The following is a 57671-nucleotide window of genomic DNA, read 5'->3' as shown; positions in this document are numbered from 1 at the left end:
AGGTGAGTTTACCTTTTCAGAATACGTCCAATCTTTTTTTAAATCAGGGCCGGTCAATTTAAAAATCTTATAATCGGAGGCCATAACTTTCAGTGGTTGTCCGGTTGAAGACATGATATAATAGGGAAAGAAACTTTTGATATTAAAATCATACCCCTGCCAGTGTTTTCCGAAATCAGAAGATTTCACCATCCATCCTTTACTGCTCTCGTGTATGCCAAGCCAGGAATAAAGCCCCCAAAAAACGCCTTTGTCATCTATTGTCAATTGATTTATATAACGGCTTGTGGATATAGTTGTCCATGTCTTTCCATGGTTTAAAGTCATCTCTATCGCGTCGCCCTTTAATATGACTATAGTATCAGCCGACACATCAACGACACCAATAATTGTTTTGATATTCTTGGCAGGTAATTGTTCTGTTGAGTCAGGACTTGGCACATATCCTCTTTTATTAGATCCATGCTGACATGAATTCAATAAGATAACCAAACCGATACAATTCAAAAAAATGTTAAATTTCATATGATTGATTATTATTATCTTGTTCCCGGAGGGAAATTTCCTTGTTGTATAACATGATATGGCGTTTCTTCGTGGTCGGTGAGTAATTTGAATACGCCACCGATTCTGATTTGATCTACCATTTGGTTATATGGTATATTAGTTGTCTGCGACCCTGTAACAATGTTAAATAAAGGCGTATAATAACTGATCGGAGGGGCGGCAAATGAATCATAAGCACTTACCGCTGCTTTTAGAAAATACCGCAAATGATCATCGCTTACCTGGGCAGAATTGCGCTGAGACATAACGTCACCCGGAAACCCGTCGTGTGGTACAGGAATCTGGTCGTAAAGGCCGGTCTTCTTATTGTAACCACCATGAGTTTCATCATATCTGTCACTTAGCCCCAGTTCATGCAACGTTTCGTGGAATATAGTATAGTTATCTTTGCCTGATCCGAGGACCGTTATTTCTCTGGGAGCATCATTACCTACAGAAGATCCTCCAGATCTCGTTCCTTCCTCTACCGATCCGCCATTGTCAGATTCGGGCTGCGCTTTAAACGATAGTATGTTTTCACCTTCCTTCAACTGTTTAGTCGTGATATTTTCGTCATACTTATATTGCACATCGAAGGAAACATTTACACCATCAATGCTCTTGGATTTTAAATGTTCAGCAGCAAATTTCGTCAGTTCTTTTGCGCGTTCCTTGCTTGCACCAGCTCCTTTCACAAACACGGTAGCCGAAATTTTCAGGTCAGTAATATTGCCATTTTTGTCTCTTATGAGAGATAACCAGATATCCCGGCCGTTAGGATCAATTTTTTTGACAGGGTTATTTCCGGCGAATATGTAAGGAGAAAGGCCGGAATATTTTTCTGCTAGGGGATCGATCATGTTCCATCTTGCGATTACTGGATCATATATTCTTGCTCCGAAATCATATAACTTAAGCTCTTCTAAAAATTCTTTTCCATTGAAAAGGAATTCATTCGTAACGCCGTTATTTCTTCGTGGTATTACAAGTCCGAAAGGATAATAATCCTGTTTTTGGACGATTCTTGCGACGCCGCTGCTGTCATTAAAAATTACTCTCGAATTGCCCAAATGGTCATCAAGTGTAAATTCGTAAGTAAATGTTCCGTTAGAATTCTTCCTGGCTAATCCTTCACTCGAATTGATCAATTCCAAAACTCCGCTTTTGTATTGTATACCATTAATGTAGTCAGTTGTTCCGGAAGTTATATTGCTGCTATTGCTTCTTAATTTATTACCGGCTGCGTCATACCTATAGGAAATTGTTTTGCTGCCACCAATGGACTGCGGCAGATTTAAAATGTTATATGCTATGGTAACATCGTTTCTTGGATCATAACGAACGTTGCCGTTACCGTCATAAAGATAGCTGCTAGCACTAATTCCGCTAATTGTCGTCACTTGATTTCCATTATTAGTGTAAACATAATTTTTAGAAGATTGTCCTGGTACGATGCGTGTCAAGGTTTTTAAATTACCCATCCTATCATAGCTGATACCGGTTTCATTAAAACCGTCATTGGACACGCCGCTGGTTATACGGTTCAATTTGTCATAGGTATACAAATAGTTATTAGTTAATGTATTACCTACTCCCCAGGATTGTTTTGAGATGTTACCATTAAATGGCAGTTGGTTAATGTCATTGTAAACTAATTGCATAACAAAAAGCCCCGCGCTGTCTTTGTTCAGCCACCCTCGTTCATTGTAACGGTATAGTACATCTTGAAGAAAGCTTACTCCATTATTCTTACTGTAAATATGTTTAAATGTCCTTTCACCAACTTCGTTATAATCCAACTTGCTTAAGATAATCTTCGCTGAACCATTCAGCGATTCCCATGTGTTTTTAAGCCGCCCGTTGTGGTCATAATCTACACTGTCAGAAATGGTTAAAGGAGAATTGGCACCGTTACGATGAACTCGCATCGTGTTTTTCATACTGCTGTTAAAATTATATTGATTAGCCACCTCATCGAAATTGCTGTTATTAATGATTGAACCTAAATAATGCTGGTAGTATGTTTTAACAACCCTTCCGAAATCATCATAATACTGAACAGACCATAGCATATCAGATGTATTCAAAACGCCAGTTAACGATGCTGTTATAAGGCCTTTTATTTTATTGCTGTAATTCGCAGCCACATTATACGTCGACGGAAGTGCTGGAATATTATAATCGTCGTAATAATTAATGGTTAAATACGCAGTTATATTACTGGTTGGAAAACTGCCGAAAGAGTAATATTTGTGTGAGCCGTCTGCGTTATTTCTAGTCTCCCAGTTTACACTCTGGCCGTTTACCTGGTTTTGCAAATCTACTCTGCTTATTGCAATATTCCCGTTGTTCCAATTGCCGGATATTACTGCCCTTCCCAATGCATCGTATTTCAAAAATGTCCATTGGTTGGTTGTACGTTGCATAGAATCTTGTGTTGCTACGATTTGATCCAGTTTGTTAAAAACAGTAAAAATCGTTCCACTGCCTGGAAGTTTTTTCTCTACTAAACGGTTTCTAGTATCAAATCTGTATTGATAACAATTAAGATTAAGGTTTGCGATAGTTATCCCACCCCCATCTGCAAGTGCGCTCGGAGGTAGAACGAATGTCAGGTTATTAAAGTCGTCATATACATAATAGGTAGAAAGTATTTCGCCATTTGTATTATATGCTCTTTTCAAAATGACCTGATCATTCTTGTTTTTATAAACTTCAGAGGTTCCTACTTTGCCGTCAGCCGAAATCCAGTTTTCGTCTTTAATGATATTAACACTTAATTCATTCAGGTCATAGCTCCCTTTATCCACCAAAGTTGGTTTGCCGTTAGCATCCAGGGTGACAATGAATTTTTTTGCCCATCTCCCCGACGTTGTGGTTAAACTTCCGGCATCATTTGTTGCATAATCGAGTTTGGTATTATGTCCGGCATTAGCGGTTTTACCAGTCAATTGCCAGTACTCTCCAGGATAGCTTTGTTCCGTAATTCTGCTAACTGGTGATGGTTCAAAGTTTGTTTCTGAGTTTGGGAACGCATTCGCTTTTATATAGGGTGCGTTCCAGGTTGCTACAGGAGCCGGATTAGCATAAAAGGAGGCATTTTCTGTAGGTGCATTTGTTCTATAGGCTCCGTTGTTGGTAAAGACGGGCGTTGAATATGGTTGATATTTCGTCGATGCACGGCCGTACAAATCATAGGTAACTGGTTTTATTATATCTCTTTTTGTTGGGGACCCTTTAACATTGATGGACTGCAGCGGCCGGCCAAGGCCATCAAAGTAGTCAACAGTTGTGATCACGTCGCCAACGTTCATCGCCGCGATTTGAGATAGATTGGTTACGGAATTTACAGGTACTTGCAACGTGCTTGTCACAATATAATTCCTGGTTGAATCCGGAGCGGTATTCATTTTCTGCGCCTGGGCCTGATAAGCGGCTGATAAAATTATCAGTCCGCAAATTAAAGGGCGTAACACATCGCTATTAGACGAATAAGTGTTGGTAAGGGCTTGAAGCACGCTTTTCGCTGATCTGTGATCGTTAAAATACATATTTTTTTAATTAGGTAAGGTCCTTAATTATTTGCTTTTGTAGTGATAATCGGTGTGCTTAACTACGTTTCCATTTTTATCTTTAACATTAATCAAACGTTGAAAGTCATCATACTGGAAAGAGGTCACCATTCCCTTAGTATCCGTCGAACTTGTAAGTCCATTGACCGTGCTATAAGTTTCTGTTGTTACTAATGCGTTAGCTAACCCGGCATTGATTCGGAGTGGTGCCAGAAAGCTGTTTACCTGAGCATCAGTAGGGCTTGGGATATTTCTAAAGGTTAGGATTGCCGACTCGCTACTTAATGCCGCCACAACTGCCGTGTATTCTGCATTCTCAATCCTCGCAACCGGAAACTGCCCCCCATATCCCCATATATAGCAAATTTTAGCGCCGCCTTCCTTCGACATGCATTGCACGTTGCCGAGATTGTCGTAATTATAATAGTGGAGACGGGGTTCATAAGTACCGTTGGCTTTTTTGTATTCTACGGTTTGAGGAGCATATATATTATTCCCCCAATCCTTATAGTTTGTTCTTAAAAAATCGATTGGTACAGAGTTCTTGAATTGGGCTTTTACGATCACTGTATTTATCATGTTTTTAGCAGACATCGCGTTATATGGTGAAACTGTTGGGAAATCGTTAGGATAACTATAAGTGACACTAAGTGTATCCTTTGTACTTGATAAAGTATTGATTAAGGTAGGTTTTGCATTTCCAAGATTTCCATATTTAAAAATAGTCGTGTTCTGGGTATAGTTATTACCGGCGATATCGAAGGTTTGCACCCTGATCGTATCGACGTAAGTCCAAGCACGATAAATCCAATAATAACTAAGCGAAATGCTGTTCTTCTCATATGCATTCGGCTCACCGTATTTTGTGCAATCCATATCATATTTCTGTGTACCTATATATCCATTAAACCGTTTTGCAAAAATGGGATCATCACTATAATGCGTAAATGTCTTTTTAACTGGTATAAATATGGTTCCTTGTAGTTTGAAAATGCCACTATACAACTCTTTTCCGTTCTTATAGCCTGAATTACTTGTTGGAGCACCTACGATTTTTTCACCTCTGTAAATTGTAGCTGACTTATCTGCGGCGACAATAAATGAATGCTCGATCCTACCATTTTCAAAGTTCTCCCCATATCCTTCCGCAACATCTTTATAGGAGGTTACCGTAGGATATATATTCAGATTATAAAGAGAGTTAGAACCGCTGGTTACAAAAGCGAATGGAACCGGTTGCTTACAAGTTCCGATATCTGTGCAGGTCCCATAAAGCGTAATCGGATGTTCATAGTATGGAATAAACTGCCGTGCACCTGACGACTGGTCGGCGTTCGTAAAGCTTTTATAATAAAATCTTTTAATCATAGGTAATGTACCCACCCCATCAAAAGTGAGTAATTTTGAAACGCGCACACCTCCGATTGCGAAATTTCTTGTGTCAGTAATTACCGCGCCCGGTTTATAGATGATTGTCGCACCTCCTGAAATGTTTTGGCCGTATACCGTTATTAGTATTTTATAAACTCCTGGGGCGAGATTTTGAGTGGTGCTGATTTTTTTATTTAACAGGATTGTGTACCCTCCGACTGAATTGTTGTTGGCGTCTTTTATATCAATCAACGTTTGAGCTGAGCTATTGGGAAAGCCATTCAAAGACTTGCAGAACCCCGTAATGGAGACCTTTTGAGCGAATGAGACAACTGCTGTTTCGGTAGACGTTAAAATGGTTCCCGGCGTATAACCAGTTCCGGTTTGTATGGAAGCAGTACTGTCTCTTGAAGGAATCGTCGTTGTAACACCGTAAGTATCATTCCCCTCATAAACCACACTGTCTTTTCCTCCGGTAGGGTATGTGATCGAGTTTAACAACCCTTTAGCAGCGTAAACAGCATCTGGATCACGATTAGCGGTCGCCGCGAACAGATAGTCGGCGGTGGTTAGGTCAAGTGGTGTGGGTATTAGTGTGTTATTTATTTTTCCGTTGTAAAATCCCCAATGATCTTGGCTATATGATAGCCGCTTTGGAACAGTTCCTTTGTCATTATATCCAAAAATATGGCTTTTTTCGATTTTATTTTTGCCGTCGCTTTCTGTCAATGTGGTTAGGAAGGGCCTTTGTCCTCCGTATTGATAAACAAATGCGAATGTCTTGATTACAGATATGTTATTTGGTCCATAAACACTAATTGAAGAAAGTAGTTTATCCCCATTGTAATCCTGACGGTTTATATAATTGAATTGAATTTTATTTCCATAAGTAGATGTAATGCTATCGAGAAGAACCCCTTTTGTCTGCATCCAGTTCTGATAGTCGCCATTGGAGGGTGTAGGTCGGTATACATGGTTATTCAGTGCTCCGCAGAGCTGATAGGATGGTGTGGTGCTGAGCCATGCATAGAGCGTTTGATTACTCCCCGTGATGTAGTCAAATGTGAGTTTTGAATAAAAAAAACTAATAATGTCCCCATTGGGATGCGTGATCTTTTCCAAATACCAAGATGTTGGCACGTCCTGCGAATAGGTTGAAGCTGGGCTTGATGATCCGTTTTGAAAGGTGGTGGTCAGTTCGGTCGCATCATCTCCAAAAAGATACTGAACACCATCCGGCGTTGTAATCTTGAATTGTTGGGTGCTTATATTGTCAATTACCAGCCCTGAATTAGACAAGAGCACAGGTTTAAGCACCAGGGTATTATTTATTCGAACAGTGTCTAAGATGAATTTTCCATTATAACCATTGAAATCATAGGTGAAAATATCTGGCTGCCCGTCTACCGTACCATTGGGTCCGACACCCTGAAGTGGTATCGTGGTGCTCAATAATCTGGTATATATAAAATACTCTCTATTCGTAATGAATTCTAGTGACGTAGGAGGATAAATCCGTAACACTTTTTCATCGACGCTTCCAAGAACAGTTCGAGTAATTACTCCCCCTGCATTCAGGCGAAATTGATTACCAACTCTGGATGCTATTTCATCTACTTTGAATCCCGTGCTTGTATAAGCAATAGATATTGGCATCTTGATATTCTTTGATGCATAGTCGATTAATTTGATTGAAAAATTAACCGCCCCCGACGACATGCCGACATCTACTCCTGCGTATTTCCCTAAAGATGAAGCATTCGGCGAGGGCGGAAGTAAGTTAACGTTATTATAATCCTGAGCTTTAACCACACCAATGGTTATCAAGATAAATAGAGCGATCATTACGCCAAGTTTTTGATTAAAAAGACTCATTGGGATTGAATAAGGTTTTTATTTGTGTTTTAGGAGCGATTATTGGTCATTGAAATAGACTGCCTTAAATATACAAACTAATTATTATCACTGTCTGAAATAATAATTAATATATATTAAATTATACTATGCCTGGACTTTTTGCCTTGTTTGCCGCATTGGCCTTCTGACATCGGGAAACGATGCAATACTTGCCATACCGCTAATGCGAGTAGCTATGGACTTGTTTGGATCGGAAATAGCAGTAAGTGTAGCCGCAAGGCGCTATTTTATTTCAACACCCGTTTAATGCTTAGGTAATCAATTGCATCGATGTAACCGGATAATAATAAGTATTAGCTGCAAAGGAGGTGGGTGATCAGATTTCAAAAGGATGAGCGTATGCCAAGGTATATATTAAATATCCCAGTTAATGAGATTTACAACACCCAACCTATGTATTCTTCATGATACTTATTATAGATATACATAAAGCACTATTTTTATGTGCGGCTTAATCAACTTCTCAACGGTTGCTATCAATGAATCTAGGTCGAAGGGTTTAAGATCACGGCATCGCATCCGTATGCAGCAACGCTCCTAACCGCAGGTCCAGCAGGATGAGGTCCAGCGGAAAGCTTTCGGCCGGTGGCAGCAATTCGGCGCATGTGCGAATACCACACACATCATATTGTTCATAAGTAAAAACTTCCGTAAACTACTTGAAGGATGTCTTCATTATCCTCCAGTACACGGATCTTTCTCATTTCCTTGTATCGAAATTAAGATGAAGTTTAAACGATAAGGCGTTCAAAGCGCCTTCAAGGCGGTCTGCAAAAACTTGCCGGGCACAGCGTTTGATTAATACTTAATAAAGATAGCCTATATGAGAGTGAAAATCAATAGACTTGGCAAGTACGTTTTTAGGGTTTATCTTTTGTTATATATAAGCATTATTGTATTTCCCATTTGACCATCCTCAAAACCATCACTGGTATAAGTTAAATTTCCAGGAAACAGTAATCCGATCATTTTACGCTTATTTGCCACATTTGCCTTTTTATAAAGGAAAGCCAGGTTCAGCAATACCTTGTCATGTCGCTTAAGCAAGGTGGCTACAGCCTCCTGCGGATCGGCAATAGCAGCAAGGAAATGCTGCAAAGCGACTATTTTATTTTCAGCTTCCGTTTTAATGCTGCGGTAGTCAATTGTATCAAGATCACCGGATAATAATAAGTCCTTCGCTTTGTTCAACCTGCTTTGCTGATCGTCCAACTGTTTTGACGCCAGCCTTTGTTTGTTTAAAACTACTGCATTCTTCTTCTCCATAGCGTCCGCGACGATCTTTTTAAATAAGCCCATAAATTCCGGCCTGGCCGTGTAGCGCTTTAATTCCTTAATCAGCGCAGCGTTGACCTGGTCAGCATTAAACCGCACCCCGCAGGCGGAAGAGCAATGATAATAGTAATAATAATTACGGCTGCCTTTAGAAGGGCTTCCTGTCAGCATCCGTGTACACTTCGGACATTTGAGAAAACCACGCAGTAGTAGCCTGCCTGGTGAGACGATCTTGGTCAGATGTCGCTTCCTTCCGTCTAACACCTGCTGTACGCGATGAAAAACGGCTTCAGTGATGATCGGCTGATGTTGCGCCTCAACCCAATGCATAGGTTCATCTTTAAATAAGGGAACCACGATCTTTCCGCAGTATACTGGGTTACGGATCAGGTTCCAGAAATTGTTGCGGCCGCAGGCCAGGCCTTTTCCTTTAGCCACCTTCCAAATCTGCTCAACGGTATATTTACCCGTGGCGATCTCCTGGAATGCGTCACGCATAATTACAGCCTGCGGTTCATTAACGGCGATATACTTACGCCCGTCCTCATAGGATTTATTGATATAACCTACCGGTGCCGAAGCAATCCATCGACCTTCTTTTCTGGCCCGGCGCATTCCGTGAAATATATTAAGTGCTCTGCGGTCATTCTCTACTTCAGGAGCAGCCAGGTAAAAAGCCAGCATCATCTTGTTTTCTGGGATGGAAAGATCGAGTGGCTGTTCGATGGCCTGGGGTTCAATATCGTATGTCCGCAACAGTGCGATCATCTGGTAAGCATCGCTGGTATTACGGCTGAACCTGTCCCATTTGGTAAATAGGATCAGATCAGGGTTAACCCTGGCTTTTTTGAACCGGGCAAGAATTTTGCGCCATTCGGGTCGGTTGAATGTTTTAGCCGAATGATCCTCGTAAATTATTTCCTGCACGCGAATGCCATTCGAGTGGCAATACTTATGAAGGAGTTCATCCTGGTTACGCTGTGAATAGCCTTTGTCAGCCTGCTCGTCCGTGCTTACCCGTATATAAAGATCAGCTGTCTTCATTTTTTGTCCTCGTCGTTTACTATTATCTCTGCCAGAAGGTACAAGAAATCAAGCATGGTTTCTGCTTCCTGCTGATTGATCGTTATTTCGTTCTTATTCAGGGTTGTTATGACCTTTTCTGCAGTAACACCTCTTTGTTCATTTAGCATTGCTATTCTCTTTTGCTTTTCAAAGCAAAAGAATATAAAACAGTAGCCATGTGTGCTAAGTCATTTTAACCTTTGATAGTTTTTCTGTAAGTCCCTATTGAACAGTAAAATACAAAAAAATCCCCTGCTTAATTTAATAATGCATACCATGTTAAATCTAACTCATGTCTCCTTGTTGTCTGTAGTTCAGGTATTTAGGTAAAATCTTTCTGGCGGGAGGTAGACTGCCATTCGTTATGCGTGATGCCGGCGAATTTTGTCCTATCAAATTCAACAAGCTATGATACGCAACACCGTCATTAAACAAAACACCTGCAAGCGGTTCAGTCCGCAGGTCAAAAAAATCAGGGAACAGCCACGCCACCAGATCAGGCGTTTACTCCGCTCATTCGAGCCATTAGAAACCTTTAAAGAAGCAAACAAGGCGAAGCCTTGAATTGCACCAATCAACAGTCCATTTTATAACAAATCACAGGCTCCGGTAAGCGGCCGATTAGGCGCTTTTGGCAATCGACAGATTGCAGCAAAGATGTACGTTTGTCCACAAACGGATCTTTGCTGCCTGCCGCAGGGGCTTACCGGGGTTCGGAACTCACCCCTTTAAGGAGCCTGAAAATACCTTGACTATGGAAACAACAAAAACAGGGAACAGTGATGAACGTTATACCTATCCGGTCAGGACACGGGTAACCGAAACCGTTTACAAGAGGTTGGAAAAGCTGATCGAAAAAGGCGATTGCCATAGTATTGGCGAGGTGAGCCGAAAGATCCTTTCTAATGAACAGATCAAAGTGTTCCACATGGACGCTTCGCTTAATACGGCTATGGAAGAACTGGCGCTTATCCGCAAAGAACTCAAAGCCATTGGCGTTAATATCAACCAGCTTACCAAAGCATTTCACAGTAACCCTAACGAAAATGCCAAAGCATTTTATGCGCTTAAAATCGCTGGTCGTTATGAAGTTGTAGGTACCAAGATAGATGCCTTATTAGTGATCGTATCCCAATTGGCAGAAAAATGGTTGCAAAGATCGTGAGCGGCAAGCAGATCAGGGGCATCCTGCATTATAATGAAAACAAGGTTACTGCGGGACAGGCGCAATTGATCATGGCCAGCGGTTTCGCAGGTGAGATCGACCGGATGAATTTCGATAACAAACTCAAACGTTTTGAAAACCTTACGATGCTGAACGAAAAAGTAAAAACCAATGCCCTGCATATCTCTCTGAACTTTGATGCCAGTGAAAAGCTGGATAATGCCCGGTTACAGGCCATAGCCAACGCTTACATGGATAAGATCGGCTTCGGTGACCAACCCTTTCTCGTTTACCGTCATGGGGATGCCGCACATACCCATGTTCATATCGCCACTACCAATATACAGCCAGGCGGCAAACGTATAGCCCTTCATAACATCGGCCTCCTCGTATCCGAACCGGCAAGAAAGCAGATCGAGCAGGAATTTAACCTGGTTCGTGCGGAAAGCAAAACGTTCAAGCAGCAGGCGGCCATTAAACCTGCCGATATTGAAAAGGCGGTCTATGGCCATCTTCCGACCAAACGGGCGATCAGCAACGTTGTAGGTGCAGTAATGAGCCAATACAAATACACTTCCTTAGCTGAATTTAACGCAGCATTAAAACAATTCAATGTCGTGGCCGACCGTGGTAAAGAAGATACGATGATGTTCCAAAAGAAAGGCTTGATTTATTCGCTGTTGGACAAAGACGGCAATAAGATAGGCGTACCCATTAAAGCCAGCGCTTTTTACAGTAAACCTACATTGGCTAACCTGGAAATGAATTTTATACCAAATGCCGAAAAACGTAGACCTTACCGGGACGGCCTGAAAGAAAATATTGAAAATGTATTCAAGGGTTATCACCAGCTGACCAAAGCCACTTTTATCGACGAATTACAGAAGCAGAACATTCAAGCGGTATTTCGCCAAAACGAACAGGGGCTGACTTATGGCTTAACCTTTATTGATAACACCAATAAAACTGTATTCAAAGGAAGTGACCTGGGTAAAGGCTATGGCGCGGGCGGATTGACAAAAAGGTTTGGAACGATGGACAAGCCGGTACAACAGGCAGCCAGAAGCTACATACAGCAGCCCCCTAAAACTAATTATCTGAACATCAGTGACAACGAACCCGAAATCAAATATCTCCAACCCGATGTCTTTGAACGTCAATTAATGACGCTCATGGGCAAAATCCAGGAAGACGGTGGCCCGCTTACACCACGGAGGAAAAAGAAAAAGCGGGGTATAGGATTATAAACAAATATCATCATTAAATAACGGAGGGCTTATGCAAACCGGCGAAGACACACAGGGACTACGCAGGATCATCGACTTTACGCGGTTGATCAGCATTTTTATTTTGGCAATACATTTTTATATCACCTGTTTTGCGGCATTTCAGGAATGGCACTGGACAGCGGATATTACGACCAGGATCATTACCAATATTGCCAAAACAGGTTTGTTTAATAACATATGGAAGCCTAAACTGGCCGCCCTGATCATGTTATTGGTTTCTTTAATCGGTGCCAAAGGCAAAAAAGAGGAAAAGATCGATAAGCGGGGCATAACCGTTTATTTAACCAGTGGTCTGTTGCTTTATTTGATCAGCACGTTGTCTTTTTATCTGGTTGCATCGGCGGCGACTATTGCCGTTTTATATATCGGCATTTCAGTCACGGGGTACTTATTAATATTGACAGGTGGTACGCTCTTATCCCGCCTCATCAAAGTTGGCCTGCAAAACGACATTTTCAATACAGAAAACGAAACCTTTCCGCAGGAAGAAAGGTTGTTGCAAAACGAATATTCCATCAACCTCCCGGCCATCTACCAACTGAAGAAGCAAATGCGTAAAAGCTGGGTCAATTTTATCAATCCCTTTCGGGGTTTACTGGTCATCGGTACACCGGGCGCGGGTAAATCCTATTTTGTCATCCGGCATATCATTACCCAACATATAAAAAAGGGCTTTACCATGTTTCTTTATGATTTTAAGTATGACGATTTGACGAAAATCGCTTATAATACTTTACGGAACAATACAGATACTTACAAAATAAAGCCCAAATTCTATGTTATCAATTTTGATGACCTGTCACGCACGCACCGTTGTAACCCGCTTGATCCGCAAAGCATGGAAGATATTACCGATGCAACGGAAGCAGCCCGAACCATTATGTTGGGATTGAACCGCGACTGGATCAAGAAACAGGGTGACTTTTTCGTCGAATCACCCATTAACTTTTTAACAGCGATCATCTGGTATTTAAAAAAATATAAAAATGGCCGGTATTGCACGCTGCCTCATGTCATAGAATTGATGCAGGCCGATTATGATCCGCTCTTTGGCGTGTTACAGGAACAGGAGGAAATTAAGGTGCTCATTAATCCTTTTGTATCTGCCTTTAAAAACAATGCAAAAGAACAATTGGAGGGTCAAATTGCCTCCGCAAAAATTGGTTTGGCCCGTTTAGCTTCTCCTCAATTGTATTATGTGCTGTCCGGTAATGATTTTACTTTAGATGTGAACAACCCGAACGAGCCTAAAATCGTCAGCATGGGCAATAATCCACAAAAGCTACAGGTTTATGGCGCGGTATTATCCTTATATATTTCAAGGGTGATTAAGCTGGTTAACCGCCGGAACCAGCAGAAATGCAGCTTAATCTTCGATGAATTTCCAACCATTTATTTCAATAACATGGATAGCCTGATCGCTACGGCGCGATCCAATAAGGTAGCGACCACATTAGCCGTGCAGGATTATAGCCAGTTAAAGAAAGATTATGGCCGCGAACAGGCAGAGGTGATTATGAATATCGTGGGTAACGTGATTAGCGGGCAAGTAACCGGGGATACCGCTAAACAGCTTTCCGAGCGTTTCGGTAAGATCATGCAGGATCGAACAAGTCTTTCGATCAACAGCGACGATACTTCAACCAGTAAATCTTTGCAATTGGAATACGCCGTACCAGCGTCCAAAATATCAGCTTTATCATCAGGGCAGTTTGTAGGTATGGTAGCGGATGATCCTGATAATAAAATTCAGCTTAAAGTCTTTCATAACGAAATACAGAATGACCACGAGGCTATAAAGCAAGAAGAAAAGGCGTACCGGCCGATTCCGGTTATCCAGGAAGTAGCCGCAATAACAATTCAGGAAAACTATATCAAGATTAAAGACGACATCAAGCAACTGCTGTTAGAGGAACTGACTATCGTAAACACAAGAAACCAGGCATTAGAAATAGCGACAAAAACCGATGAGGCCGACAACCAGGTGTCCGCACCTACGCCAGTACACCAAAACGAACAGGCGATCACTCAGAAGCCTGGTGAAGATGACAGAAACGGACAAGCGTTGTCTATGTAGTTAAATTTAAACAAGTACCGTTAAGCTTTAAAATTCAAAAGTTCCATTGGCTCGACCTCCAATGCCTTAGCCAGCTCAATCAACGTAATAACAGTGATGTTAACTTTCCCGCTTTCAATCTTTTGAATATCACTAAAATCAACATTACAGCGCAGCGCCATTTTTCGAAAAGTCAACTTTTTGGCAAGCCTCAATGTTTTAAGCCGGTCTCCCAATTGCTTTAATGTTATCTTATCAGAACCCTTGATCATTATTACCGTCTATAATCAGGGAAGTTGGAATATTAAAATCTGATAAACGTTGGGTAGTTAGCCCACAATTTTGGAATTAAAACAACCTTAATCATCATGTCACACATTCTCCTGGCTTTGTCCTAATTCCACTTTTCTCTATAATCCGCCATATTCATCAGAACAATGATCGGACTACTTATTAAAAAAATTACTGCACCTGGTAGGTTATGGCAGCAAGATTTAAATCCCGTATTCACAACGTCGATGTTAGCGTTTTGTAATACTGAATAATTCGACTTCTATTTACCGACTCAGGATAATTTTTATACCTTTAAATTTAATTATTTTTAACCGCTTATCCTTTTAGATGTCTGTTACTGAAAATGGCCCCGAGGGCTATGATTACCAATACCTGGCTAGCTTTTACGTAATCCTGCATTTCTGGAAGCAGGGAACTTTAACCGCTGTTTATATTGATCGGCTGGGCAGCGAAGACCTCACGCTGGCGATCAGAGATTCTAAGGGGCAACAAAAAGCAATAGAAGCCCAGTTCAAGAACCGGGGTTCCTCGTTTGATGATGACATTTTCAATAGCTGTATTACTAAATTTAGCGCCTTTAAAAGCGACGCTACCATCCTTTCAAGATTACAGGATGGCTCCGCAGGCCACTTTTTTATCCTGACATCCGCAGTCGTATCCGGTATTGCTTCCCGGATACATGTAGCAGCCAGGCCTTATACTTTTGAGAAAAGCACCGGGAAAAATGACAGGAATGATCTCCAATTGCTGATTGATAACCTGGACAAGGACTTTTCAATTGTAAAAACAAACAATCAAAAGGAACGGAAAAAATTCTTAGAAAATCAGCGGCTGACACTCACAACAAAAACAATGGCCGATTTGCTGGAGCGGGTTACATTGATTGACCGGCTTACCAAAAAAGACATTATCCGCATCATCGGTTCCTACCTGACAGAGCATTTGGTGCCGGTTTCGGCACAGCGTTCTGTTATACTGGAGTACCTGGAGCTGATCAGGGAAAAACGCGGAAAAGGTACAGACCTGCTTCCTGACCTGGAAAGACTGGTAGCTGCCAATAGTAAGAACCTGCCCATTCGGGATCCTAATTATCGTCTGCGGGGGGATGAACCCAGCTTCATCCGTGAGCTGACCCAAAAAAATGTATTGTTGCTGACCGGCCTCCAGCTTTGCGGAAAAACACAAACGGCCATTTATACGGCACTGAAAGTTATTGAGAGCGACCGGTCAATTGAATATTACGCGACAACTGATACCAGGGCTGCAGAACAATTCCTGTACAGTAAAGAATTTGGGGCAAGGCTATGTTATCTGGAGGACCCCATTAATGCAGATCACTCCGGCGGTAAAACCGGTCAATACAGATTGCTGCAATCATTGATACAGAACCTGCCTGCCGGGCAGCAGCGGTATTTAATTGCCACTGCTCCAGAAGAAGATGTGCGCCATCTGAATGCCGGTGGTTATTTGAATGACCAAACCTGGCAGGATCTTACTATTGATAAACCGTCATTTCTAAATGATCTATGGGATGGCCTGGCAGTTGCCCGGTCTGTTCCGCAACAAATCAGTAACCTTACAAAAAAGTTGCTCTCTAATTCCGGTCGGACCGAAAAAATACAGCCGGGGCAGCTGGATTTCCTGAGCCGTAACTATCAACAGTTAAATCCGGTCAACCCGGAAGCATTGTTGCATTTCATCAACTTCAGGGCAAGTACCCTTACAGAGTCTATACTGAGAGAAAGCGAAGCGGTAACAGAAGCTATACAGGTAATGGCTGCCACCAGCAATACCCGTATGGGGATAAACGATCAAGACCTTCAGTACTTCAGTGATGACCGGCAGGATTACTGGCCCGGAGTCAATATTGATAAGATAAGATTTTCCGGGGGGACACTATTCGGGACAAAAAAGGTGCCCGTTCATACTATTAAAACATATGAGGAATTGCCGCCGGTCAGGCCACAGCTTGAAAATGGTCTGGGCAAACTGATTGATTATGGATATATAGAATATCAGCAAGGACATTACCAGTTTAAGCACCCGATCTACCGGGAGGCGGCGCGGAGTGTACTGCTTGCGGGTAATCCAATACGTTTCAAAAAGGCTATTTCTTATTTACGAAAAGGTATAGCCTGTTTAAATGTCCATGTTGCTTTGCAAGCCGCCCGCAACTTACTGTTTATAGCCAATTCCTGTACGCAAAAGGGTGACCGGGATTCGCTCATTTCAATTGGTGCTACCGGTCTTTCATCTACATTCGTCAGCGTGCGTGACCAGTCCCTGCTCTTGCTGATCAGCCAGTTTGGAAATCTTGCTGCGGATTTGCAGGAGCAGGTCCGTAAAGAAATTCAAAAACGGAGCCAAAGCCAGTCGGGATCGTATGTCTGGCAGAATGATATTGCTTTTATACCAGATGTAAAATACCTGGAAAGAGATTTTGATCATGCTTATCTAAATCGCCGCCAAACACTCCGGGAATGGAAAACATTCAGGGAGAGCGAAACACAACCCGATGCCTACCATGCATGGCACATTTTAAAATCACTGGATCAGGCAGTGCGTGCCCGGAAGCAACGTATTGCCTATGAAATTGTTTCCTTACGCAGGTTCCTGGGTTATGATGAGGGTTTTATCCGGGGCAAAGCAGCCTATCTACTGGCGGCCAGTGCTACCGATACGGATGTAAATCTGGTCAAAGAGCTGTTTGCAGAAGACGACCCGCTGGTCAATTATCAATTGATCAAGGGCTTGTTTCGATCCTGGCCCTATTTTAAATCGGCAGCGATCAAGGAGGATATGAAGCAATTTATGATCCGTTCTTATGACAATCTTTTTATTGTGCTAAGCTCAATAGACCTGTTCTCTCAATTCAGCGCCGGTCACACGCAATATACATTTGACTGGATGTATGATATTGAAGATAGTATTGCACCGGATATGTGGTATTTATGGGGGGAACTGATGCCTGTGTTTTTTAAGCACCTGCCTGTTGTCGTCCATATTAATACCAGCCGTTTCACGATGACTTTCAGAGAAGCCCAGGTACCTGATGCCGCTTTGGTACTTATCCTGGACGCTTTTATTGCTTGGCTGCACGCACATATAAAAGACAAAGGGTATCATACGTCAATGGCAGATATTCCGATATGGTTTTTTTCGGAAAAGATAGATGCCATCCGGGGGGCCGACCGCCTGAACTTTATAAAGAAATTCCTGGCTATTGATAATAAAGTATTCCAGGCCACTTTCTGGCGATATGTTGTGGCGCAATGGGGAAAGCTGGGCACGGAGGAAACTACTTACCTCAAATCAGGGATACAAGGTACTTCAGAATTAATCCGCAGTGTTATACTCACGACTGCAGCGATACCTGACGACGTACAGCATGAAATGCTGGGCTTTTCTTTGGCCGGAAAGATTGCAAAGGAAATCGTAGAGCAGGTGCCGGAGCCTTTACTGCTTTGCAGCCTGGCTACATTATACCGGCTACCTCCTTTTAATGACCTTCCGTATAGAAACACCCCTGTCTGGAACGGGGTTTTAGCATATTTACTTGGACTCCCGGAACATAAAGGTTTTGATATCGCGTTGACCGTATTCTTTGATGATCTGTTGATCATGAGACATAACCGAAATGGAACCTGGAACAACCCGAAGCTGCTACTGGAACATATATTAAAAACAGGTACGGCTCTAACGAGAGAAACGGTGTTTACCAAATTACTGCTCGATCTGATGGGTACCAATACTTCCCACGCAAAAGTATATATGGACCTTTTATTTGCCTATTGCGATGAAGCAGAAATAGCCCGGTTTGGTGAAGAGACGGCTGCCAATATTGAAGCTATCTCCAATTCAAAAAACCTGTTCCGTTTGCCAGAGATGCTTTTTTTAGCCATACAGGATAAGATCACTTTCGACCTGATGATATTTAGAATGATCGGTAAAAACTGGATTGAAGGTATGAGTGTAGAAACCTTGGAACCCTTTTGTAAAATGACCGTGTTCGCCCTACAGCAGGATGGGGTTAAAACCCTCCAGGGAATTGATCTTTTCCGGACCTGGGCAAGGAAAAACAATACAGTTTTTACGGCTGAAGAAATGGAAATTGTCGAAGGTTATATGTTGCGCATCCAGGAAAAAGCAATGGCGCAAAACCTTGCAAAAGAGGATGCATATGAAAAACGGTTCCGGGAAATGGTGGAGCACTACTAGCTACTCACCATTAAAAGGTTTGTACAAGTGATGTTTGTAACGAAAATAGGCAATATACTCCCGTTTTTGTTCAGGGTTAAGTCGTTCATACATTGCGCTTACATGTGTTCGGAAGTCCATGAAATCACGGTAAAAACCATTCTTTTCCGCTGGGTCTATTAATCCTTCGTCAATCATCAGTTGGATCAGGCCGACGATAGATTGAAAAGCTAATAGATTGTATACCGGATGACATTCAAAATACTCATTTCTTTTCATAATGAAGCGTTTTGAACGGCGGGAAAACTACTTCCCCGTAGCTGATATTAAATTTCCTGTCTATAAACTCTAAATCCTCGATGGCTTCCACAAGCTGGCGGACCTCAAAAAGATGTTCCGGCCATTCCTTCCCCTTTTTACTGAGTTTGTAATAATGATCTTTGCCTGCATACCAGGCCTCCATGCGTTCTAATTCAAGCCGCATTTCATGCGCTGCTTTTTTTACGGTTACGATGGCTTTATGAAAATGGTTTAGGTTTTTAATTCTCGCCATATTAAAATAATGTCATAAGTTTTTATACGGTAAAAAAAATACTTTTGTTGGCTAGTTGACCAACAAAAGTATTAACAAAAACAAATATATTAAAGGGGGAAAATCGGCATTTTCTATAGATATCTTTTGTCTGCTTCTTATCTTGTAGCTTTTTATAGGCATGCACGAACAGTAAATAAGCGTATCTCTGGTAAATTTCTGTAAAAGCAGCGTGATCGGACTCCCTCAATAGTTCAAAGAGTTCAGCCTCTGCAAAAAATGGTTTGGCCCGGTTAGCTTCACCGCAATTATACAATGTGCTGTCTGGTAATGATTTTACTTTAGATGTGAACAACCCGAATGAGCCTAAAATCGTCAGCATGGACAACAACCCGCAAAAGCTACAGGTTTATGGAGCGGTATTGACCTTATATATATCCAGGGTAATTAAACTGGTCAACCGCAGGAACCTGCCGAAATGCAGCTTGATCTTTGATGAATTTCCAACGATCTATTTTAATAACATGGATAGCCTGATCGCTACCTCCCGTTTCAATAAAAGTTGCGACCACGTTAGCGTACAGGATTACAGCCAGTTAAAGAAAGATTACGGGCGTGAACAGGCGGAGTTCATTGTGAATATTGTAGGTAATGTCATTAGCGAGCAGGTAACCGGGGATACCGCGAAACAGCTTTCCGAGCGTTTCGGCAGGATTATGCAGGACCGTACAAGTCTTTCGATCAACAGTGACGATACGTCGACCAGCAAGTCCCTGCAATTAGAATACGCCGTACCTGCTTCCAAAATCTCCGCTTTATCGTTGGGGCTGCGTCGGAAAAGAAAGTAAATCATGGGACAGCGCATACGGCTGATGAGAACGAGGGAAACCGGCAAGTAATGTCCCATTAAGAGGCTGACCAGCTTATTTGCAGATTCAAACTTGCTTATGAATATATTCTAAAGCTTTTTTTCCAGTAATTCCATGATCCTTTTATTCATTTCAACGACGTTATCTATTAAAGTTAAGATAGCTTGATTTTGCTTTTCATTTGTCGTTTGAAATGTATGAAAAGTGCTTAGAATAGGTGAATTATGGACATTTTCAAAAAAGTGTCCCTCAGATGTAGATAATAATTGAATAGGGTCTATGTTAAAGACGACAGCTATTTTTTTTATAAACTCTACTGTAATATTAGTTTCCCCCCGTTCATATTTAGTGTAAGCAGCCTCACCTAATCCTAGTCTCTCAGCTACATCATTTGCCTTTAAACCGGCAATCTTGCGAGTCAAATAAATCTTACGACCAATTGTCTTATTGTCTAAATCCAAAAAAGGTGATTGTTCTTCCTGTTGCATGATAGAGTGCTTAAAAACTACTTTTAATTAAGATAAAACTACTAAAAATATTAGCTACCGAACGTAAAATTAACGATTTTGCTGGTATTTAAATAACTTAAAAATGAATAAGTGTAATCCGCTCAAAGTGGATTAGTATTAAAATATTAAATTTGCTGTACTTCTTTATATAAAAAAATATAAATAGAGGTAGCAGCTTGCGAGTCTCGTCCATCGAATCTGACAGTTTAGACACGAGAGTAAGTGAGCAACCCAATCCCTGCGCATAGCGATAGGGCTGGGTTCCGCTTGCATTTGTGTTATGCTATTACCGAAAGGTAATAGTAATAGGCTTTGTCAGAGCCTGATGGACAAATGATAGGTGGGCCCGGCCCTATTATTAAGCCCCATTCATGAGGCTCGTTATTGAAATTTCAATAAACAGAGCAACGGGATGGAATCAGGCGGCATAAATATTAACCTTTTAGTAGAGCAATTGCGGCAGGGAAGCGAAGTGGCGTTTACTTTTCTATACGATAAGTACAGCAAGCAGCTTCACGGGAATATATGCCGGTTGGTCAAGGATGAAGAAATCGCCCAGGAGTTATTGCAAGACCTGTTTATGACGATCTGGAAAGACCGGGAAAAATTGAATCCCGAAAAATCATTCAAATCTTATTTATACAAAGTGGCAGAGAACCTCGTTTATGCCTATTTCCGACAGATCGCCAAAAACAAACGTCTGATCGATAAGCTGATCCTGTCCGCTGTGGAATTTGACAGCAATGCAGAAGATATAATGATTGTCAAAGAAAACCATGACCTTCTAAAAAAGGCGATTGAAAACCTTTCACCTCAAAGGAAACAAATTTATACGCTATGCAAACTGGAAGGTAAAAGCTATGAAGAAGTAAGTAAGGAATTGAGTATAAGTACATCAACTATTCGAGATCACATTGTTAAAGCCAATAAAACGGTCAAACAGTATTTTTATTCAAATCAGAATCTGGCCCTTATGATAATAACAGCACACTTTTTGAGCCACCTAAAATAAATCTCCAATCACGCCACTTTATGATTTAGGCTCAGGCGAACTACGACAAGTACCGACGATTTGAAATATCGCGAAGTGTGATCACATTAGGTCTATCAACTGATTGAAAACAGTAGATCAAAATTGACTTTAAGATATTAGATTTGCGGATTCTGAATTTAACACAATGAGAGACTTTTCCTTAGACCTGAATGCCGAAAAAATACACTCCCCTAAAACAAAAGAATATTTTAACGAAGTAATAAAATCATATTATAACGAAAGCTACCGTTCTGCTATCGTTATGCTTTATTCCATAACGCTCGCTGACCTTTTATATAAACTAGAAGAATTGCAGGACTTATACAATGACACGGCAGCGAAAGATATCTTACTGGAAATAAAAAATACGCAGGCTAACAGCGGCAAATTATCCGAGTGGGAAAGCAGATTAGTGGAACTAGTGAATACCAAGACCAGTTTATTTGATACCGCCGATTATCAGCACTTCAAAAGCCTACAGGCTATTCGGAATCTTTGCGCGCATCCGGTAATGACAGATCATTACGAATTATATGAACCGAATCGTGAGACAACCAGGGCTTACATCCGTAATATGCTGGAAGGTATTTTGATCAAACCAGCACTGCTTTCAAAGAAGATCTTTAATGATTTTATGCAGAATCTGGCTGTAGTGAAAGCCTTTTTTGTGGACCCTGCACAATTGGAAATACATCTTAAAGCCAAATACTTTGATCGCTTCAATGAAAAAGTAAAAGCCGGCATTTTCAAATCACTTTGGAAAGTAGCTTTAAAAATCAATGACAACCTATCCAACGAGCATAGAGAGGTGACTAACCAGGCGCTGATCATCATGCTAAAGAATGACTATACAGCGTTAAGTAAAAAAATTGGTGAAGAAAAGGATTACTACAGCGATATTAATACAGACTTCATGAACCAGATCATTCAACTTTTCAATTGCTTTCCGAAAATTGGTGAACTGATGAATGAAAGTACTAAAATGATTCTTTCCAACAAACTGAATGAGTATGCTGATTTGGACGTACGTGCTTTTTACCGCACACCATCGATAGAGGAACATATGGAAAGAGTAGGTAAAATAGATGGAAACAGCGACTACGAGAGTAAGTATGTCACTACTGATGCAATCATGACGGTTTACCGGCAAGCTGTCCTTGAAGGAAAAAAGCAAAAAGGAAACAGCTTTTTAATTCAGATGTTCGCTGGCAGTTTCGGTTTTGACATGGCAGATAATCGTTTCACTGAATTGATCGAACCTTATTTGAAGGAGTTCAACTTGGAAGAATTGGAACTGGTTATAAAGGCCGTGAATGAAAATGGACAGATCTGTTCTCGGCGACGGGCAAGAACAGACAATTATTATATTAAAGAACGAGTACTGGAATTGGATAAAAAATACAGTTTTAACAAGTACCCAAATTTCTATCTGTAACAAATAAAATGATAAATGCGAATATCAATATGTAACGATATGGGCAACTCCGATATGACGGGAATGATCTACTATGAATCATCATAAGATGTATAAGCTAATCGTTTCTTGTAATCCGGCGCGGGTAAACGATAGCCTATTTCTTTTCCGGCCATTTTTTCAGTTCCTTAAAAAATAAAATAATAGTGACCAGCGAAGAAATAAAGCCGAGATAATAGATTGCATCGTTTTTGATAGTATTGAAATTCAATCGCCCGGTACCATCAAACCAGACCTCGCCTTTCGCATGAAACTTTACGATTTCATCTGGGCAGCTATCCTGCAGAGGAATGACTAGCGGTTCATTATACGCCTTAAAATCTGTCAGGTTTTTCAAACGGATATCTTTTTGAGGGTAAAGCCAGTAGGAGGATATGCCGAAGTTAATCCCCCCGCTGGTTTCATTGGATTCCAGCGAGGAGAGGTCCTTGCTATAAACAGCGATACCGTTGCAAGACGTGATTGTCGGCGCCCGCCAGCTCATCACTTCATAAGGTGCGCCGATCATTGCTTGAGGAGATTTAATAATCGGGTGACGGTGGTACCTTGCTACCAACTCCCGGTAGTCCGCATCTTCCATAACCGATGAGGTAAGAAGAAGATGGCCGTGGGTCGGGTAATAGAGGATGGCATGGTTAGGAATCAGCAGGTCTTTTAAATATTCAACGTATGCCCGATTGTGTAATATCCTTAACTGGGGCATCACTTTGAAGATCAGCAAAACGTCATGGGGCGAATCACCCTCTAATATTTGCCCGTTAATTTTAATGGTGCCTGAGGCGGTCATTACCTTAACTTCAGGACCGAAAACATCTACGGAAGGGTTTTCCCATTCTCCGCGCTGATCCCCGTGCGTATCGTATTCTTCGTCTATCTTAAATCCATAGTTATCCCGGTTATAGGGTTGCCTCAGTTTAGAGATGCTGATCCCCGCATCTTTGATGGGGGTCAGTGAAGCCGTTGCAAAAGTATCAGAGGTCATCACATTGAGCGTGTTTGACGTAGTAAACAGGGCAATGTTCTCCACTTTGGTAAAGATGCTGTCCTTTAAAACATTCGGCTTGTCTCTTGTATCTATAGCCGAGTCAAAGTGTATTTTCTTGGCAACTGAATAGAGGGATTGATGTCTAACGATCAAATACCTGACGCTATATTTCAACGATGGATTGTAACCCATATCATCAGAAGGCGAAAAGAAAATAAACTGGTTCAATGAGCCGGGCGATTGAAAGGCAGTGTCATTTACAGCCAAGTCAAATTCTTTGGTATAAAATTGCACGCCTCTATGTGGGCGTATCAAATAGCACCCGCACAAAGGGCTTATTCGGCTGTCAATGCTGTCTGCGTAATATTGATTGGTTCCAAAAGAAAAAGATACACTGTCGTTTAGTTGAATTTCAGCATAGATCTTATCCTTTTGACTGTAGTGGAATACACCGACCCCTGCGACAAGGATTAAGGTTACGGCTAAGGACCATAGGAATGGTTTAGAGAAGCGTTTGAAAATCGAAATTTTCACCGGTTTTTGAGGCTTGACGTCGGGAACTGGTTTTCGAACAGCCGGGGACGGTTGCACAACAGCTTTGATCGCTTTTTGACGCTGGTTCCTATGTTTATTGCTCAATGTGATCTGTTAAATAGGTTTTAAGCTCGCTACAAATAAGGTAAATATTACCCAATCTGTCCGTATAAAGATAAATGGTTTCAATAACTTTATCTAATTGATTTACAACCGTTAGAATTATTTTGATAGTTAACAATGTGGACCGCAGAAAATATTTTCTGCGGTCCATGTCTGAATTAAAATAAATCTGAATTTTTATAGGCTGCTATGTTAATGGACCGGGCTTTTTATAGGTTGGTGAAAAATTAATCACATGGTAGGTTTGTGCGCCATCATAAACGAAAAAAATGTGTCATTGCAAGCGAATTAAATAATTCACAATTATTTAATTTTCAGCAGACCTAAATTCATTTTGCTCCACAATAGGGTAAAAAGAAAGAACTTGAATAATCCATTGACCCTTGCTGCCCTTTTTGTCAAATACCTAAAAAATGAGTGCTCACCGGGTGAGATCAAACAGTTGCTGGCGTATTTTAATGAAAAACAAAACGAAGAAACCCTTCGCGAATTGATCCAGGCAGAGTTAGGAGCTACAGACCAGAACATTCGAAATCAGGCAAAGGCTGATGCGGCTGTTTTAAAAGTAAGGTCAACCCTCGTTCAGCAACTGAAAGAGAAACCGGCAATAAAAATAATTCAGTTTTCTAAGTGGCGAAGCTTAGCGGCTGCGGGCATATTTCTGATCGGCTCTGCAGCGTTCATAGCCAACCATTACTGGCATGGCATTGAACATTATATCCACCCAGTTAAAATAATGGAATTAACCACCATTAAGGGTCAACGCCGGATAATTACGCTTTCCGACGGCACCAAAATATGGCTGAGCCCTTCCAGCACTCTTGAATATCCGGATCAGTTAACAGGTAATTATCGGGAGGTAAAGCTGGAGGGCGAAGCTTTTTTTGAAGTGGCCAAAGACAAAAAACATCCGTTCGTTATTCATAGCGGGAGGATGGACACGCGGGTGGTCGGCACCTCTTTCATGATCCGGGCTTATAAGGAGCAATTAAAACCAGACGTTACCGTGGTTACCGGGATCGTAAAAGTATCTGTTATGCTGTCGCCGATGCAACAAGCGGAAGAAATCGTCCTTAAACCTAACCATCGCGGGGTATTTGATCAGCAAAAGGGATTGTTAACCTGCGAAGATTATCCGGGAGCCGGTCAAATGCTGAAAAGAAAAGACGGCATTTTAACTTATGACGGAGCGCCGGTGGAGGAAGTCGCCGCAGATTTTTCACGATACTATAACCTGCAAATTCAAATCGAAAATAAAGCTAAGAACTGTTTATGTTATGGAGAGTTTGATATGAACAAACCAATAAACATTACACTGGCACAACTGGCGGCGGCTATCAATGCCAGCGTTATCAAGCAAAAAGATAAATATATGATCAAAGGAGGTTGTGAAGAATGATGAATAAAACTATATCCCTGCCGGCATAAGGCAATGCGGATTCGCCCAAAACGGGCACCCTGTTTCGTGAAATTTTATAATTAATAAATAACTGCAATGAAGTTCAAAATCTGCTTTATGGCCATCCTATGGCCTATACTAAGCGCTATGGCACAACAATCAAGCCCTCTGAAATATCGTCCGCTTGCCATCGGCGATACGGTACCTGATATGGAGATCAGGCACCTCATTAACTATCCCACACAAACCATCCGCTTGTCTGATTTTAAGGGTAAGCTGCTCATCCTTGATTTTTGGGCAACCTGGTGTTCTCCATGCGTGGCTTCATTTCCTAAAATGGACAGCCTCCGAAAAGTATTTGGGAACAAGCTGTTCATTTTGCCGGTAACCGATCAGGATGAAAAGACGGTTAGTTCACTATTAACCAATATGCAAAAGGTTAAGGGGCTGCAAGGTTTCTCAGTGGTAAGGGATACTGTTTTAAGGGCTTTATTTAAACATTCTGAAATACCACATTACGTGTGGATCAATGAACGTGGCATTGTAAGCGCTGTAACTGATGGAGAGCAAGTCAACCAATCAAATATTCAAAAATTCTTAAATAAGGAACCGCTCACATTCGTCATGAAAAATGATGTAAAGAGGCGTTTCGATACTAAAAGGCCGTTAAATGCCGGAATAAATGCGATCAATGTTGAGGATATGATCAACTATCGTGCTCTTACCCGGCACGTTGAAGGATTTACGCCTTTTTTAAGTTTTAAAGCCCCTGCAGGTAAGCCTTATGAGATTTTGGGATTAAATATTTCGGCTCAAAGACTTTACCAGATGGCCTACGGGGAGTTCTGGCCGTCTTTTATGAATAATTTCAATAGAATGGTCATCGAATCCAAAGATTCTGTGTCGATTAAAGGCCCTTTGGGCAGGGAAACAGCGGGCCCCGAAGCATGGGGCCTTTGGATGAAGCAGAATACATATTGTTACCAACTTATAATTTCCCCACCTGATACCGGGAATATTTTCAGGTATATGCGTGAAGATTTAGACAGGCAATTCCCTACGTTACAGGCATCCATAGCGAAGAAAAAGGGCAAATCCATAGTGATGATTTCCTTAGATCGGGGAAAGCTGCCTCATACAAAGGGAGGCCAGCGGGAAGTGGCGGATAATAAATATAGTTTCCATTTACAAAATGCACCATGGGCATTCTTTCGCAGCAAGTTACAAACCTACTACCTGCAAACTTTGACTACTCCATTGATTGATGAAACCGGTATAAGCGGCAATGTCGATCTGGACGTCATCGCCAATATGTCCAATATTGCGGAACTACGCACCGCACTGCAAAAATATGGCATAGATATTATAGAGGCCGAGCGGGATATTGATATGATCGTTATTAAAGACCGCGCGGCATCCCAAGTCCCGCAAAAAGCTATAAATGTTAAGTTGCCTTAGCCTTACCCGTTTGACCAATAAATTATTTAACCCTATTAATTACGCTTATGCTTAAAATATTACCTTCCATGCGAATCATGCGGCCGGCGGCGCTGACCGTATACTTGATTTGTTGTACCGCCCTGTCGCTTGTCGCAAGCGCCAAAAGCCAGGTTCTCGAAAAAGAAATTACAATCCGTATTGATAAAAAGAACCTCAAAGAAGCCTTTGACAAGATTTCAGCCAAAGTCGCTGTACCTATCATTTATAGTAATTCAACAGAATTATTTCGGTCCATAGTTAGCGTTCAAGTCCGGAATAAGCCGTTAAAACAGCTTTTGGATAATTTATTGGCGCCTTATCCGCTCACCTATCAGGTGATTGATGAGAAGATCATTATCAGCCATCAGGATAAAAATACGATCCTGGCCGTGCCTTTGAAAGAAGCGCCTAAAATTCCGGTTAAAGGAAAGGTAACCGGGGGGCAGGGTGAGCCCTTGCCGGGCGCAACCATCAGGATAAAAGGTGATAAAAATGTAACTGTCACAGATACCAGTGGCGAATTTAAATTAGCGGATGTGCCGCTGAATGTTATCATACAAATCTCCTATATTGGCTACAAGACCCGGGAAATTACGATTAACGGAAATGTTAAATACCTGAACATCGTACTGGAAACAGATGCCGCTTCCCTGAATGAAGTGATCGTATCCACAGGATACCAGGACATTGCACCGGAACGTGCAACAGGCTCATTCGTCAAAGTGAACAATGAGCTGCTTAACCGTAGCGTAAGCACCGACGTGATCAGTCGCCTGGAAAATGTTACGTCCGGTTTGTTATTCGACCGGAGAAGCGGCGGTGCGCCAAAGCTGGATATCAGGAGCCGGAGCACTATCCTGGCCAATGACCAGCCGCTGATCGTCCTGGATAATTTTCCGTATGATGGGGATATTAATAATATCAACCCCAATGATGTAGAAAATATTACCGTGCTAAAAGACGCGGCGGCTGCATCTATCTGGGGCGTACGGGCTGGAAACGGCGTAATTGTGATTACCACGAAAAAAGGTAAGTACAATCAGCCGATGAAAGTTGATTTTAACGCCAACCTGAACTTAGGTCAAAAGCCGCAACTTTCAAAACTACCCTGGATTTCTTCATCGGATTATATTGATCTCGAAAAAACTTTATTTGCACAAGGGTATTATGATGCCAATGCGGCCAACACAACTAATCCTACACCATTTACCCCGGTAGTGGAATTGCTATACGCAGCAAAGAATGGTACAATTTCCGATGCTTCTGCCAATACACAGATTGATGCCATGAAGCAACATGACGTTCGCAAGGACATAGCGAAATACCTGTACAGGACAAGTGTCAACCAGCAATATGCATTGAATCTGAGCGGCGGCTCAGAAAAGCAGAAATATTACTTTTCAGCGGGTTATGATAAAAATCTGGACAATATCGTGGGCAATGGCAACAATAGGCTTACCCTGCGCGCCGCCAATACGTTCAAACCGGTCAAAGACCTGGAACTGAACACCGATCTGATCTATACCCAAACCCAAACAAGAAATAACGGCCTCGATTATACTTCTGTAAGTGATGGTGCCGGCACCGCAATTTACCCCTATGCGCAGTTGGCAGACAACGACGGTAATCCCTTAGCTATTGCGAGGGACTACCGTCGTTCGTTTGTCCAGACAGCACAATCCAGTGGCCTGTTAAACTGGCAATATGTGCCGCTAAATGAAATTAATATCAGCAATAACAAATCCGTATTGTCAGATATCAGGCTGAATACCTCTGCGAGATACACTTTAATAAACGCACTGAATGCTGAGGTTCGCTACACTTATGAAAGATCAGAATTGAATAACAGGAACTTATACAGTCAGGACACCTATTATACCCGCAATTTAATCAATACTTATACTTCAGTTAATTCCAACGGTTCTTTGAACCGTCCGGTACCGCTTGGCGGGATACTGGATCAGTCCTATAGCATCATTAATTCCAATGCCGTAAGAGGACAATTTAATTTTGACCAAAGCTGGAAAGAAAACAGGATAACCGCTATTGCCGGAATGGAAGTAAGACAGGTCGAAATTAATGGGAACGGAAACCGTACATACGGATTTAATGATAATATCCTGACTTACAATTCACAGATTAATTATTCGTCCCAGATGCCGACCTATGATGGAAATTTCAATTACATACCATACAGTAACACCAAGTTTTCCGGACGTTTTGATGCGAATGTGTCGTATTACAGTAATGTAGCCTATACATTTAAAGACCGGTATACTTTATCAGGAAGCGCCCGTTTTGATCAAAGCAATCTCTTTGGTGTAAGGACCAATCAAAAAGGCGTCCCCTTGTGGTCTGTTGGCGGTAGCTGGTCGGTTGATAAAGAACCCTATTATAAAGTGACCTGGTTACCCATTTTAAAACTGAGGGCGACTTATGGTTACAATGGGAATCTGGACAAATCTTTGAGCGCTTATACAACCGCTGTATATTCACAATCCCTGGCAGGTTCAGGCCTTAATTATGCAAGTATTGTAAACCCGCCTAATCCTGAACTAAGATGGGAAAAAGTCGGTATCGCTAATCTGGGTGTAGATTTTTCAACGCAGAAGAATATTGTGTCCGGCAGCCTTGAATATTACCGCAAAAAAGGAACCGATCTTTTAGGTTATGCGCCGGTAGATGCAACCGCAGGCATTACAAGTTACAAAGGGAATGTGGCAGACATCGCGAGCCAGGGATTCGACGTCATCTTGAATACGCGAAACATCGATAAGGACTTTAAATGGTATTCGAATATCCTTTTTAGCTATGCTACCGATAAAGTGACCAAATACCTGTTGCAATCTACTTCGGTTACCAATTTTACCGCGGACGCCAGCCTAACAAGAGCAAGTGATCTGATCTCGCCCTTAGTCGGCAAACCGGTATTTGGGATATACAGCTATAAGTGGGCCGGGCTTGACCCGGCGACCGGCGATCCAATGGGGTATTTGCCGGATGGCTCCATTAGTAAAGATTATGCTGCATTTGCAGGTTTAAAACCAGGTGACCTGGTTTATAATGGCCCGGCAAGACCCTGTGTTTTTGGGAGTTTCCGCAATACATTTTCTTATAAAAACTTTTCTTTATCGGCGAACATCATTTACCGCTTCGGTTATTATTTTCATAAACCATCCATAAATTACAACGCCCTGCTGACCACCTGGAACGGGAGCAGCGATTACGCGTCACGCTGGCAAAAAACGGGTGATGAAAAAATTACGAATGTTCCCTCGATGGTTTATCCGGCCAACACATCGAGAGACGACTTTTATAACAATTCCAGCATACTGGTTGAAAAAGGCGACAATATCCGCTTGCAGGATGTCAATATCAGCTATGCTTTGGATAGGGCGAGCCTGAAGCGAATACCCTTTCAAAGTTTAAGGTTCTATGTGTATGCGAATAACCTGGGTATCCTCTGGCGGGCGAACCATTCAGGGATTGACCCTGACTATCCTGTGCTGCCCCCACAAAAAACTTTGGCTGTAGGCGTAAATGCCACTTTTTGATTAACCACCTAAATGAATTGAAAAATGAAAAAAGATAAACTATATGTGCTATTGATCTTAATTTTAGGCAACACACTCGGCTCGTGTGTTAAGGATAAACTGGACATTAAGCCGGACAAAACCCAGGTCGTGCCAACGACATTAACAGATTTTCAGGCGCTACTTGACAACACAGTAACCGTTTTCGGAAGCAATTATATCGGGGCCGCCCAAATATCGTCCGGAGAATATGCTTTAAGCTACACTGATTTCCAGTCCTTAAGTTTTTTGCCGGAGATCAATAGTTATACCTGGCAGAAAGACATCTGGCAGGGAACGGCTTCTGTGATTGAATGGGATAGTAACTATAAGTCGGTATTTTACGCCAACGTTGTTTTAGACGGATTGAGTAAGGTAACTGTCAGCGCTTCCAACCAGGCTGATTATAACAATGTGAAAGGACAGGCACTTTTTCAAAGAGCCAACGCTTTTTACAATGTGGCGCAACAATTTGCAAAAGCTTACAATTCATCAACAGCCGCAACTGACTTCGGTATTCCCTTAAGGCTAAGCTCAGATTTGAATGAAAAGTCAGTAAGGTCAACGGTCGAGCAAACTTACCGGCAGATCATGGTAGATTTAAATGAAGCACTTTCTTTATTGCCCGTAACATCGGTCAGCAAATACCGGCCAAATAAATGTTCCGCTTATGCAGAAATGGCGCGCATCTATTTAGCAATGGGGAATTATAACCAGGCTCTTAATAATGCAGATGCCAGTTTAAAGTTATACGGCACCTTGTTAGATTACAATACGCTCAACCCCAATCCAGCTACAGCTTACCCAATCCCCGATCTCAACAACGAAGTGATACTCCGGTATGCCATGTCGTCTTATCAAAGTTTTTCCAAAACCGTGGGGAAAATAGATCAATCGCTTTACCAGTCTTACCAATCAAATGATTTACGTAAAACAACATTCTTCTATTTGAACACCGATGGCTCAGTCGGCTTCCGCGGAAGCTACAGAAAGTCTTCGGTTCCGTTTTCAGGCCTCGCTACTGATGAACAATACCTGATCCGCGCAGAAGGATATGCCCGTAAGGGAATGACTAACGAAGCGATGTCAGACTTAAACGCCTTGCTGACGGCCCGTTTTAAAACAGGGACATTTATCCCGCTGACAGCGGTCAGTTCAGATAATGCACTACTACAAATATTGGCGGAACGAAAAAAAGAGTTGATATTTCGCGGCCTGCGCTGGACAGACCTGAAGCGCCTGAACCAGGAATCCCGGTTTGCGGTGATCCTGACACGATCATTAAACGGAACGGTTTATACGCTACCGCCCAATGATGCCCGTTATGTGTTCCCTATACCGGATTATATTATTTCGGCCACAGGGATGCAGCAAAATTTGCGGTAATCGGTATACGTAATAATTACCAGGCAAATGTCCGCCGTTTTATCAATGTTAGCGGACATTTGCTTTAGGTAACCTTAACTGGTAAGTAATCACATGGTGTTCGTATATAGCAATCAGCAGGTTCCGAAATACACGGAACCTTAATACCTTTTTACCATTATCGTCCGGGATATAAAAACTGCCCCCGTAACTACTGTTTTTTACGCTATAAATATCAACAACGGCGTTATTGGAAAAGACATCATCGGTTTCGTTATCGGCCTGTAAATTGGATTTAACAAAGAGCCGTCCCTCATCGACACAAGACTCACTATTAACTAAACGCTTTGGGGAGGTATTGGTGAATTCTGTTTTGTTGCCCAGTTTCATGCTGTTATAATTGGCCTGATTAACGCTAATGGTATCAATGGTATGCGTTTTATAGATAAGCGTCAGATTGGTATCGATCGCGGTAACCTTATTACTAAAAAGTTCTATGTATAAAGCCAGGCTTGTTAATTTATCAAAGCATAATAAACCGTCGGTGGAGAAGCCCAGATCTCCATGCCAGGCAGAAATCCCCTGTTCATATGTGAGTTTGTTATGGAAGGAATTATATTTTGCAAATACGGCATCAAACTGATTGCCTCTTTTTTGTATGATCCTTAAAATAACAGAGGCCTGATTGACACTGATACTTCTTGTAAAAACGCCCGGCAGGTTATTTATGGTTTTAAATAAAGTTCCATCCAGTTTAAAGTAGTAAAGAGCAGGCACATTGCCGGCAAATAGACGAATCCCGGAGGAATCTATCTCTATTTCAAATCGTGAATTCAGCTTCGGACTGTTGGGAATATCTAAAGACAGGACATGCTGTTTTGATAGTGTGCCATCAACCATGATTAATTTATTAGGTTCCCTGGTAGCCAGATAAATGGTATAGCCGCGATATCCCGCTATTGATAGAAATTTATTCTTATTTTCAATTTTTCCCAATACATGAATTGCCTTTTGAATGACCTTTCTTGAAAATCCGTTTTTTTGAGGGATGAAATCGCCTCTTACGAGGACGAGCGTAAAAATTAACAAGCCTGCTGCTATCAGGATGTAAATAAGAATAGCGGCAGGCTTGTTATAAAATTTATTCATCATTTAATTTCACATGCTAAGTCCGGGCCTAAGCCCACAGTGAATTATTAATTGTGGAACAGACCGGGAGTAATAGCACTTACTCTTGTTCCACTGGCATCATATTCCGCCACGCAGTTGGGCGTACCCGCATTGCAATTGTCTTCAGGCGCGGTTGACGATAATACCGTGTTATTTGCGCGGTTTCCTGCGGCATTAACCTGATAATATCCTGCGGTAATTAATAAAGATTTGGCGTGGGCACCTATACCCACTAAACAGCCTGCGGCCAAAACTAATGTTGCGGCATGTTTGCGTAAATTTTTCATTTTGTTTTAATTTAAGATGATGTAGTCAAACTATTTATTTCCGGCTCTGATATCTGCCGGAATACGGTGGATTTGGCACGGCTTTACTTTAAAGCCCTGACATTAAGATTAAGCGACGGAAATTGCACCTCCTTTCCTTTGATCATAATCAGGGATTACGATTGCCGAAGCGGTTAACAATAAACAAACGATATTAAATACAATATGAGCGCTCCACGACATGCTTGCCATAAGTCCGTTACAACTGCATGGTATATAGTAGCTGTAATTCAGGATAACGACCAGATAGGCCGTAAACAGGGAAAGCAATGCGAAGGAGGCGTAAAGGCCAGGTATTACGGTTTTTTTTATTCGTAATAAAAGCGCGACGGTTAGTTCCGTTAGCGGAACGATCACAGCGACGACGTTCTGAAATCCCGAGATCAAAGGGGATTTACCCAGTTCCAAACGAAATTTCGGAAAGTCGGTCAGTTTATCAACAGCGGAATAAGCCCATAACAGTATCAATAAGATGGCAATGACCCTTTGGTAGCGTTGCGATGAGAAACTAATTAGTCCTGCTTTCATTTCAGGTATTTTTTTGCTGCTGGGTAGATATGCTGTTCGCATTTTTTGTGCCGTTCAATTAAACAATCGTTTACTGATACCGTACACCTAAAATTAGCGTATAAACCTGCCTTTTTTATGCCCTCCGGCCGCGTTTGGTGCATGCAGACTTATTCCTGGGACATATAGTACTATTGCTGGTGTATATAGTTCTATTCTTGTGATAAAACCTTCAGAAATATGTTCTGACAAGCCTATAATAAACACGCTTTTAATGCGAAAAACAGCATGTTTTAGGTTAATACATGATTTATTTTGCTCATTTGCCAAAACCGGCAATAGGCGGACAAAAAAACTTTTGGAAATAATTGTTGTCTTTTATAGATAATATCTATCATTAAGAATACGTCCAAAATGCTTACCTGTTTTATTATCGATGATGAAATACATGCAATCCGGGTCTTATCTGAATATGTGGATGACACACCTGAGCTCAGGGCTATCGGCACCTTTGAGAACCCATTGCTGGCATTAGAGCAAATCAATGCCGGCGTTATACCTGATCTGATATTTATGGATATTAATATGCCTAAACTTTCCGGCATCCAATTCGCCGAATTAATAAAAGATCCTACCGCGGTTATCTTTACCACGGCTTATCCTCAATACGCCTTTGAAGCATTCGAAGTCTTCGCCATTGACTTTTTATTAAAGCCCATCAGTTATGACCGGTTTCTGAAAAGCATCAATAAGTTGCTGCGGATTAACCGGGAGCCTGCCCAGGGTGAAAATGTGTTGGATTTCTATATTCAGACCGGAGCCAAGGGGAAATCAATCCGGGTGAAACTGGAAGACCTGATCTATGCGGAGCGTTCACACCATTATGTGCATTTACATCTGAAATCGGGGGAGTATAAGACAAGCCTGACGATGAAGAATTTGGAAAGGACTTTACCTGTCGACCGGTTTACCAGGGTCCATCAATCCTTTATTATTAATCATAGCTGGATCGAATCAATAGAAAAGAACCAGGTCAATTTGGAAAACAAAATGGTTGTTTCAATCGGCGAATCATACCGTGACGTGTTTTTTAATAAAATAAAAAGCAAAATTCTTCGTAGTAGTTAAAAAATTGATGGCATAACTGATCGTTTAAAATACTGTTCAGCATCAGTTGGGAAAGAAATAATATGAAACATGAGTACTACCCTTATCTGATCCTGAGAACACCGGTTTTTCCATTACGCAATATTCTCACTGACGAACCGCCCGATTTTATAAACGACCCTTTATTTAAGGAAGCGCTTTACCTGGCCAGCCCTGATGTGGCTGCGATGATCTATCATCAAAAAGCGGCCATTGAGGGCACATTGTCCTCGACCATAACCAAATATTTTAACCGGATGTGCTTTCGTTGCACCCCATTCGGACTGTTTGCAGGATGTGCTGTTGTTACCTGGGATTACCATTCCAAAATCAGGATGGACCACGAAAATATCATCAGACGAAGCAGGCCGGACAAAAGCTACCTGGCAAAATTACTGGACATATTTAATCATACACCGGCTATATTCCGCCATTTGAACATCAGGATCAACAATACGATCTACCAGGTAGGACAGGAATTCCGCATGATTGAGAAAGGGCTGACGGAGGGCGATTTTAATATCACGGCGATAGCTTCAGATAGGGTGCTGGAAACCTTTACGCGGCTGATCGGGCCGACCTGGAAAAGCATCGCGGATATATGCAGCGAAAGTAAAAAGATGGGTTTCAGCGCTAAAGAAACCATGCAATACTTAAGGCATCTACTGGATAACCAGGTGATCTCGACACACCTCGACATCGCTATAAGTAATAATGAGCTGTTAGATCATTGGATAGCTGAATTTACACGACTCGAACAAACGCATCAGAATGAGGCGATCAGGGGCTGGCGCAGTTACCTGACGGCATTCCGTCACAGGTTATCCCTGATGGATCAGTCCACCGCAGGCAATCAGGAAGGAATAGACCAACTGCATAAACTTGTTGCCACCTCCGGTGAGTTACACCCACAGAACAGGTTGTTCCAGGTAGATCACTGTTACGCCGGTATTACAGGAACGCTTAGTTACAGGGTACAGAAAAATCTAAACAAGGCTATCGATATCCTGAAAAAAATATCATCAGCAGGTGTGAATAATCATACCTTAACATCTTTTAAGCAGCGTTTTTTAACGAAATATGAGCAGCAGGAGATACCGTTGCTTTTGGCGCTCGATCCTGAAACCGGAATTGATTTTCTGGAAAACGAGACCAGCTTTGATGATTTTCTGAGCCGGGAGATCGCTATGGGAGCCGTAAGGCCGCGGGCCAGTCCTGTCCTGAATTTTAACCTGAAACTGATCCAGCAAAAGTATGAAGATGCGGTCGCGGCGGGACAAACGGTCATCACCCTCACAGATCAGGACATCGCTCACATGGAGAGCTATCCGATCACGATGCCGGTTACTTCCTCCGTTTTCTTCCGGATACTGGCCGGAGATAATCTGCAAATTGAAAACGTAGGTGGCAGTAGTGGGATCAACCTTTTTGCACGGTTCACAGACTTTCATCCGCTAATGAACGAGATGGCCAGGGAGTTAGCTGCCATTGAACAACAGATTCACGGCGACCATACGGTGCTGGCGGAACTTTTGCACGAGCCTGAGCCAAGGGCCGGCAACGTTATGGCTCATTTGTCATTCAGGCAATATGACATTCCCTATTACGCCAATTCTCCAAGAGGAGATCATGAGATCATTACCCTCGACGACATCTTATTATCTGTTCGTAACGGGAAATTCATTTTAAGGTCCAAACGCCTGAACACACAGGTAAGGCCCGTGATCAGCAGTGCCTATAATTATACGAAGGGTTCGCCGATTTACCGGTTTTTAGGAACTCTGCAAAACGAAGATTCGGACAACCTGCTATTTGACTTTAATGCGATCCTTCCGGGCAAATCCTTTTACCCAAGATTGGTTTATAATGAACTTGTGTTTTCACCTGCCCGGTGGCAAATCCAATATAAGGCCCTCACCAATGCAGTTACCCCGATCGATCCCGATACGATACGACAATTTTTGAAAAATAAAGGCGTACCCAATTTATTCACCATTAGCGAGGGTGATAATGAGTTATTGATCGACACGGGAAAAGATATACTGGTCGGTCTGTTCGAAGAACAATTGCGCAAAAGAAAATCCTTAGAAGTCAAAGAGTTTTTACTTACACCGGAAAATTATCCAATTGTGGATGAGCAGCATCAGGCTTTAAACAACCAGGCTGTAGCCATACTGATAAACAGGTACAGGCAGCCCATAATAAACGCAGGTCAATATCCGGGCCAAATGAAAGTGACAGAGCGGAAATTTACCATTGGTTCGGAATGGCTTTATTACAAGATCTATAGCGGTATCATCAGCAGCGACAAGATACTGTCCGGCCATATTTTGAAGCTGATCACCGAGTTAAAAAAGTTGAAGTTAATCACGCATGCGTTTTTTATACGCTATCACGATCCCGATCCGCATATCCGGTTGCGGTTTCATTTGAACCATTTAGCGGACTTGCAAAAGGTGATCAGCCATGTCCGGGCTCAATTGCTTGAACCGGAAAGATCGGGCCTGATCTGGAAAATTCAGATGGATACCTATATGCGCGAACTGGAACGATACGGCATCGCTATGGAAGAGTCCGAACAATTGTTTTACCATGACAGCATCGCTATCCTGAAATTGATGACATCACATGTATTACACGAAAATCCGGGACATCGTTTGGCCGCCGGCATTCGTTTGGCCGACGACCTGATCAATTTCTTTTTTAATGATAACAAAGAAAAGCTGCATTTTATCAGGCATGCCAAACACTTGCTTAAAATGAACGTCGGCCTTGATTCAGCTGCCGATAAAATGATCAATAAATCCTATCGTGAACATGCGGAAACTTACCTGCAATTCCTCCAAATGAACAGAACTTCATTGGAGAAAATATTTACGGGAAGGATGAAGGCGGTAACCAAAGTCATGGGGCCGCTTCTACAGGGAACGATAAACAGCGCCCGGCCGGAATATGCCCGTGATCTGTTAGGAAGTTATATTCACATGACTGCCAACCGGTTGTTTGCTGCCAACCAGAAAATTTATGAATATATCATTTATGATTACCTGTTCAAATATTACACTAAGATCGAGCACCTGAAATAATCGTTTAAACCGGGCTGTTATCTTTCAGGAAATTCATAAAATCCTCCCGGTAAGTTACTCCTATATCGATTACAGTGTGCGTACTGTGCAGGTAAATTCTGTTGCCATCAATAGATTTGATCTGATCAACAGGGATGATATAAGACCGGTGCACCCGCCTGAATTTATGCTTTGGCAATAATTTCTCCAGTTTTTGTAAAGTCAAAATACCTACAACCCGCTCGCTCGCCGTATATATAGCTACGTACCGTTGCATGCCTTCGATATAATGAATTTCATCAAACCTGATTTTAACGGACTTTCCTTTGGCCCCGGCACTGATAAAGAAGAAAGCGGGTAAATCTTTATCATCAGAGACCGGATCATGCAGTTTAGTGGGTATCCTAACCCGCTGTATAGCCTGCAAAAAGCGCTCGATGGATATAGGCTTAAGCAAATAATCAGTCACTTCGTGGTCGAAGCCCTGCACAGCATATTGAGAATAAGCGGTGGTCAGGATAATTTGTATGCCCGGCCTGATCTGCCTGGCCAGCTTTATAAAGTTTATTCCAGAGATCAGGGGCATTTCAATATCCAGGAAAATAAGGTCGGCATCATGCAATTTAAGATGATCAAGTATTTCCATCGGTTTGGTGGTACTATTGACCAATTGAATATCCGGTACTTCCTCTATATACTTTTTTAAAACGTGAATGGCATCCGGCTCGTCATCTATTATTATACACTTGATCATAGGCTATAGGAATTTGTAGGGAGCATTGGAATTTCTGACCGGACTCTTTTGTTTGAACGTTATAGTTTCTGCCATAGATCAAATCCAATATCTTCCTGATATGATGAAGACCGATCCCGTCGCCGGACAAAAGAGGGGCATTTTCCTTGATTTTGTTCTCCATATAAAAATCAATCTGCTTGTCTGTAATGTTCAGCTCAATCACGGTCGGCAGAGAAGGATCAGTCATATCTCCATATTTAAATGCATTTTCTATCAGGGTCATCAATACAAAGGCCGCGATCCTTTTATTTTCGGCGCTCCCTTTAACCTCAAATTTCAGGCAAAGGACATGATGGAAGCGCAGTTGGTTCAATTCAATATAATTTTCTATGTGTTTGATCTCATACGATAGATCAGTCATTCCTTCCAGCGTATCCTGACCAATGGTATAACGCATAATATCAGAAAATATCATCATGGCCCTGGCCAGTGGTTTTGAAAGGTCAAGTAGGTTGGAGTAGAAAAAATTCAGGGTATTATATAGGAAATGGGGATTGATCTGCGACCGGATAAATCGCATTTGGGTGATCGCCAGTTCCTTAGCCTGTTCTTTTTCATGTAATTCCCGTAAAAACTTTTCCTCATCGGCTTTTCTAAGTTTTCGTTCGCTTGCCACCGATTTTTTCGCGAACCAATAACCCGTACCGAAGATCATAAAGAGAATACCCCGGTACGCATATGCCGAAACCGTATCTTTTGTAAAATGGGCCACACCGGATTTAGTTCGAATAAAAAGCAAAATAAAAGCATCTTCGCCATATCTTAATAATAAATAAACAACGATCAGGAGCAGAAAACCAGGAACAGCGAAAACATAACTTCTTTGCCGCCCGCACCAGGGGAGCATAAACTCTCCCCAGGCGTAAAAGATGCCAGCATTCAGCATAAAAGCAAATAATACATCTGACCAGATAATGTTGCCCGGGTTATTGAGCAAGGCGATGGACAGTTCAAACAGGATATAACCAATCCAGATGCCAAGATGTACCAGGATATTCTTAATCCGTAAACCAGCAGCTTTTCTCATGCCATCAATTTTCGTTCGTAACACGAATATATCACTTCATGACACGTAAACCGGTATTGGGTTAATAAATTTTTATTATCAGTTAAAGGCGGATAATTTCAATCGTATATTTTAATCATTGACGATATGAAAACGATCAGAAAGACTCCCAAAATGAATATAACTAAAAGTTTCATCGCCAATATATCAGGCAAAAAGGGCAAGCAGAAAAGAGCCGGTGATATGTTTACAACGATTAACGACGGCGATTCAGAGACCACCTCGCTGATCACAATTTCGCATATGATTTAGTAGGGGCAGGGTATGGTCAAAAATTATTAAACGCGATGTTATGTTTCCGGCGCAGCCAGGCCCCCGCTCAGCTTTTTTCGATCAGCGGGCTTGAAGGAAATATTTCCGGGGCGCCGTACCGCCATGATTCATTAATGCTGATATGGGTCACGGAGGGATATGGCCAGCATGAGATAGATGCTGTATTATATGAGATGGTGCCGGGCAGGCTTTTCCTGATCCAATATGGCCAGGTGCATCGCATGATTAAATATGGATCGGCAGGTTGGCTGTTACTTTTTGAAGAAGCACTGATCTCCGGTTTTCTTTTATCCAATTGGCAGCAGCAGGTAGGGGGCATTATGGAAGATTTCAGCGCGGTGCCCTTTGTAACCCTACAAAAGCCGATACAGGATGTAATGAATGAACTTTTCAGGCACCTGAATCTCACCATGAAAGACGGGGTACCCGATTTGAAGCTGTCGCGCCATTATATTTGCCTGATCCTGTTATACGCCGGGCAGGGTTTTTCAGGCGATAAAAGAGCCGCGCCAATATCGCCGCAACTTGAAATGATCAGAAAATTAAAAACTTTGATTGAAGCCCATTTCATCTCCGAGCGGCGTGCTAATTTCTATAGTAGCGCACTGCACTTAACCGAGCAGAAGCTGAACCTGTTGGTCAGGAATATCCTCGGTAAGACCGTCCATCAGCTCATCACCGAGCGGCTCCTGCTGGAATGCAAGGTTTTATTAATTTACACGAACACCGGCCTGAAAGAGATCGCCTATGGGTTGGGCTTCGCCGATATGTCGCAATTTCGCAAGTTTCTGGATAAGCACACCGGCTATCCGCCTTCGCTATACCGTACCCGGAACCAATTTTTTTGACCACTGAACTATAAATTTTGACCACTGAGCACAGTGCGGCAAGCTTAAATTTGTGTAATTAATTCCATCTCCTGTTTAACAGAAGTATGTTGCAGATTAATTGCTTAAACGGGGCACATCAGCCCCGTTTAAGCATTAAGGACTATTTCACTTCTTTATAGGGCAACCAGAATCTTTCGCTATGAAAGATCATATCATGCCATTCCCAGATATACCACGGTTTAACGGTAAAGGTCCGAAATAGACGGTTATCGCCTGAATCTTTTTCCGGGTTACGGCAAAGAAACGTCGCGTAGCGCCGGATCACGGTTTCATAATTAAACCCTTTACCGCCTTCTTCGCTGATGGTAAAACTGCCGTCTCTATTGCTATAGGTATAATTCTCTTTCAGAATATAACTCAGCGGCGTATAATTGGTGAGCAGGAACACGATGAAGAGCGTCCAGAGCCCATATTTTACTTTCTTATTCATCAATACAAATTTAAGGTGTTTGGTTATTACAAGGTCCATGACTGGCCGGAATGTTCCCTCCGCTCGTATTAACGTTCGGTTGTCCTTCCATATTTTGAATACTGTTGCCTAACCCCGCCGGTGTCATGGCCTGGGCCTGGGTCCCGTCCGGGTATGGCAAACCGACTGTAGTATAAGGATTGGGCAGGGTGATCCCCGCATACTGACAGGCGTTATAGACATAACCGGTACAATTGAGTTCCGTAATATCATAGGTGGGCAGTGAACTATTCAAATAATTAACCAGGTTGGCGAATTGAACTGCATCAACTTTATAACTGATGCTGACATTATATTTCAGGCCGGAGTTGTCCACGAGTTTGCCCGGCGCGTTCATTTTGTCCTTCCCGGTCGCATCTGGATAAAAACCGAGGGTCTGCGTAACACTCGTGCCGCCACTGCTCTTGGTCAGGCTGATAGCGGTATGGCCGACAGAATTCGAGCCGTAATTAAAGCTGGTGCCGGGGAATGGTTCCTGTACGTAAACTGTAACTTGCATTGTTGCGTTGTTATTAGGCACACTGCCAAAGCAGTTCATATATTGGCTGGGACTGACCTTGGGGTGATCTTCACCTGGCAGGTTGGAAACTGCCGGGGCGCTTGACGCATTGCCACCGCCACCACCGCCGCCCCCTAAAGGATCGCCGCTTGTCCCGCCACCGCCGCCGCCGGTCATATCCGGGTAGAAGCTGTCATCGTAAACGGAATAGGTACAGATATTCTCGGAATAAATCGTAGCTACGCCTTCACTGTCAATATAATTGCTGTCATACCACTGGCAATCTACGGAGACCTGAACCATCTGTGTCTGTAGTTTGGCCGGAGCGGCACCTTGGATTTGCGGTTTAATACGGCCGATCTGTTTGCCCTGGCTATAGATCTTGCCGCCTAATAAATGATAATCCTCGTCATAAATGAACACCCGGCCTGTAAAATCTTTGGTTTCGGCTTTTTGTTTGCGCTGAATATAGAGTACATCAGGGACGATCTCCAGGATACGGGCCTGTATCTGGCCCGAGGAATCTCTTAAAAAAGCGACTTTACGGTAACCTTGCTTTACATTTTGCAAAGCGGGCTGTCCTCCAAAATGCATCAGCCAGTAATTTCCTTGTTTGTTTGAAAAAGATTGCGCCTTACTCCATTCTGGTGAGAGTTTGGACAGGCTGAAAACCTGCTGTGTACTCTGTGTATGCAGGCTGGCTGTCGCCTTGCTGTTGTACCAGCTTTTAACCTGGTCAATACTTAGGTTTTGAGTTGGTACTGTAACGGTGTCAGTGGCCGTTATGACGCTTTGCTGTGCCTCTTTTTTACAGGAAAGAAGCAGTCCGGTTAGTGACGCGAAAATCAGGATTTTTGTTTTCATGGTTAAAAATTTGATGTTTAGTGATATTTGAATTGCATAAAAAATTGATATTTATCAATTAGCCCTTTTGGCAAACCCGCCGGACCGGATCCGGCAAAGCGCCTCGTGGCTGACATTCAGGTAGGAAGCGATTTGCAACAGGGAAGCTTTCAACAGGATTTGGGGATAGCTTTTCAGCAACAGTGCATAACGTTCCGCGGCGGTGCCCGTCCGTAATAGCGTGGCCCGCTGCTCACTGGCGATATAATACTTTTCGGTCAGCAGCCTGCCGTGATAGTTGAACTCCGGAAAATCCGCGTAAATACCCTGCACATCCGACCAGCTCATAAATTGGATCGTGCTATCTTCCAGTAATTCAATGGTTTCCTGCGCTGGCTGCCGGCTGTAAAAGCTGTAGACCGAGATCATGATGTCGCCTGTTCCCATAAACCAGGACGTACATTCCTTGCCGCTACGGGTATGATAAAAAGCACGGGCGAATCCACTTTTGATAAAATAGATCGCGTTGGCGGTTTGTCCGCCCAGGAGCAGTTTGTGCTTTTTAGGAAGTTTCTTTTCTGTGATACAGGAAAGAAACCTTGCCTGTAAACGAGCCGATAAGGGCTGTATCAGGTTGAGGATATGCAATAATAGTTCGTCATCCATAATAAAAAATAAGTTGTTGAAAAATTGATATTTATCAACCCCCTGTTTTTAGCCAGGATGTATTATTGCTGAATAATTGCTTAATAGTTAATACAAAGGCAATTGAACAAAGTTTTAGGAAACCCTGATTTTTTTTTGAGGATGCAAACAGTTTCAGTTTAGCCGCCTTGTTGGTACTGTGATCACTTGATGACAGGCAGGGCGGTATTTCACTAAATAACGTTTATATGCTACCAGTTTTTGCGAAGCAGGAATACCTGCGTATGGAAGATGAGTTGGAACAGATCGCTAAAGATCACAGGGGCGAACATCGAAAGCGGATGACCACGGCCCTGCGGTGTACAAGGCAGGCCTTAGACAGGCTCTTTGCGTATATTCTTAAAAACCCATTTAAGGACAAAAAAGAAGAAATCTATTTCTTCAAGGCAACCAAGCCCCAATTTTACGCTCACTACATTTTCGAGGTCATGTTATATAACCTGTCTGACGCGCCAGTTAGCGACCATGAGTTGCTTCGGGCCTATTACCTGGATGAATTGCGCTTTATTCAGCGTGACCTCAAGCAGCACAACTTTCTTTACCAATACTTCCGCCTCGGAGCGGATGAACTGGACGAATTGTATTTTGTCAGGGGCGTTGAAGTGCAAAGCGTATTGATTCCCGAAGTGCCTGAACTTGATAAAGCGTTCTCAACGAGCGGAGACTATTTGTTTTCCAAGTTCAGGGCCTATGAAATGTTACAGGAACATATTGCCCATACGCTGGCAGGAATCGGCCAGCCGGAAAGGGCGGTCTACATCCGCCCCGGCAAGAACCGGCAGCCGCTGAAATGGACCGGCGAGCAGATCAACGGTATTGAATTGGGTTATGGTTTATGGCTTTCCGGCCAGCTTAATGGCGGCGAGGCCTCGCTGGCCGACGTCATGTACTGGCTCAGTGAAAGCCTGGATGTAGACCTCAGCAAACACACCAGCCGTTTCGAGGAGATCAAGGAAAGGAAGATCATCAGCCCGACCAGGTTCATCGATTCGATGCGGGATTCGGTACGGGGTCACATTGATGACCTGTACGGCTTACCGGCACTGCAAAAGCGCAAGGCAAAGCGAACAGGTTCAAAAACAGGTCGTTAGAGCTGAAGTGTATGGTTTTCATGGTTTAAATGCCCGATTATATATCGTGCCCGGCAGGATGATTCTCATAAATAGCTCAAAAACAAGCAGTTGTAAGCAATCTTTCTGAAGCGTTTTTGACTGGCAATTCTGCTGCGCCTCTTGAATCAATTTTGCTTTATCAAAACCTGCCGCAATGGAGCGGCAGGTTTAAAAAGCAAAACTATGTTACATCAAATCACCTGGCCGCAGTACCTGCTCTTTGTGGGTGTAGGACTGCTGATCTACTACGGAGTGCTCTGGCTGATCGATTTCAGCAGGAAACCGGACGATGTTCCCAAGGGGACAGGCCAATCAAGAGACAAAGAAAGCCCCGAACCTTTAACAGAAACCACGAACGATGACCTGTTAGGGCGGCCAGCCGATGAGTACGGGGTCAGCACCCTGGACAGCGATGAGCTGAATTTTGGCCCGGCAAAGGAGGATGAAGCGTTCTTTGAAGAGGAGGAATCAAACGAGGGTGAATTTTTGCCCGAGTTAACACAAGAACCGGCAGCATTAACATCGGAAACGGGTAGTGATGAATTGTTACAGGGTGATATAGCGGATCTGCTGGAGGATATCAAGCCGGTGTTTCACTTTATCAGGGAACATGACCCGGAGGACAGGGATACACTGATACGGCTGGCCGTAAATAAGATAGAATTATACCCCGGCGTCCTGCAAAGCGAATTGCTGGAACCTGTACTACAGGAGGTTTGCGACAACGCACTTTCCGAACTCGGTTTGGAAGTTAGTGCCGAAGAGTTGCTAAACCGGATCGTTTATAACCGTGATTTCGGGCAGGCCGTATCTATCACCAAACACAGGAAAGATTAGCTATCCCCATTCAACTAGTCATTATATCAGATTCAACAACATCAAAACCATTCCCATGAAAACTCATATTCCCTATAGTCCGAAAAAACAAGCGCTGTTAAAAACTTTAATGTTCGCTGCGGCCCTGCTGACCATCAATTATTGTTTTGGCCAGGATGGTTCGGCGGGCATTACCGAAGCGACCAATAAAGTGAAAAGTTACTTCGATGCAGGCTGCAACCTGATGTATGCCATCGGTGCCGTGGTCGGCATCATCGGCGCTGTCAAGGTATTTGGCAAGTGGAACGGCGGCGAGCCCGACACCAACAAGGTAGCCGCGGCCTGGTTCGGCTCCTGTATTTTTTTAGTGGTCGTCGCCACCGTACTCAAGTCATTCTTTGGCTTATAAATATTTATCAAACCATAAAAAAAGTCTCCCCAACCGGGGGGACTTAGAGGAGGCAATCATGAGTTCAGTCTATCATATCAATAAGGGCATTAACAAACCGATAGAATTTCACGGGTTGAAAGCGCAGTACATTGGCTACCTGGCCGGTTGCCTGGTGGGCCTGCTGATCTTATACGCCATCCTGTATATCAGCGGGGTCAATGCCTATCTCTGCCTGGCACTGATCGGCGGCACGGGCACGGCTTTATTGACGACCATTTTCCGCCTCAGCCACAAGTATGGGCAGTATGGATTATTGAAAAAGAGCGCAAAGAGAAGCATTCCGGCTTTTCTGAAATTCCGCAGCCGTAAAATATTTATTCACCTAAAAGCATCAAGTTATGGTAAACATTGAAAAGATCCTGCCCATTTACAAAGTCGAAAATGGTTGCATCGTTTCCATGCAGGGCGATATTACCATTGCCTGGCGGGTAGCGTTACCAGAGATATTTACCCTGTCCGGCAGTGATTACGAAGCCTTCCATCATGCGCTGATCAAAGCCATCAAGGTGTTACCACAAAACAGTATCTACCACCAGATGGATGTATTCATCAAAGCTTTGTACAAAGCTGTGGCGACCAAAGATCAGAGTTTCTTATCGGCTGCCAGTGAACGTTTTTTTGATGGCCGCCCTTACCTGGAACATACCTGCTATATGCTGATCACTAAAAAGCCGGACGACCGCAAAGCCGCCAGCAGCGGCTACTCCGGCCTGATGCGTAAATCCATCGTACCAAGGCAAACCATTGATCCAGGCCTGTTTCAGGATTTTAAGGAAAAAGCAGGGGCCTTTGAGCGTATCCTGTCTGACAGTGGTTTCGTTAACCTGCACAGGCTGACCGATGATGAACTGGCCGGAACGAAAGACAAGGCCGGGTTGATCGAGCAGTATTTGTTCCTGCAAGGGGAAAACGAAAGGCCGATGCTGAAAGACGTTCACCTTAAAGATGAGATCAGGATCGGAAATAACCATTGTCAATTGTTTGCTTTATCAGATGTAGAAGACCTGCCAACGCTATGCGGCAGCCGGGTCAATTATGACCGCTACAGCACCGATAAGACCAAGTTCAGCATCGGCTTCGCCTCGCCGTTGGGTTTGCTTCTGGATTGTAACCATTGTTATAACCAGTACATTTTTATCGGTGATGCGCAAAAAACGATGAAGGGGCTGGAAAAGAAAAGGTTGCGCCTGCAATCCTTATCGGCCTATTCAAGAGAGAACGCTCTTGCCAGGGATGCCACTTCGGATTTTTTGAACGAAGCGATCAGTGAACAAAGACTGCCTGTCAAGGCACATTTTAATGTTTTAGCCTGGACAGACAGCGCTGAACATGTGCAGGAGATCAGGAACAAGGTCGGTTCTGCGATGGCACAGATGGACGCGGTAGCCCGGCAGGAAACAGACGGTGCGCCGCAGATCTGGTGGGCAGGTATCCCCGGTAACGCGGCGGACTTTCCGCTCAACGATACATTTGATACATTTTTGGAACAGGCAACCTGTTTTTTAAACCTCGAAAGCAATTACAGGTCATCCCAAAGCGGTTTTGGTATTCGCCTGGGCGACCGGCTCTCCGGTCGGCCGGTCAGGGTCGATATTTCGGATGAGCCAATGAAAAAGGGTTTTATTACTAACCGTAACAAAATGATCTTAGGGCCGAGCGGTTCCGGTAAATCGTTCTTTACCAATCACCTCAACAATGGTTATTACGAACAGGATGCCCATGTGGTGATCGTGGATGTGGGCCATAGCTACCAGGGGCTTTGCGAACTGGCGAATGGCTATTATTTTACTTACAGCGAAGATAATCCGATCAGGTTTAATCCATTTTATATCGCCAAAGGCGAAATACTCGACATCGAAAAAAAGGAAAGTCTGAAAACACTTTTGCTGGCGCTCTGGAAAAAGGATAATGAGGGCTATACCCGTTCGGAATATGTAGCCATCTCTAATGCTATCACGCTGTATTATGTTCACCTGAGAAAGAACCCGGCAGTATTCCCCGGCTTTAACTCCTTTTATGATTTTTTAATGCAGGAATACTTACAGGTCTTGAAGGACGGCAACGTATCGGAAAAGGATTTCAATATGGGTAATTTCCTGTATGTCTTGAATCCTTATTATAAGAACGGAGAATATGATTACCTGCTCAATGCGACCGAAAACCTCGACCTGCTGAACGAACGCTTTATCGTGTTCGAACTGGACAATATCAAGTCGCACGAAATCCTGTTCCCAGTGGTCACCATCATCATTATGGAAGTCTTTATTTCCAAGATGCGGAAACTGCCTAAAAGCGTCAGAAAAGTCATTTTGATAGAGGAAGCCTGGAAAGCGATAGCGAAGGAGGGGATGGCAGATTATATCCGCTATTTATTTAAAACCGTCCGTAAATTCTTTGGCGAAGCCATTGTGGTGACCCAGGAGGTTGAGGATATTCTCAGTTCACCCATCATCAAACAGGCCATTGTCAATAACAGTGACTGCAAGATCCTGCTTGACCAAAGCAAGTACCAGAACAAATTTGACGATGTGCAGGCATTATTGGGCTTAACCGAAAAAGAAAAGGCGCTCATTCTCTCTATGAACAAGGCCAACGACCCTGATAAAAAGTATAAAGAAGTGTTTATCAGCCTTGGCGGGCAGCACAGCAAAGTTTATCGTACGGAGGTAGCCCCTGAAGCTTATTGGGCCTATACTACCGAAGCATCCGAAAAAGCGCGGGTGCAGGAATTGGCGGCGCAATTGGGCAGCATGGAAAAAGCGATAGCAGCCATTGTTGCTGAACAGCAAAATCAAAGTATTAAACAAAATCCATCCAACTGAATATGAAAACGAACCTTTTACTGATGGGCATCGCGGTTATCGGATTAGCCGCCTGCCATACTGAAACTGACCACACCAAAGCGTTTATTCCCGGCACCTATGTCAACCAGGCGCAAAGCGAGTTCAGTATAGCCAATGACACGCTGGTGATCGAAAAGGCAGGTAGCACCGAGAATATTTACCTGATCACCCGAAAAACGGGTTACCGGCGCATTCAGAATGGCAAACTCCTGCCGCAGCAGCATCAGGTCAAGCGCTGGACAGGGCAATGGGATCAGCAAAAACAATTTTTGCTGGTCATGCAAACGGGAAATTTCCTGCTTTTTCAGCCGGAGAAAAAGAACCTGTTGAACGGCGCCAGCGAATACTGGAAGCTGTAGAAGCTATAGCCCCTAAAGGGGGAACAATGGGTTAAACAAATCAACAAAATTATTCACTATTAAATATCACCCCTTTCGGGGGGTAAGGGGGGCTTATGAAGAAGTATATGGTCATTTTACCACTTTCAGCGATGACGTTGTTTGTGGCGTTACCCAAAGAAGCTGATGCGCAGATAGCCATCGCGGAGGTTATTAAAGCGGCGATTGTCAAAGTGATCAAAGCAATAGACCTGCAGGTACAGCGGATGCAGAACAAAACCATCTGGCTGCAAAACGCCCAAAAGGCGCTCGAAAACCAGCTGTCCAAACTCAAGCTGGACGAAATCTCCGGCTGGTCAGAAAAACAGAAAGAGCTTTACGGGCAATACTATACCGAATTGTGGCAGGTCAAATCCCTGATCGCCTATTATGAACGAATCCGGCACATTACCGAAAAACAAGCCGCGCTCATCAGCGAATACAATCATGCCTGGAGCCTGCTCCGGCAGGACAGGCATTTTACCACAGAGGAACTGGCCTATATGCAGAAGGTGTATAACGGGATACTACAGGAGAGCATCAAGAACCTTGATGAAATTTTAGTGGTCGTCAACTCTTTTAAAACGCAGATGACCGATGCTAAACGCATCGAACTGATCAATAAGGCTGCTGACCGTATTGACACCAATCAGAGCGACCTCAGGCAGTTCAATAACCAAAACTACATCCTCAGCCTGCAACGGGCTAAAAGTGAGAACGAAGTTTTAACCCTGAAAAAGTATTATGGAATCAAAGAATAAGGTTAAAGCAGAAAGGCAAAAGCTGAAAAGTTTTTTAAGCCCCTTTAGGGGTTTGGGGCTTCTTCTACTCATGTTTCTTTCATCCGCTGTTCATGCCCAAACGTTCGCCGAATGGTGGAACCAGAAGAGTACGCAGATCAAGTATTTGGAACAGCAGATCGTGGCCCTGCAGGTCTATGGAGGCTATATCAGGAAGGGTTATCAAATCTCCCGTAATGGTTTAGGCAGCATCAGTTATTGGGCCAGGGGCGAATTTAACCTGCATTCGGATCATTATACCTCGCTCAAAACAGTAAACCCCGCCATCAGGGATAATCCCAAAGCATCAGCCATTGCGGACTATGCTACCGCCATTCCGGGCCAATTTGACCAGGTGATAAATCTGAACGGAATGACTAACGACCTCGAAAATTATATCGGGGTGGTGCAGCAAAAAATACTGGATGAATGCAGTAAAGACATTTCCGAACTGCAATTGGTCATGACATCCGGCAAAGCTGAAATGACGGACGACGAGCGGATCAAGCGCCTTGACCGGCTCTACGCCGCGATGAAAGACAAGTATGCCTTTACCATGACCTTCTGCGGCCAGGTCAAAATGTATCTGCTGCAAAATAAGAACGAAAACCAAAGCATTCAAACCCTAAAGCAATATTATGGAATCAATTAAGAAAAACTTCCGGACTTTCCGGCCCCGGACTTTCGGACTTCTTTTAAGCTTTATGCTTTCGGCTTTTAGCTTTCGGCCTTGCCACGCGCAGGCTTACGAGATCGAACAATTATTGCTGGACGTAGAAAAGCTGACGCAGTTCAAAGCCATCCTTTCGGATATGCGGCAGGGTTATACTATCCTGACACAGGGCTACGGGCAGGTAAAAGACCTGGCGCAGGGCAATTTCAGTTTGCACCAGGTTTTTTTAGATGGTTTGTTAAAGGTTAACCCCGAAGTGGCCAAATATGCGCGGGTCGCGGATATTATCGCAGATGAAGCGAGTATTCTTTCAGAATATAAGAGAGCGTACAAGCGGTTTAATAATTCCGGCCTGTTCAAGGCATCCGAACTTGACTATATCGCCAGTGTCTATAGCAACCTGACCGGCGCCGCTTTAAATAATATCAACGAGCTGGCGGATATCATCACCGCGTCCAGGTTGCGCATGTCCGATGACGAGCGCCTCAGCGCTATAGACCGCATTTATGCCGATACCAATGACAAGCTGCAATTCCTCCGAAGTTTCAACAGGCGAACATCCATGCTGCAAATACAGCGGCAACAGGAACAGAATGATGTACAAACACTTCAAAATCTTTATCACCCATGAAAAACAAACTCATTTACATCCGTGCAATCGGGGTACTGCTACTGCAAGTGCCACTATTTGCACGGGCCGATGGCCTGGCTGATGATTTAAAAGGGATGCAGCCGATACTCGACAATGTGTACAGCCAGATGATCCCGCTTTGCAGCCAGCTTATCGGCGCCGCGCGGGGCATAGCGGGTTTTGCAGCCCTGTGGTTCATTGCTTCCCGGGTATGGCGACAGATCGCCAACGCCGAACCGCTCGAATTTTATCCATTGCTCCGGCCTTTCGCTTTGGGCATGGCGATCCTGTTATTTCCGGCAGTGATCAGCCTGATGAACGGGGTTTTACAGCCCGTGGTCAGCGCTACCGGCAGCATGTTGCAAAATTCCAATACCGCCATCGCGACTTTGCTGGCGCAAAAACAGGCAGCTATTAAACAAACGTCTACATACCAGATGTATGTTGGAGAAAACGGCGATGGCAGCCGCGAAAAATGGTATGCCTACACCCATCCTGATGATCCGAACGGCAGTAATGAGGGTATTATGGATGGGATCGGCAACGATGTTAAATTCTGGCTGGCCAAGCAGAACTATGATTTCCGTAACAGTATCAAGCAATGGTTATCAGAAGTGCTGGAGGTAGTTTATGCTGCGGCATCGCTTTGTATCAATACGATCCGCACGTTTTTTCTGATCGTACTGGCGATTTTGGGCCCATTGGTATTCGGGCTGTCTGTATTCGATGGCTTCCAGCATAGCCTGCATCAATGGCTGGCCCGGTATATCAATATTTTCATGTGGCTGCCCATCGCCAATATCTTCGGCAGCATCATCGGCAAGGTACAGGAAAACATGATCCGGCTGGACATTTCGCAAATACAAAGCCAGGGGGATACTTATTTCAGTTCGACGGACACGGCTTATACGATATTTCTTTTGATCGGCATTGTCGGTTATTTCTCCGTTCCGACTGTGGCCAACTTTATTGTTCACGCGCATGGCGGTAACGGGATGCTGCAAAGGGTGAACAGTATCAGCGCGGGAACGGCCAGCACTGTTGTCTCCACCGGCACTACAGCAGCCTCGGCAACTGGTTCAAGAATGGCCGAAGGCGCAAAAAACCTGGCTAATTTTCCTAAGCATGTCATGGAGGGCTACAACAGTAGCGGTAGCACCGGCGATTATCAGAAAGACAAATTATCGGGAAAGGTTTAATTAACAGAATGATTCACCATTAGAAAAAAGTCCTTGCGCTAACCAGCGCGGAGGATTTAGGGGGGCTGCTCATGTTCACACAACTCAAAAATATAGATACCGCTTTTAAGCATATCAAACTGTTCAGCTATTTGCTGATTGCGGCCTGCGTAGCTATCAGTTGCTTCGCCATTTATAAAAGCTATCAAAGTTCGGCCAGCGATAAAAACCACATTTATATCCTGGCGAATGGTAAGGCGTTGGAGGCTTTTGCGGCAGACCGCAAAGACAATATCCCGGTAGAGATCAGGGATCATGTAAAAATGTTCCACCATGATTTTTTTACGCTTGACCCGGATGAAAAAGTGGTACAGGCCAATATTACGAAAGCCCTATACCTGGCCGACGGTTCGGCTAAGACCGCTTATAATAATTTGAAAGAATCGGGTTATTACACCAACCTTATTTCCGGCAATATCAGCCAGCAGATCGAGGTGGACAGTGTGGCTCTGGATATGAACCAATACCCGTATTATTTCAAATGCTTCGCTACAGAAAAGCTGATCCGCTCCACATCCACCGTAACGCGCAGCCTGGTCACGCAGGGTTATTTGCGGAATGTGTCCCGTTCGGACAATAACCCACACGGTTTTTTGATCGAAAAATGGGAAACACTGGAGAACAAGGATTTAAACACCACCAATAAATAATATGGGCCTGTTCAGTAGAAAACCCAAGACGGCCAGGCCGAACCGGGTCATCAACCACATGGGGCAAGTCATTGACCAAAAGCAAAGGCAGATCGCCGTTTACCTCGACCGGAAAACGCAGCACTGGAACGGGGCATCGAAGCTTATTTTGTTGGTCACCATCTGCCTGGTATTCGGTGGTGCCAGTTTATGGCTGCTCATCCGGGCCTGTTATTAGTAATCAATTTAATTATCACCTGCTATTTAAAAATCAGAATCATGAAACAGCTTACATCGGAACAACAACAAAAACAGCGAAAGTTTTTACTGGTACTGCCGCTATTGATCCTGCCCTTTATGACAATGGCCTTTTGGGCCCTGGGCGGCGGTAAGGATAAAGTCAATAATCAGAACGCCGTCAGTAAAGGTATCAATACCGAACTGCCGGAGGCGCAATTCAAGGACGACAAGCCACAAAACAAATTGAGCCTCTACGACCAGGCAGCAAGAGATTCGGCAAGTACGCAAAGCAAGGTGGGGAGCACCGCATTTGGAAGCATGAAAAAGGATACAGCCCGCTATCTGAGCTTGAAAAATACCGTTGCATCAGCCAACGAAGCAGAGATCAATCAAAAGCTGGCACAGATCAGGCAGCAAATTAATCACCCTGAACGGGCGGTAACACCGCCTGTTAGTCCTGTAACGCAAAGCAACCCCGAGGCGGACAGATTGGAGAAGCTGATCAAAACCATGCAGGGGGGCAAAACGGAAGACCCGGAAATGCAGCAGCTATCAGCAATGCTCGACAAGATACAGGCCATCCAAAATCCCGACCTGGCCCGCGAAAAATTCAGGCAGCAAAGCCCGCCAACAGTACGCGACACATTATTCAGAGCGGTTCCTGCCGCTGTCGACGGTGACCAAAAGGTTTTGCAGGGCGGTATCGTCAGGCTGCGATTGCAGGATACCATGAGCCTGAAAGGTTTATTGCTGCCCCAAGGCCAATTGCTATTCGGAAACTGTACCATCGTCAACCAGCGACTGTTGCTCAATATCAAAAATATCCGCATCGGTACCGCAATCATCCCGGTTGATTTAACGGTATTCTCCTTAGACGGACTCAGCGGTATCAACGCGCCGGAGGCAGAACTCGCGGATGCAGCAGGGAGCGGCTCCGGCAACGCCCTGCAAAGCATGACTTTCCTACCGATGGATCAGACTTTGGCTACCCAGGCCGCAGGGGCCGGTATTGAAACAGCGAAAAGTTTATTCAGCAAAAAAGTCAGGCGGATCAGGGTGAAGCTCAAAGCGGGTACAGCCGTGTTGCTGAAAATCAACAAAAACTGATATGCGGCTGGAAACAAAGTATGCGGAAGCGATCATTAGCCTGCTGGAAGATGCACAGGATGTAGGCTTGCCCCATGTCGTGTTTGAATTGCAACCGGCTGATACCGATTTGCAACCTCACCAACTGGAACTTTTCGAAACAGCCGGTGAAGCCCTGGATTATCTGGACGCAAAAGCAGGTTACCAGCCGCGAGCAAGCGAAGAATATCCCTTTTACTACCGGCACGCCGACCAGTTGCTGGAAGAATTAAAACAAGCGAATCCATTAACCATAAATAACATTAAGATGAACTTAAACAATTTAGAAGACCTGAAAAAAGAGGTCAGAGACTTAGGCTTTAATCCTAAAGTAGCGGACGAACTTGAAAAGAACATGAAAGCCCTGCCGGGCTATTTTACGATGAAAGACCAGTTTCCGGGCGATAAAGGTTTGGTTGACATGACCCTGCATTTCCGCAAATCGGGCCAGTCGGATTTCTATTCGTTTAATAAGTACGAGGTAACTGCGGGTAAAGTGGCGCCAACGGTGGCGGGCCAGCACTACATGGTCTTAACCGAGAACAAGGAGAAAAAAGACAAACCGTTGGTAAAAACTTTTGACAGCCCGAACGAAGCCATAGAGTTCTTTAAAAAACAGAAAGGCACCAGTGAATTAGGTCTGGGCGAAAGCGCCGAAAGCAAACAGCTTTTAGCCAGTATGGATAAAGGCTCAGTCAATTATATCAATAAAGAGTTTCGTTCTGCATATTTCAGCCCCCCTGTCAAACAGACTTTCTATATCAAAGAAGGTAACGGCTTCACCGCCCGCCAGGCGGCAAATCTGGTGCAAAACCGCACCGTACACCGGGACAATATGATGACCCGTGACGGCGAACCCTACAAAGCGTGGATCAGGCTGGACTTTGACCAGAAAAAGGACGACTATGGCAACCATAAATTCAAACAGTTCCATGATCCTTCCTTCGGCTTTGATCTGGAAAAAACGCTGAACAATTACAAGATCAAGGAGTTGTCTGACCCGGTTAAAAAAGAAGCTATCAAGGAAGCCCTAAGGCAGGGTGACCGGGTGGAAGTTACCGCTAAAGCTGCCGATGGCAAGGACATTAAAGTGTTCGCCGAGGCCGTGCCGCGCTATGGCAAGCTGGATTTCTTTAATGATAAAGGAACCCGCCAGAAACGGGAACAGTTTGAAAAGCCGGCGGTGGAACTTTCAACTGGCAAGGGACAAAATCAGGCCAAAGAACAGCAACAGGAACAAAGACAGGGTATGAGGATTTGATCCTGCACCCGTTGCATACTACTATTAATTCACCAATTTGTATTCATTCATTAAATTTCAAACATCATGAAAACTTTTCAGGCATTAAAAGAACTCATCAACACCGCTGAAGCGGATGCAGTTAAATTCTATGAAAAAGAAAACAAAATCGCTGGGGTAAGACTCCGCAAATCCCTGTTGCAGGTCAAATCATTGGCACAGGATATTAGGAAAGAAGTAACCGGGTTAAAAACAAAATCAGCGTAATAAATAATCTATCCTTTTATTTCGTTCAGCCGTCCCGGATCATTTCGGGGCGGCTTTTTCATATCTCTGGTTTGATAATGCAATTCAGATATAGCAGCAGGACTTGCAATCTTTCTGTCGAAATACCCATCTGCACAACATTGCCGGAAAAAGGTGATTGGAAACATAGACGATTTATTCGTCCGGTTCTTTACCTTTTTCAATTTCAACACGCTGATCGCTATACTGAAACATGATCTTATTTTCATATCCCGGTTCAAACGTATGTTCCAACTCTTTAGCGAGCGCGTCGAAGTCATTCGGGGACAAATACCACTTCAAATAGAAACCGGGTGCCAGCATGAGGGCGTGCAACTGGTATGGATTGATCGGCTTATAATCACCTTCAGCTTTATCCAATTGGTTCCAGCTATCAAGAAATTCGTACAATTCTCCTTTTTTCATAGTTCGTTTTTTAATGATCAACGCTATTATTTAACGCTCAATCGTTTACATTTGATAGGGGTACATGCTCCTTTCTTCCTCATCCGGTTGATCCCAGGCCAGGCCATAGGGTGCGCCACCACCGGTATACCCGGCGATATAGGCGAAATGGTGACCCTGCTCGCTGTCATCCAGGTGAGCGTTCAGTTTCTCCTCCCTTTTTTTATGCTTTTGTTTAGTCAGTTCCATTACAGATCGTTTTACACATTCTTCATATTCAGCGGTAATGGTTACGCCGAGCAGGCGGAGGTCAATAATACTATCCGTGAGCCCGGTGCGAAACTTTTTAGCATAGCTGTGCACCAAAGCTTTACCCTCCAGATCAGTGAGCGTCAACCAATGTTTAGCCTTTAACAGCCGGTTCCCGCGCTTTAAGGTCGCCTTTTGCGGC

At 43.4% G+C, this 57671-nt stretch carries 48 protein-coding genes and 2 pseudogenes (1 of these 50 running past the window's edge); 31 read left to right on the top strand and 19 right to left on the bottom strand.

From position 1 onward, the window contains the following. The 4 genes from ABIN91_RS05050 to ABIN91_RS05035 form a co-directional block, all read right to left on the bottom strand. On the bottom strand, nt 1–525 hold the 5' portion of the coding sequence (locus ABIN91_RS05050; RefSeq protein WP_348049127.1) for a hypothetical protein. It extends 375 nt beyond the left edge of the window; 525 of the gene's 900 nt are visible here — the first part of the coding sequence; it begins with the start codon at nt 523–525; its stop codon lies beyond the left edge, outside the window. 14 nt (nt 526–539) lie between these two features. After that, complete coding sequence (locus tag ABIN91_RS05045) at nt 540–4097, bottom strand: DUF6443 domain-containing protein (RefSeq protein ID WP_348049125.1); 3558 nt, start codon at nt 4095–4097, stop codon at nt 540–542. Nucleotides 4098–4124: 27 nt separating this feature from the next. Next, nucleotides 4125–7364, bottom strand: a complete 3240-nt coding sequence (locus ABIN91_RS05040; protein ID WP_348049123.1) for an RHS repeat domain-containing protein — start codon at nt 7362–7364, stop codon at nt 4125–4127. Nucleotides 7365–8273: 909 nt separating this feature from the next. Further along, complete coding sequence (locus tag ABIN91_RS05035) at nt 8274–9725, bottom strand: recombinase family protein (protein WP_348049121.1); 1452 nt, start codon at nt 9723–9725, stop codon at nt 8274–8276. Between the two features lie 429 nt (nt 9726–10154). On the opposite strand from ABIN91_RS05035, the gene ABIN91_RS05030 reads away from it, so the two are divergent. The 4 genes from ABIN91_RS05030 to mobC all read left to right on the top strand — a co-directional run bounded on the left by ABIN91_RS05030 (nt 10155) and on the right by mobC (nt 14277). Further along, nucleotides 10155–10310: a hypothetical protein gene (locus ABIN91_RS05030; protein WP_348049119.1), complete on the top strand. Its 156-nt coding sequence runs from the start codon at nt 10155–10157 to the stop codon at nt 10308–10310. A gap of 190 nt (nt 10311–10500) precedes the next feature. After that, nucleotides 10501–10911, top strand: coding sequence for a mobilization protein (locus ABIN91_RS05025; protein ID WP_348049117.1), 411 nt, complete (start codon nt 10501–10503; stop codon nt 10909–10911). Beyond that, nucleotides 10893–12158 carry a relaxase/mobilization nuclease domain-containing protein gene (locus ABIN91_RS05020; protein WP_348049115.1) on the top strand — a complete coding sequence of 422 codons (1266 nt, stop codon included), beginning with the start codon at nt 10893–10895 and terminating at the stop codon, nt 12156–12158. The genes ABIN91_RS05025 and ABIN91_RS05020 overlap by 19 nt, the downstream gene beginning before the upstream one ends. Nucleotides 12159–12189: 31 nt before the next feature. After that, nucleotides 12190–14277 (top strand): conjugal transfer protein MobC, encoded by a 2088-nt coding sequence (gene mobC / locus ABIN91_RS05015; protein WP_348049113.1) that lies wholly within the window; start codon nt 12190–12192, stop codon nt 14275–14277. A gap of 20 nt (nt 14278–14297) precedes the next feature. On the opposite strand, the gene ABIN91_RS05010 is transcribed toward mobC, so the two are convergent. Beyond that, complete coding sequence (locus tag ABIN91_RS05010; protein WP_348049111.1) at nt 14298–14528, bottom strand: helix-turn-helix transcriptional regulator; 231 nt, start codon at nt 14526–14528, stop codon at nt 14298–14300. 349 nt (nt 14529–14877) lie between these two features. Here ABIN91_RS05010 and ABIN91_RS05005 point away from each other — a divergent pair, with 349 nt between their 5' ends. Continuing rightward, entirely contained in the window at nt 14878–18768 is a 3891-nt protein-coding gene (locus tag ABIN91_RS05005; RefSeq protein ID WP_348049109.1) for a hypothetical protein, read from the top strand. Here ABIN91_RS05005 and ABIN91_RS05000 read toward each other — a convergent pair whose 3' ends face one another. Next, nucleotides 18769–19026, bottom strand: a complete 258-nt coding sequence (locus ABIN91_RS05000; RefSeq protein WP_348049107.1) for a hypothetical protein — start codon at nt 19024–19026, stop codon at nt 18769–18771. It abuts the gene before it with no gap. Continuing rightward, the gene (locus ABIN91_RS04995) at nt 19013–19300 is read right to left on the bottom strand and encodes a hypothetical protein (RefSeq protein ID WP_348049105.1); all 288 of its coding nucleotides are present in this window, start codon (nt 19298–19300) and stop codon (nt 19013–19015) included. The genes ABIN91_RS05000 and ABIN91_RS04995 overlap by 14 nt, the downstream gene beginning before the upstream one ends. 245 nt (nt 19301–19545) lie before the next feature. Here ABIN91_RS04995 and ABIN91_RS04990 point away from each other — a divergent pair. Further along, nucleotides 19546–20106: pseudogene (locus ABIN91_RS04990) on the top strand (type IV secretory system conjugative DNA transfer family protein); the annotation flags it as partial. 131 nt (nt 20107–20237) lie between these two features. On the opposite strand, the gene ABIN91_RS04985 reads toward ABIN91_RS04990, so the two are convergent. Further along, a complete protein-coding gene (locus ABIN91_RS04985; protein WP_348049103.1) occupies nt 20238–20636 on the bottom strand; it encodes a helix-turn-helix transcriptional regulator in 399 nt (132 codons plus the stop codon). Between the two features lie 433 nt (nt 20637–21069). Between ABIN91_RS04985 and ABIN91_RS04980 the strand changes: the two genes are divergently transcribed. Beyond that, the gene (locus tag ABIN91_RS04980) at nt 21070–21669 is read left to right on the top strand and encodes a sigma-70 family RNA polymerase sigma factor (protein WP_348049101.1); all 600 of its coding nucleotides are present in this window, start codon (nt 21070–21072) and stop codon (nt 21667–21669) included. Nucleotides 21670–21835: 166 nt separating this feature from the next. Further along, nucleotides 21836–23125: a hypothetical protein gene (locus tag ABIN91_RS04975; RefSeq protein WP_348049099.1), complete on the top strand. Its 1290-nt coding sequence runs from the start codon at nt 21836–21838 to the stop codon at nt 23123–23125. Nucleotides 23126–23261: 136 nt separating this feature from the next. On the opposite strand, the gene ABIN91_RS04970 is transcribed toward ABIN91_RS04975, so the two are convergent. After that, complete coding sequence (locus tag ABIN91_RS04970) at nt 23262–24788, bottom strand: hypothetical protein (protein ID WP_348049097.1); 1527 nt, start codon at nt 24786–24788, stop codon at nt 23262–23264. 382 nt (nt 24789–25170) lie between these two features. On the opposite strand from ABIN91_RS04970, the gene ABIN91_RS04965 reads away from it, so the two are divergent. From ABIN91_RS04965 to ABIN91_RS04950, 4 genes are all read left to right on the top strand, one after another. Continuing rightward, nucleotides 25171–26205 carry a FecR domain-containing protein gene (locus ABIN91_RS04965; RefSeq protein ID WP_348049095.1) on the top strand — a complete coding sequence of 345 codons (1035 nt, stop codon included), beginning with the start codon at nt 25171–25173 and terminating at the stop codon, nt 26203–26205. 96 nt (nt 26206–26301) lie between these two features. Further along, nucleotides 26302–27663, top strand: a complete 1362-nt coding sequence (locus ABIN91_RS04960) for a TlpA family protein disulfide reductase (RefSeq protein ID WP_348049093.1) — start codon at nt 26302–26304, stop codon at nt 27661–27663. Nucleotides 27664–27710: 47 nt separating this feature from the next. Then, complete coding sequence (locus tag ABIN91_RS04955; RefSeq protein WP_348049091.1) at nt 27711–31238, top strand: SusC/RagA family TonB-linked outer membrane protein; 3528 nt, start codon at nt 27711–27713, stop codon at nt 31236–31238. Between the two features lie 24 nt (nt 31239–31262). Next, nucleotides 31263–32642, top strand: coding sequence for a RagB/SusD family nutrient uptake outer membrane protein (locus ABIN91_RS04950; protein WP_348049089.1), 1380 nt, complete (start codon nt 31263–31265; stop codon nt 32640–32642). Nucleotides 32643–32690: 48 nt separating this feature from the next. Here ABIN91_RS04950 and ABIN91_RS04945 read toward each other — a convergent pair whose 3' ends face one another. From ABIN91_RS04945 to ABIN91_RS04935, 3 genes are all read right to left on the bottom strand, one after another. Beyond that, a complete protein-coding gene (locus ABIN91_RS04945; RefSeq protein ID WP_348049087.1) occupies nt 32691–33773 on the bottom strand; it encodes a hypothetical protein in 1083 nt (360 codons plus the stop codon). Between the two features lie 44 nt (nt 33774–33817). Then, on the bottom strand, nt 33818–34078 hold the full coding sequence (locus tag ABIN91_RS04940) for a hypothetical protein (RefSeq protein ID WP_348049085.1): 261 nt from the start codon (nt 34076–34078) through the stop codon (nt 33818–33820). A 108-nt stretch (nt 34079–34186) separates the two neighbouring features. After that, a complete protein-coding gene (locus ABIN91_RS04935; protein ID WP_348049083.1) occupies nt 34187–34645 on the bottom strand; it encodes a MauE/DoxX family redox-associated membrane protein in 459 nt (152 codons plus the stop codon). Between the two features lie 393 nt (nt 34646–35038). Here ABIN91_RS04935 and ABIN91_RS04930 point away from each other — a divergent pair, with 393 nt between their 5' ends. Beyond that, nucleotides 35039–35752, top strand: coding sequence for a LytTR family DNA-binding domain-containing protein (locus ABIN91_RS04930; RefSeq protein ID WP_348049081.1), 714 nt, complete (start codon nt 35039–35041; stop codon nt 35750–35752). Between the two features lie 62 nt (nt 35753–35814). Beyond that, nucleotides 35815–38856, top strand: coding sequence for a lantibiotic dehydratase (locus ABIN91_RS04925; protein WP_348049079.1), 3042 nt, complete (start codon nt 35815–35817; stop codon nt 38854–38856). Nucleotides 38857–38860: 4 nt separating this feature from the next. Here ABIN91_RS04925 and ABIN91_RS04920 read toward each other — a convergent pair whose 3' ends face one another. Continuing rightward, a complete protein-coding gene (locus tag ABIN91_RS04920; protein WP_348049077.1) occupies nt 38861–39589 on the bottom strand; it encodes a LytTR family DNA-binding domain-containing protein in 729 nt (242 codons plus the stop codon). Further along, entirely contained in the window at nt 39564–40658 is a 1095-nt protein-coding gene (locus ABIN91_RS04915; RefSeq protein ID WP_348049075.1) for a sensor histidine kinase, read from the bottom strand. The genes ABIN91_RS04920 and ABIN91_RS04915 overlap by 26 nt, the downstream gene beginning before the upstream one ends. Nucleotides 40659–40784: 126 nt before the next feature. Between ABIN91_RS04915 and ABIN91_RS04910 the strand changes: the two genes are divergently transcribed. Then, nucleotides 40785–40949 (top strand): hypothetical protein, encoded by a 165-nt coding sequence (locus ABIN91_RS04910; RefSeq protein WP_348049074.1) that lies wholly within the window; start codon nt 40785–40787, stop codon nt 40947–40949. A 134-nt stretch (nt 40950–41083) separates the two neighbouring features. Beyond that, on the top strand, nt 41084–41818 hold the full coding sequence (locus ABIN91_RS04905) for a helix-turn-helix domain-containing protein (protein WP_348049072.1): 735 nt from the start codon (nt 41084–41086) through the stop codon (nt 41816–41818). A gap of 142 nt (nt 41819–41960) precedes the next feature. Here the strand turns inward: ABIN91_RS04905 and ABIN91_RS04900 are convergent, their stop codons facing one another. Genes ABIN91_RS04900 through ABIN91_RS04890 form a run of 3 tightly spaced genes read right to left on the bottom strand, consistent with a single transcriptional unit; the run spans nt 41961 to nt 44337 of the window. Beyond that, nucleotides 41961–42329: a hypothetical protein gene (locus ABIN91_RS04900; protein WP_348049070.1), complete on the bottom strand. Its 369-nt coding sequence runs from the start codon at nt 42327–42329 to the stop codon at nt 41961–41963. Next, nucleotides 42301–43692 (bottom strand): hypothetical protein, encoded by a 1392-nt coding sequence (locus tag ABIN91_RS04895; RefSeq protein ID WP_348049068.1) that lies wholly within the window; start codon nt 43690–43692, stop codon nt 42301–42303. The genes ABIN91_RS04900 and ABIN91_RS04895 overlap by 29 nt, the downstream gene beginning before the upstream one ends. Nucleotides 43693–43746: 54 nt before the next feature. After that, entirely contained in the window at nt 43747–44337 is a 591-nt protein-coding gene (locus ABIN91_RS04890; protein ID WP_348049066.1) for a Crp/Fnr family transcriptional regulator, read from the bottom strand. A gap of 227 nt (nt 44338–44564) precedes the next feature. Between ABIN91_RS04890 and ABIN91_RS04885 the strand changes: the two genes are divergently transcribed. From ABIN91_RS04885 to ABIN91_RS04815, 15 genes are all read left to right on the top strand, one after another. Beyond that, nucleotides 44565–45467, top strand: coding sequence for an RteC domain-containing protein (locus ABIN91_RS04885; protein WP_348049064.1), 903 nt, complete (start codon nt 44565–44567; stop codon nt 45465–45467). A gap of 204 nt (nt 45468–45671) precedes the next feature. Further along, a complete protein-coding gene (locus tag ABIN91_RS04880; protein ID WP_348049062.1) occupies nt 45672–46325 on the top strand; it encodes a hypothetical protein in 654 nt (217 codons plus the stop codon). Between the two features lie 55 nt (nt 46326–46380). Further along, entirely contained in the window at nt 46381–46713 is a 333-nt protein-coding gene (locus tag ABIN91_RS04875) for a DUF4134 domain-containing protein (protein ID WP_348049060.1), read from the top strand. A gap of 58 nt (nt 46714–46771) precedes the next feature. Then, entirely contained in the window at nt 46772–47107 is a 336-nt protein-coding gene (locus ABIN91_RS04870) for a DUF4133 domain-containing protein (RefSeq protein ID WP_348049058.1), read from the top strand. Continuing rightward, the gene (locus ABIN91_RS04865; protein ID WP_348049056.1) at nt 47094–49577 is read left to right on the top strand and encodes a TraG family conjugative transposon ATPase; all 2484 of its coding nucleotides are present in this window, start codon (nt 47094–47096) and stop codon (nt 49575–49577) included. Before ABIN91_RS04870 ends, ABIN91_RS04865 begins: the two co-directional genes overlap by 14 nt. A 2-nt stretch (nt 49578–49579) precedes the next feature. Continuing rightward, the gene (locus ABIN91_RS04860) at nt 49580–49957 is read left to right on the top strand and encodes a hypothetical protein (RefSeq protein ID WP_348049054.1); all 378 of its coding nucleotides are present in this window, start codon (nt 49580–49582) and stop codon (nt 49955–49957) included. Between the two features lie 107 nt (nt 49958–50064). After that, the gene (locus ABIN91_RS04855) at nt 50065–50736 is read left to right on the top strand and encodes a conjugal transfer protein TraI (RefSeq protein WP_348049052.1); all 672 of its coding nucleotides are present in this window, start codon (nt 50065–50067) and stop codon (nt 50734–50736) included. Beyond that, nucleotides 50720–51406 (top strand): hypothetical protein, encoded by a 687-nt coding sequence (locus tag ABIN91_RS04850; RefSeq protein WP_348049051.1) that lies wholly within the window; start codon nt 50720–50722, stop codon nt 51404–51406. The genes ABIN91_RS04855 and ABIN91_RS04850 overlap by 17 nt, the downstream gene beginning before the upstream one ends. Beyond that, nucleotides 51393–52058, top strand: coding sequence for a TerB family tellurite resistance protein (locus ABIN91_RS04845; RefSeq protein ID WP_348049046.1), 666 nt, complete (start codon nt 51393–51395; stop codon nt 52056–52058). Before ABIN91_RS04850 ends, ABIN91_RS04845 begins: the two co-directional genes overlap by 14 nt. Next, nucleotides 52055–53257, top strand: coding sequence for a conjugative transposon protein TraJ (traJ, locus tag ABIN91_RS04840; protein WP_348049044.1), 1203 nt, complete (start codon nt 52055–52057; stop codon nt 53255–53257). Before ABIN91_RS04845 ends, traJ begins: the two co-directional genes overlap by 4 nt. 71 nt (nt 53258–53328) lie before the next feature. Beyond that, entirely contained in the window at nt 53329–53946 is a 618-nt protein-coding gene (traK, locus tag ABIN91_RS04835) for a conjugative transposon protein TraK (protein WP_348049042.1), read from the top strand. Nucleotides 53947–54004: 58 nt separating this feature from the next. Further along, nucleotides 54005–54163, top strand: coding sequence for a hypothetical protein (locus ABIN91_RS04830; protein WP_348049040.1), 159 nt, complete (start codon nt 54005–54007; stop codon nt 54161–54163). Nucleotides 54164–54204: 41 nt separating this feature from the next. Continuing rightward, the gene (gene traM / locus ABIN91_RS04825; RefSeq protein WP_348049038.1) at nt 54205–55272 is read left to right on the top strand and encodes a conjugative transposon protein TraM; all 1068 of its coding nucleotides are present in this window, start codon (nt 54205–54207) and stop codon (nt 55270–55272) included. 1 nt (nt 55273) lies between these two features. Continuing rightward, on the top strand, nt 55274–56551 hold the full coding sequence (locus ABIN91_RS04820; RefSeq protein ID WP_348049036.1) for a hypothetical protein: 1278 nt from the start codon (nt 55274–55276) through the stop codon (nt 56549–56551). Between the two features lie 66 nt (nt 56552–56617). Continuing rightward, entirely contained in the window at nt 56618–56797 is a 180-nt protein-coding gene (locus ABIN91_RS04815) for a histone H1 (protein ID WP_348049034.1), read from the top strand. A gap of 174 nt (nt 56798–56971) precedes the next feature. Here the strand turns inward: ABIN91_RS04815 and ABIN91_RS04810 are convergent, their stop codons facing one another. Together ABIN91_RS04810 and ABIN91_RS04805 are read right to left on the bottom strand one after the other, a co-directional pair. Next, nucleotides 56972–57241, bottom strand: a complete 270-nt coding sequence (locus ABIN91_RS04810; RefSeq protein ID WP_348049032.1) for a hypothetical protein — start codon at nt 57239–57241, stop codon at nt 56972–56974. A 45-nt stretch (nt 57242–57286) separates the two neighbouring features. Beyond that, a pseudogene (locus ABIN91_RS04805) lies at nt 57287–57671 on the bottom strand (hypothetical protein); the annotation flags it as partial.

It is taken from the genome of Mucilaginibacter sp., assembly GCF_039921305.1.
Lineage (GTDB): Bacteria > Bacteroidota > Bacteroidia > Sphingobacteriales > Sphingobacteriaceae > Mucilaginibacter.
Note: the sequence above shows the minus strand (reverse complement) of the source record. Positions and strands in the feature narration are given on the sequence as shown.

Coding starts and splice junctions, on each gene's coding strand:
- ABIN91_RS05045 (WP_348049125.1), bottom strand. CDS start 4,097: ATGTATTTTAACGATCACAGATCAGCGAAAAGCGTGCTTCAAGCCCTT.
- ABIN91_RS05040 (WP_348049123.1), bottom strand. CDS start 7,364: ATGAGTCTTTTTAATCAAAAACTTGGCGTAATGATCGCTCTATTTATC.
- ABIN91_RS05035 (WP_348049121.1), bottom strand. CDS start 9,725: ATGAAGACAGCTGATCTTTATATACGGGTAAGCACGGACGAGCAGGCT.
- ABIN91_RS05030 (WP_348049119.1), top strand. CDS start 10,155: ATGATACGCAACACCGTCATTAAACAAAACACCTGCAAGCGGTTCAGT.
- ABIN91_RS05025 (WP_348049117.1), top strand. CDS start 10,501: ATGGAAACAACAAAAACAGGGAACAGTGATGAACGTTATACCTATCCG.
- ABIN91_RS05020 (WP_348049115.1), top strand. CDS start 10,893: ATGGTTGCAAAGATCGTGAGCGGCAAGCAGATCAGGGGCATCCTGCAT.
- mobC (WP_348049113.1), top strand. CDS start 12,190: ATGCAAACCGGCGAAGACACACAGGGACTACGCAGGATCATCGACTTT.
- ABIN91_RS05010 (WP_348049111.1), bottom strand. CDS start 14,528: ATGATCAAGGGTTCTGATAAGATAACATTAAAGCAATTGGGAGACCGG.
- ABIN91_RS05005 (WP_348049109.1), top strand. CDS start 14,878: ATGTCTGTTACTGAAAATGGCCCCGAGGGCTATGATTACCAATACCTG.
- ABIN91_RS05000 (WP_348049107.1), bottom strand. CDS start 19,026: ATGAAAAGAAATGAGTATTTTGAATGTCATCCGGTATACAATCTATTA.
- ABIN91_RS04995 (WP_348049105.1), bottom strand. CDS start 19,300: ATGGCGAGAATTAAAAACCTAAACCATTTTCATAAAGCCATCGTAACC.
- ABIN91_RS04985 (WP_348049103.1), bottom strand. CDS start 20,636: ATGCAACAGGAAGAACAATCACCTTTTTTGGATTTAGACAATAAGACA.
- ABIN91_RS04980 (WP_348049101.1), top strand. CDS start 21,070: ATGGAATCAGGCGGCATAAATATTAACCTTTTAGTAGAGCAATTGCGG.
- ABIN91_RS04975 (WP_348049099.1), top strand. CDS start 21,836: ATGAGAGACTTTTCCTTAGACCTGAATGCCGAAAAAATACACTCCCCT.
- ABIN91_RS04960 (WP_348049093.1), top strand. CDS start 26,302: ATGAAGTTCAAAATCTGCTTTATGGCCATCCTATGGCCTATACTAAGC.
- ABIN91_RS04955 (WP_348049091.1), top strand. CDS start 27,711: ATGCTTAAAATATTACCTTCCATGCGAATCATGCGGCCGGCGGCGCTG.
- ABIN91_RS04950 (WP_348049089.1), top strand. CDS start 31,263: ATGAAAAAAGATAAACTATATGTGCTATTGATCTTAATTTTAGGCAAC.
- ABIN91_RS04945 (WP_348049087.1), bottom strand. CDS start 33,773: ATGATGAATAAATTTTATAACAAGCCTGCCGCTATTCTTATTTACATC.
- ABIN91_RS04940 (WP_348049085.1), bottom strand. CDS start 34,078: ATGAAAAATTTACGCAAACATGCCGCAACATTAGTTTTGGCCGCAGGC.
- ABIN91_RS04935 (WP_348049083.1), bottom strand. CDS start 34,645: ATGAAAGCAGGACTAATTAGTTTCTCATCGCAACGCTACCAAAGGGTC.
- ABIN91_RS04930 (WP_348049081.1), top strand. CDS start 35,039: ATGCTTACCTGTTTTATTATCGATGATGAAATACATGCAATCCGGGTC.
- ABIN91_RS04925 (WP_348049079.1), top strand. CDS start 35,815: ATGAAACATGAGTACTACCCTTATCTGATCCTGAGAACACCGGTTTTT.
- ABIN91_RS04920 (WP_348049077.1), bottom strand. CDS start 39,589: ATGATCAAGTGTATAATAATAGATGACGAGCCGGATGCCATTCACGTT.
- ABIN91_RS04915 (WP_348049075.1), bottom strand. CDS start 40,658: ATGAGAAAAGCTGCTGGTTTACGGATTAAGAATATCCTGGTACATCTT.
- ABIN91_RS04910 (WP_348049074.1), top strand. CDS start 40,785: ATGAAAACGATCAGAAAGACTCCCAAAATGAATATAACTAAAAGTTTC.
- ABIN91_RS04905 (WP_348049072.1), top strand. CDS start 41,084: ATGCTGATATGGGTCACGGAGGGATATGGCCAGCATGAGATAGATGCT.
- ABIN91_RS04900 (WP_348049070.1), bottom strand. CDS start 42,329: ATGGACCTTGTAATAACCAAACACCTTAAATTTGTATTGATGAATAAG.
- ABIN91_RS04895 (WP_348049068.1), bottom strand. CDS start 43,692: ATGAAAACAAAAATCCTGATTTTCGCGTCACTAACCGGACTGCTTCTT.
- ABIN91_RS04890 (WP_348049066.1), bottom strand. CDS start 44,337: ATGGATGACGAACTATTATTGCATATCCTCAACCTGATACAGCCCTTA.
- ABIN91_RS04885 (WP_348049064.1), top strand. CDS start 44,565: ATGCTACCAGTTTTTGCGAAGCAGGAATACCTGCGTATGGAAGATGAG.
- ABIN91_RS04880 (WP_348049062.1), top strand. CDS start 45,672: ATGTTACATCAAATCACCTGGCCGCAGTACCTGCTCTTTGTGGGTGTA.
- ABIN91_RS04875 (WP_348049060.1), top strand. CDS start 46,381: ATGAAAACTCATATTCCCTATAGTCCGAAAAAACAAGCGCTGTTAAAA.
- ABIN91_RS04870 (WP_348049058.1), top strand. CDS start 46,772: ATGAGTTCAGTCTATCATATCAATAAGGGCATTAACAAACCGATAGAA.
- ABIN91_RS04865 (WP_348049056.1), top strand. CDS start 47,094: ATGGTAAACATTGAAAAGATCCTGCCCATTTACAAAGTCGAAAATGGT.
- ABIN91_RS04860 (WP_348049054.1), top strand. CDS start 49,580: ATGAAAACGAACCTTTTACTGATGGGCATCGCGGTTATCGGATTAGCC.
- ABIN91_RS04855 (WP_348049052.1), top strand. CDS start 50,065: ATGGTCATTTTACCACTTTCAGCGATGACGTTGTTTGTGGCGTTACCC.
- ABIN91_RS04850 (WP_348049051.1), top strand. CDS start 50,720: ATGGAATCAAAGAATAAGGTTAAAGCAGAAAGGCAAAAGCTGAAAAGT.
- ABIN91_RS04845 (WP_348049046.1), top strand. CDS start 51,393: ATGGAATCAATTAAGAAAAACTTCCGGACTTTCCGGCCCCGGACTTTC.
- traJ (WP_348049044.1), top strand. CDS start 52,055: ATGAAAAACAAACTCATTTACATCCGTGCAATCGGGGTACTGCTACTG.
- traK (WP_348049042.1), top strand. CDS start 53,329: ATGTTCACACAACTCAAAAATATAGATACCGCTTTTAAGCATATCAAA.
- ABIN91_RS04830 (WP_348049040.1), top strand. CDS start 54,005: ATGGGGCAAGTCATTGACCAAAAGCAAAGGCAGATCGCCGTTTACCTC.
- traM (WP_348049038.1), top strand. CDS start 54,205: ATGAAACAGCTTACATCGGAACAACAACAAAAACAGCGAAAGTTTTTA.
- ABIN91_RS04820 (WP_348049036.1), top strand. CDS start 55,274: ATGCGGCTGGAAACAAAGTATGCGGAAGCGATCATTAGCCTGCTGGAA.
- ABIN91_RS04815 (WP_348049034.1), top strand. CDS start 56,618: ATGAAAACTTTTCAGGCATTAAAAGAACTCATCAACACCGCTGAAGCG.
- ABIN91_RS04810 (WP_348049032.1), bottom strand. CDS start 57,241: ATGAAAAAAGGAGAATTGTACGAATTTCTTGATAGCTGGAACCAATTG.